At 57.6% G+C, this 57,671-nt stretch carries 50 protein-coding genes and 11 pseudogenes (1 of these 61 cut by a window edge); 13 read left to right on the plus strand and 48 right to left on the minus strand.

The window, feature by feature from the left end:
* Positions 1-35: 35 nt before the first annotated feature.
* The 8 genes and pseudogenes from XH91_RS38325 to XH91_RS38360 all read right to left on the minus strand — a co-directional run bounded on the left by XH91_RS38325 (position 36) and on the right by XH91_RS38360 (position 5,796).
* Positions 36-461, minus strand: a complete 426-nt coding sequence (locus XH91_RS38325; protein ID WP_371746380.1) for a WGR domain-containing protein — start codon at positions 459-461, stop codon at positions 36-38.
* Positions 462-496: 35 nt separating this feature from the next.
* Positions 497-862, minus strand: a complete 366-nt coding sequence (locus tag XH91_RS40065) for a hypothetical protein (RefSeq protein ID WP_128929585.1) — start codon at positions 860-862, stop codon at positions 497-499.
* An 83-nt stretch (positions 863-945) separates the two neighbouring features.
* Entirely contained in the window at positions 946-1,620 is a 675-nt protein-coding gene (locus XH91_RS38335) for a DUF1889 family protein (protein ID WP_128929586.1), read from the minus strand.
* Positions 1,621-1,743: 123 nt separating this feature from the next.
* Positions 1,744-2,298 (minus strand): 3'-5' exonuclease, encoded by a 555-nt coding sequence (locus XH91_RS38340; RefSeq protein WP_128929587.1) that lies wholly within the window; start codon positions 2,296-2,298, stop codon positions 1,744-1,746.
* The gene (locus tag XH91_RS38345; protein WP_128929588.1) at positions 2,295-3,461 is read right to left on the minus strand and encodes a hypothetical protein; all 1,167 of its coding nucleotides are present in this window, start codon (positions 3,459-3,461) and stop codon (positions 2,295-2,297) included. Before XH91_RS38345 ends, XH91_RS38340 begins: the two co-directional genes overlap by 4 nt.
* Complete coding sequence (locus tag XH91_RS38350; RefSeq protein WP_128929589.1) at positions 3,461-4,357, minus strand: AAA family ATPase; 897 nt, start codon at positions 4,355-4,357, stop codon at positions 3,461-3,463. The genes XH91_RS38345 and XH91_RS38350 overlap by 1 nt, the downstream gene beginning before the upstream one ends.
* A complete protein-coding gene (locus XH91_RS38355; protein ID WP_128929590.1) occupies positions 4,354-4,854 on the minus strand; it encodes an HORMA-1 domain-containing protein in 501 nt (166 codons plus the stop codon). The genes XH91_RS38350 and XH91_RS38355 overlap by 4 nt, the downstream gene beginning before the upstream one ends.
* 2 nt (positions 4,855-4,856) lie before the next feature.
* Positions 4,857-5,796: pseudogene (locus tag XH91_RS38360) on the minus strand (CBASS oligonucleotide cyclase).
* A gap of 212 nt (positions 5,797-6,008) precedes the next feature.
* Between XH91_RS38360 and XH91_RS38365 the strand changes: the two are divergent.
* Entirely contained in the window at positions 6,009-7,073 is a 1,065-nt protein-coding gene (locus tag XH91_RS38365; RefSeq protein WP_128929591.1) for an XRE family transcriptional regulator, read from the plus strand.
* 262 nt (positions 7,074-7,335) lie between these two features.
* Positions 7,336-7,569: a hypothetical protein gene (locus XH91_RS40360; RefSeq protein WP_476727269.1), complete on the plus strand. Its 234-nt coding sequence runs from the start codon at positions 7,336-7,338 to the stop codon at positions 7,567-7,569.
* 1,300 nt (positions 7,570-8,869) lie between these two features.
* Here XH91_RS40360 and XH91_RS38380 read toward each other — a convergent pair.
* Positions 8,870-9,790 (minus strand): nucleotidyl transferase AbiEii/AbiGii toxin family protein, encoded by a 921-nt coding sequence (locus XH91_RS38380; protein ID WP_128929592.1) that lies wholly within the window; start codon positions 9,788-9,790, stop codon positions 8,870-8,872.
* The gene (locus XH91_RS38385; RefSeq protein WP_128929593.1) at positions 9,777-10,574 is read right to left on the minus strand and encodes a type IV toxin-antitoxin system AbiEi family antitoxin; all 798 of its coding nucleotides are present in this window, start codon (positions 10,572-10,574) and stop codon (positions 9,777-9,779) included. The genes XH91_RS38380 and XH91_RS38385 overlap by 14 nt, the downstream gene beginning before the upstream one ends.
* Positions 10,575-10,889: 315 nt before the next feature.
* On the opposite strand from XH91_RS38385, the pseudogene XH91_RS38390 reads away from it, so the two are divergent.
* Positions 10,890-12,165, plus strand: a pseudogene (locus XH91_RS38390) (DUF2130 domain-containing protein).
* A gap of 416 nt (positions 12,166-12,581) precedes the next feature.
* On the opposite strand, the pseudogene XH91_RS39845 reads toward XH91_RS38390, so the two are convergent.
* Positions 12,582-13,907: pseudogene (locus XH91_RS39845) on the minus strand (AAA family ATPase).
* An 11-nt stretch (positions 13,908-13,918) separates the two neighbouring features.
* Between XH91_RS39845 and XH91_RS38405 the strand changes: the two are divergent.
* Positions 13,919-14,261 (plus strand): annotated as a pseudogene (locus XH91_RS38405) (transposase); the annotation flags it as partial.
* On the opposite strand, the gene XH91_RS38410 reads toward XH91_RS38405, so the two are convergent.
* The 7 genes and pseudogenes from XH91_RS38410 to XH91_RS38440 all read right to left on the minus strand — a co-directional run bounded on the left by XH91_RS38410 (position 14,171) and on the right by XH91_RS38440 (position 20,170).
* Positions 14,171-14,566: an AAA family ATPase gene (locus tag XH91_RS38410; RefSeq protein WP_164935606.1), complete on the minus strand. Its 396-nt coding sequence runs from the start codon at positions 14,564-14,566 to the stop codon at positions 14,171-14,173. The pseudogene XH91_RS38405 and the gene XH91_RS38410 overlap by 91 nt on opposite strands.
* Before the next feature lie 129 nt (positions 14,567-14,695).
* Positions 14,696-15,442 (minus strand): restriction endonuclease, encoded by a 747-nt coding sequence (locus tag XH91_RS38415; protein WP_128929596.1) that lies wholly within the window; start codon positions 15,440-15,442, stop codon positions 14,696-14,698.
* Between the two features lie 51 nt (positions 15,443-15,493).
* A pseudogene (locus tag XH91_RS38420) lies at positions 15,494-16,500 on the minus strand (nucleotidyl transferase AbiEii/AbiGii toxin family protein).
* Complete coding sequence (locus tag XH91_RS38425; protein WP_128955174.1) at positions 16,493-17,092, minus strand: DUF6088 family protein; 600 nt, start codon at positions 17,090-17,092, stop codon at positions 16,493-16,495. The pseudogene XH91_RS38420 and the gene XH91_RS38425 overlap by 8 nt, the downstream one beginning before the upstream one ends.
* Positions 17,093-17,271: 179 nt before the next feature.
* On the minus strand, positions 17,272-17,688 hold the full coding sequence (locus XH91_RS38430) for a hypothetical protein (RefSeq protein WP_128929598.1): 417 nt from the start codon (positions 17,686-17,688) through the stop codon (positions 17,272-17,274).
* A gap of 58 nt (positions 17,689-17,746) precedes the next feature.
* Positions 17,747-18,940, minus strand: a complete 1,194-nt coding sequence (locus tag XH91_RS38435; protein ID WP_128929599.1) for a Fic family protein — start codon at positions 18,938-18,940, stop codon at positions 17,747-17,749.
* A gap of 405 nt (positions 18,941-19,345) precedes the next feature.
* Complete coding sequence (locus XH91_RS38440) at positions 19,346-20,170, minus strand: hypothetical protein (protein WP_128929600.1); 825 nt, start codon at positions 20,168-20,170, stop codon at positions 19,346-19,348.
* Positions 20,171-20,226: 56 nt separating this feature from the next.
* Here XH91_RS38440 and XH91_RS38445 point away from each other — a divergent pair, with 56 nt between their 5' ends.
* The gene (locus XH91_RS38445) at positions 20,227-20,646 is read left to right on the plus strand and encodes a GFA family protein (RefSeq protein WP_128929601.1); all 420 of its coding nucleotides are present in this window, start codon (positions 20,227-20,229) and stop codon (positions 20,644-20,646) included.
* 52 nt (positions 20,647-20,698) lie between these two features.
* Here XH91_RS38445 and XH91_RS39975 read toward each other — a convergent pair.
* A pseudogene (locus tag XH91_RS39975) lies at positions 20,699-21,421 on the minus strand (CBASS cGAMP synthase); the annotation flags it as partial.
* 313 nt (positions 21,422-21,734) lie between these two features.
* Between XH91_RS39975 and XH91_RS38455 the strand changes: the two are divergent.
* The 5 genes from XH91_RS38455 (at position 21,735) to XH91_RS38475 (ending at position 25,231) form a co-directional block, all read left to right on the plus strand.
* The gene (locus tag XH91_RS38455; RefSeq protein ID WP_128929603.1) at positions 21,735-21,926 is read left to right on the plus strand and encodes a hypothetical protein; all 192 of its coding nucleotides are present in this window, start codon (positions 21,735-21,737) and stop codon (positions 21,924-21,926) included.
* Positions 21,927-22,166: 240 nt separating this feature from the next.
* Positions 22,167-22,424 (plus strand): hypothetical protein, encoded by a 258-nt coding sequence (locus tag XH91_RS38460; protein WP_128929604.1) that lies wholly within the window; start codon positions 22,167-22,169, stop codon positions 22,422-22,424.
* A 111-nt stretch (positions 22,425-22,535) separates the two neighbouring features.
* The gene (locus XH91_RS38465) at positions 22,536-23,336 is read left to right on the plus strand and encodes an SAM-dependent methyltransferase (RefSeq protein ID WP_194408521.1); all 801 of its coding nucleotides are present in this window, start codon (positions 22,536-22,538) and stop codon (positions 23,334-23,336) included.
* Between the two features lie 15 nt (positions 23,337-23,351).
* A complete protein-coding gene (locus tag XH91_RS38470; protein ID WP_128929606.1) occupies positions 23,352-23,573 on the plus strand; it encodes a hypothetical protein in 222 nt (73 codons plus the stop codon).
* Positions 23,570-25,231 carry a hypothetical protein gene (locus XH91_RS38475; RefSeq protein WP_128929607.1) on the plus strand — a complete coding sequence of 554 codons (1,662 nt, stop codon included), beginning with the start codon at positions 23,570-23,572 and terminating at the stop codon, positions 25,229-25,231. The genes XH91_RS38470 and XH91_RS38475 overlap by 4 nt, the downstream gene beginning before the upstream one ends.
* Before the next feature lie 280 nt (positions 25,232-25,511).
* On the opposite strand, the pseudogene XH91_RS39850 reads toward XH91_RS38475, so the two are convergent.
* The 3 pseudogenes from XH91_RS39850 to istA all read right to left on the minus strand — a co-directional run.
* Positions 25,512-25,911, minus strand: a pseudogene (locus tag XH91_RS39850) (3'-5' exonuclease); the annotation flags it as partial.
* 211 nt (positions 25,912-26,122) lie between these two features.
* Positions 26,123-26,845: pseudogene (istB, locus tag XH91_RS38485) on the minus strand (IS21-like element helper ATPase IstB); the annotation flags it as partial.
* A gap of 8 nt (positions 26,846-26,853) precedes the next feature.
* Positions 26,854-28,344: pseudogene (gene istA, locus XH91_RS38490) on the minus strand (IS21 family transposase); the annotation flags it as partial.
* A gap of 115 nt (positions 28,345-28,459) precedes the next feature.
* Here istA and XH91_RS38495 point away from each other — a divergent pair.
* From XH91_RS38495 to XH91_RS38505, 3 genes and pseudogenes are all read left to right on the plus strand, one after another.
* Positions 28,460-28,846 (plus strand): annotated as a pseudogene (locus XH91_RS38495) (IS66 family transposase); the annotation flags it as partial.
* A complete protein-coding gene (locus XH91_RS38500; protein ID WP_128929609.1) occupies positions 28,843-29,445 on the plus strand; it encodes a plasmid pRiA4b ORF-3 family protein in 603 nt (200 codons plus the stop codon). The pseudogene XH91_RS38495 and the gene XH91_RS38500, both read left to right, overlap by 4 nt.
* On the plus strand, positions 29,409-29,756 hold the full coding sequence (locus tag XH91_RS38505) for an ATP-binding cassette domain-containing protein (RefSeq protein ID WP_371746379.1): 348 nt from the start codon (positions 29,409-29,411) through the stop codon (positions 29,754-29,756). Before XH91_RS38500 ends, XH91_RS38505 begins: the two co-directional genes overlap by 37 nt.
* 81 nt (positions 29,757-29,837) lie before the next feature.
* Here XH91_RS38505 and XH91_RS38510 read toward each other — a convergent pair whose 3' ends face one another.
* The 26 genes and pseudogenes from XH91_RS38510 to XH91_RS38635 form a co-directional block, all read right to left on the minus strand.
* On the minus strand, positions 29,838-30,494 hold the full coding sequence (locus XH91_RS38510; RefSeq protein WP_128929610.1) for a GntR family transcriptional regulator: 657 nt from the start codon (positions 30,492-30,494) through the stop codon (positions 29,838-29,840).
* Between the two features lie 162 nt (positions 30,495-30,656).
* Positions 30,657-32,063, minus strand: a complete 1,407-nt coding sequence (locus tag XH91_RS38515; RefSeq protein ID WP_128929611.1) for an MmgE/PrpD family protein — start codon at positions 32,061-32,063, stop codon at positions 30,657-30,659.
* 204 nt (positions 32,064-32,267) lie between these two features.
* Positions 32,268-33,089, minus strand: coding sequence for a pyrroline-5-carboxylate reductase family protein (locus XH91_RS38520; RefSeq protein ID WP_164933845.1), 822 nt, complete (start codon positions 33,087-33,089; stop codon positions 32,268-32,270).
* 29 nt (positions 33,090-33,118) lie between these two features.
* Positions 33,119-34,435 (minus strand): NAD(P)/FAD-dependent oxidoreductase, encoded by a 1,317-nt coding sequence (locus XH91_RS38525; protein WP_128929613.1) that lies wholly within the window; start codon positions 34,433-34,435, stop codon positions 33,119-33,121.
* A 7-nt stretch (positions 34,436-34,442) separates the two neighbouring features.
* Positions 34,443-35,738, minus strand: coding sequence for an NAD(P)/FAD-dependent oxidoreductase (locus XH91_RS38530; RefSeq protein WP_128929614.1), 1,296 nt, complete (start codon positions 35,736-35,738; stop codon positions 34,443-34,445).
* A gap of 116 nt (positions 35,739-35,854) precedes the next feature.
* Positions 35,855-37,601, minus strand: a pseudogene (locus XH91_RS38535) (MFS transporter).
* The gene (locus XH91_RS38540) at positions 37,534-38,559 is read right to left on the minus strand and encodes an Ldh family oxidoreductase (protein WP_164933844.1); all 1,026 of its coding nucleotides are present in this window, start codon (positions 38,557-38,559) and stop codon (positions 37,534-37,536) included. Before XH91_RS38540 ends, XH91_RS38535 begins: the two are co-directional and overlap by 68 nt.
* Before the next feature lie 25 nt (positions 38,560-38,584).
* Positions 38,585-39,352, minus strand: a complete 768-nt coding sequence (locus XH91_RS38545) for a LamB/YcsF family protein (protein ID WP_128929616.1) — start codon at positions 39,350-39,352, stop codon at positions 38,585-38,587.
* On the minus strand, positions 39,330-40,376 hold the full coding sequence (locus tag XH91_RS38550; RefSeq protein ID WP_128929617.1) for a 5-oxoprolinase subunit C family protein: 1,047 nt from the start codon (positions 40,374-40,376) through the stop codon (positions 39,330-39,332). The genes XH91_RS38545 and XH91_RS38550 overlap by 23 nt, the downstream gene beginning before the upstream one ends.
* Positions 40,373-41,077 (minus strand): carboxyltransferase domain-containing protein, encoded by a 705-nt coding sequence (locus tag XH91_RS40335; RefSeq protein ID WP_128929618.1) that lies wholly within the window; start codon positions 41,075-41,077, stop codon positions 40,373-40,375. The genes XH91_RS38550 and XH91_RS40335 overlap by 4 nt, the downstream gene beginning before the upstream one ends.
* A 16-nt stretch (positions 41,078-41,093) precedes the next feature.
* On the minus strand, positions 41,094-42,518 hold the full coding sequence (locus XH91_RS38560; RefSeq protein WP_128929619.1) for an MmgE/PrpD family protein: 1,425 nt from the start codon (positions 42,516-42,518) through the stop codon (positions 41,094-41,096).
* Positions 42,519-42,540: 22 nt separating this feature from the next.
* A complete protein-coding gene (locus tag XH91_RS38565; RefSeq protein ID WP_128929620.1) occupies positions 42,541-43,758 on the minus strand; it encodes a pyridoxal phosphate-dependent aminotransferase in 1,218 nt (405 codons plus the stop codon).
* Positions 43,759-43,829: 71 nt separating this feature from the next.
* Positions 43,830-44,897 (minus strand): extracellular solute-binding protein, encoded by a 1,068-nt coding sequence (locus tag XH91_RS38570; protein WP_128929621.1) that lies wholly within the window; start codon positions 44,895-44,897, stop codon positions 43,830-43,832.
* 117 nt (positions 44,898-45,014) lie between these two features.
* Positions 45,015-46,082 carry an extracellular solute-binding protein gene (locus tag XH91_RS38575; RefSeq protein ID WP_128929622.1) on the minus strand — a complete coding sequence of 356 codons (1,068 nt, stop codon included), beginning with the start codon at positions 46,080-46,082 and terminating at the stop codon, positions 45,015-45,017.
* 71 nt (positions 46,083-46,153) lie between these two features.
* Positions 46,154-47,968, minus strand: a complete 1,815-nt coding sequence (locus tag XH91_RS38580; protein ID WP_164933842.1) for an ABC transporter permease subunit — start codon at positions 47,966-47,968, stop codon at positions 46,154-46,156.
* Positions 47,965-48,993: an ABC transporter ATP-binding protein gene (locus XH91_RS38585; RefSeq protein ID WP_128955179.1), complete on the minus strand. Its 1,029-nt coding sequence runs from the start codon at positions 48,991-48,993 to the stop codon at positions 47,965-47,967. Before XH91_RS38585 ends, XH91_RS38580 begins: the two co-directional genes overlap by 4 nt.
* A 13-nt stretch (positions 48,994-49,006) precedes the next feature.
* The gene (locus XH91_RS38590) at positions 49,007-50,464 is read right to left on the minus strand and encodes an NAD-dependent succinate-semialdehyde dehydrogenase (RefSeq protein WP_128955180.1); all 1,458 of its coding nucleotides are present in this window, start codon (positions 50,462-50,464) and stop codon (positions 49,007-49,009) included.
* A complete protein-coding gene (locus XH91_RS38595) occupies positions 50,461-51,045 on the minus strand; it encodes a thiamine pyrophosphate-dependent enzyme (RefSeq protein ID WP_128929626.1) in 585 nt (194 codons plus the stop codon). The genes XH91_RS38590 and XH91_RS38595 overlap by 4 nt, the downstream gene beginning before the upstream one ends.
* Positions 51,046-51,056: 11 nt before the next feature.
* Positions 51,057-51,572: a thiamine pyrophosphate-binding protein gene (locus tag XH91_RS38600; RefSeq protein WP_164933841.1), complete on the minus strand. Its 516-nt coding sequence runs from the start codon at positions 51,570-51,572 to the stop codon at positions 51,057-51,059.
* 243 nt (positions 51,573-51,815) lie between these two features.
* Positions 51,816-53,234, minus strand: coding sequence for an amidase (locus XH91_RS38605; RefSeq protein ID WP_128929628.1), 1,419 nt, complete (start codon positions 53,232-53,234; stop codon positions 51,816-51,818).
* A gap of 71 nt (positions 53,235-53,305) precedes the next feature.
* Entirely contained in the window at positions 53,306-54,682 is a 1,377-nt protein-coding gene (locus XH91_RS38610; RefSeq protein WP_128955181.1) for an NAD(P)/FAD-dependent oxidoreductase, read from the minus strand.
* A gap of 220 nt (positions 54,683-54,902) precedes the next feature.
* Complete coding sequence (locus tag XH91_RS38615; protein WP_128955182.1) at positions 54,903-56,066, minus strand: NAD(P)/FAD-dependent oxidoreductase; 1,164 nt, start codon at positions 56,064-56,066, stop codon at positions 54,903-54,905.
* A 77-nt stretch (positions 56,067-56,143) separates the two neighbouring features.
* A complete protein-coding gene (locus XH91_RS38620; protein ID WP_128929630.1) occupies positions 56,144-56,548 on the minus strand; it encodes an acetyl-CoA carboxylase biotin carboxyl carrier protein in 405 nt (134 codons plus the stop codon).
* On the minus strand, positions 56,545-56,715 hold the full coding sequence (locus tag XH91_RS38625; RefSeq protein WP_164933826.1) for a biotin carboxylase N-terminal domain-containing protein: 171 nt from the start codon (positions 56,713-56,715) through the stop codon (positions 56,545-56,547). The genes XH91_RS38620 and XH91_RS38625 overlap by 4 nt, the downstream gene beginning before the upstream one ends.
* 4 nt (positions 56,716-56,719) lie before the next feature.
* Complete coding sequence (locus XH91_RS38630; RefSeq protein ID WP_128929632.1) at positions 56,720-57,133, minus strand: acetyl-CoA carboxylase biotin carboxyl carrier protein; 414 nt, start codon at positions 57,131-57,133, stop codon at positions 56,720-56,722.
* A gap of 205 nt (positions 57,134-57,338) precedes the next feature.
* Positions 57,339-57,671: the end of a lyase family protein gene (locus XH91_RS38635; protein ID WP_128955183.1), read on the minus strand. It continues 402 nt past the right edge of the window; 333 of the gene's 735 nt are visible here — the last part of the coding sequence; its start codon lies off the right edge, out of view; its stop codon occupies positions 57,339-57,341.

Consider the following 57,671-nt stretch of genomic DNA (forward strand, 5'->3'; position numbering starts at 1 on the left):
GCCTCGCTTGAATAGCAACTGATGGAGCATTTCTATTATGGAGTTCGGTTGATCTCTCCTACTGAAACCATGACACTATTTAAATTCGCATAATTAATTATGGAATACTTTCGCAATTCTTGGAATATGGTCGAGTATGATCTCGGATTACTTTGATATACTTCCACTGACATTTTGTCCAGATCAGCCGACTTGTGGCGTGTCGCACGCCGGCTCCGAGCCCGGAAAGTGCCGCTGGACGTAACCGCGACGGGCGTTGCGCCTGAGCCAGGACTCAAGAGCCTCGACGGCTTGAACAGATCGAGTCGCCGTCGACCGCGCCCACCGAGACGGCCCCATTCGCGCACCAATGCCGTATCGCCAAAGAGCGTCGGCTCAATCGTGAGCACATAGAACCGCGCCATGTTACGGGCCGGATCGCGACGCTCGAGCACGAGATATTGCACGGTGAGTTCGGACATGCGCCAGAATCGCAGCCGCCGAATCGACCGTCCAATTAAATAAATGAATCGATCAGCGCCAACGATTCAAAAATTTCATGCTGACAACGAGACAGGTCGCGGCGAGGCTCGCGATGGGCGACTGAGCTGAGGCGCGCTCCGGCCTCGCTGGGTGGCAGCGTCTCCCCTGGAGAAGCCGTCTGAACAAGTTGCCATCGCATGGCCGCCAGGTAAATGGAGGGTTTCCTCCTCCGACCCCATGCGTTGCGCAAGACTTTCTCGACTTGCGCGACGAGCTTCGCCCTGTGCTCGGCAGGCAGTTTGTCCAGATTGATCTGCTTCCAGCGTATAGCCGGCAGGTCCGCCGCGCCAGGGACGCCCAGCAGGCTCCAATCCGGCTCGCCGCGCTTGAGGTCCGCCATCACGGCGAATGCGCAGGAGACATCGATATATTCTTCTCAACGGCTGCCTTCTCTGGATCCCAAACTAGAATCCAACACTGACCTTATCGGAATGCTTTGCGAGCTACCTTTTCAAGGTCTGCGGCCGCACTTGACGACCAGCCGTTCCGCTGAGCCCATCGGCGGACCTCAACTGGATCAAACGAATGCCCTTCCTGACGCAGCTGCGCGATTGTGCGCTCTGCGTGTTTCTTGTCTGAGGGATGATTGAGACCCGTACCCAAATTGACGGCTTGGGTCAGGCTCTGCAGCGCCTCCTCCACGGGCTCGGGCAAACTAACGGTCGGTGCCGGTGCAGTAGTGGCTCCTACGATCTGAGCTCCCCATGTCGCTCGCCAGTTTTTGCCGTCGGTATCGTTCCAAGGAAGGTAGACGATCGCTTGCGCGCCGATCGCATCGTCCAGCTTGTTCATGTCTTTGTCCGAGATGTGGCCGCCGATCAGCAGCCCATCTGACCAACTCCCCCGGGAGGTCTGCGCACTTTCCAACTTCATCTGAACGCCCTGCGCCACCAGAACGGGTTGCCCCTTGACGAGCGCCTTTACGACGTTCGGTCCGAGGAATTCGGCCACGATGGTCCGATCGAAGCCGCCCTTCTGCGGCACCACCAACGTCACGCTGGAGATATTCCTTTCCTTGCAAATTTCGAGGACGCTCTTGAAAGCGAGCCGGACCTGGTCCGGCGACCGCTCAACGACATATCGCGCGACTGATGCCACCTATTGTTCCCCTTTAATAGAAAAGCGACCGATCAAACGTAGTTGCTTTGCAAAAAGTTGCATCGCGAATGCGAGTGGTCCTTCGACAATGAGCGAGCGTCGCTTCATGTCTCCCGCCATGCTCTACCGATTTCCCAAGAGCTTGGTTCGAATGAGACTGAATAACTCGGCCTGATACTGCGCATCATGCAGGGCCTGATGATCGCCCTTCAACCGAGGCGACAGGCGCTCCGTCATTTTGCTCGATCGCGTATCGGCCCAATCGCACCCCGTCGCACCCATGAAAAGCGCCTTGATGTCCAAAGCCGTGAACCCGAATGGATTATCGCCCGTGAACCGATGGAAATAATAATTTACGAATGACCAATCGAACGGCGCGTTGAGCCCGACGAAGACGACCGAGCCGTCTTTTTCAACAAGCGCGTCGAGCCACTGCGCGAAGGCCCGCATCGCCTCCGCCGGTTCGAGCCCGTTCTTGGCAAGCTCATCCAGCGACAGGCCGGAAACCTGCAGGGCTTTCGGATCGGCATTGCGATTGATCGGCTTCAATTCGCAGGAGAAGGTCTTTGCCGGATCGTTGACAACGCAGGCGCCGATCGACAGAAGGCTGTACTCACCGGGGATCGGCCCGGCGGTTTCAACGTCGACTGAGACGAACACTTCGGTTTTACGCCTCATGAGATCAATGGCTCCGCCGGCACGAGCGAGGGTCGCGTGCGGATCGCCTGCCAATGTTCGCGGAAGGCGCGCCGGCGATCCTCGGCCGCGCCGCTGTTCTTCCAATGCAGGCCAGAGAGCGTGGTGATGTCAAACGGCAGGTCCGAGCCCTCACGCGCCGTCACCATAGTAGGCAGCCCGCGACCCAGAGCATATCCCAGCTCGAGGAAACAATTCGATCGTCCGCCGGTAATGTCGGCGATCACGACGGCGCTGCGGTGCAACTTGGCGAAGATTTCCTGATCGATACGGGCATGGTCGTGGGCTTGCCGGCCGTCGATGACGACGAGCCGGTAGCCAAGCTCGTTCTCGATCACCGGCTGCACGACGGTGTCGAAAAAGTCCTGCACGTCGGCATAGTCCGGCAGCGCCGGATTCAGCAGCCGCACCGCGAAGGCCTTTGGTCTTTCCAGGGACTCGAGCAGGTCGACGAGGACCGCGACGCGATCGGGGATGGACTGGCGCGGCGGAAACCGGATCTTGTTGAGCCAGTCATGGGCGTCGCCGTCATCCGCAACCTGGAACAGGCGGCGGGTTTGGCTGCTAGTCAATCCGAAGCTGTAGAGCCGGCGAGCGCCCGCCGTTTCCGGCGACACGGGAAGATTGAGGGGAATGATCGGCTTTCCGGCATCGTGGTAGAGATTTGCGAGGTAGAGGACCCCTTCCGTCCCCCCGAGCGCGACAAGAATATCGCCGAAGCGGGCCTGGGCTTCCATGCGCTTGCTGGCCATGTTCCAGTGCGCGGCGTTCTCGATCTTGACCATTGGCGAGCTGCGCAGCTCGTCCCATAGGTCGGCATACTCAGCCGGGACCTGATCTTCGCTCTTGTGGTGCTGCACGGCGACCGCGAGCGGGCCCGGAACATTCGCCGGGCGTGACGCGAGGCTCTCCCTGAGCGTCTTCCAGATCAGCCAGTCGAAGCAGATCGGAAGCCCGTCGGATTTGCGCAGAGGTTCAGCGTCGACAGGCACGACGAAATTCGCACCGCGACGGGCCAATTCCTTGACCAGCGCAGCAACGAGCTCGCGGGCCTGATTGACGTCGGCGGTCGAGGCGATGGCAAGGTCTTCGACGATGCTGCCGGCAATGTGGATGCGCCGGCCGAACAGAGGGGAGCGCGCCATCAGCGATCCTCCATCACCGGCGACGCGGTGATCGCCGCGGCGGCGAGCTTGAGTTGATCGAAGCGCAGTGGCCCGCTCGGGAAGGCCTTTGCCAGCGCGGCCGGATAGAGCCTCGTCCTGATATCCGAATAGGTCCAGGACGGCTTGCCTGCCCGCGCTCCGGTGGCTTCGACGAGCTGCGATAGCTGAATGGGCGTCAGAGACAACCCGGCCAGATCCATCGTGAGCAATTGGCGGCGCTCGTCGTCCGTTGGACGGCGGAACTCCTCGATGATGGCGGCGCGGCGGCACAAGGCAGGATCCAGGACCGACAGCCGGTTGGTGCACAGGATCACCACGATCCGGCCGCCGTACTGGCGCAGGTCATCGACGCCCTGAATGAGCGTGTTCACCGCTACCTTGTCTTCGTGGTGGCTGTGCTCCTGGGCGCGCGAGGCGGCGAGGCTGTCGCCTTCGTCGATGATCAGGACCGCGCGGCGGTGCTTGCCGGCCGATTGAATGACCTTCTTGAAGGCTTCCGCGATCAATGTTCCCATCTCGCCGACCATGCCGCTGCCGCGGACGCGGTTACTCAGCTTGAACAGGATCGAATCTTCGCTTCTGGCCTCGATTACCAACTTGTTGGCGATGCACTCCGCTGTTGCGGTCTTGCCGGTGCCGACATCGCCGTGAAAGATCACCAGCGGATACTGCTCGGCGACGAGATCGCAGATCGGAAGGCTCTTGCCGTGATTCTTGTGGCTCCAGCCCGCCAGCTCGCGGACATTCAGCAGCAGACGAAGCTGATCGTGGACCCGCGCATATCGGGTATCGAACCCCAGAAGGGTCTTCTCGCGTTTGGCCAGCGTATCGCTGGGCAGCGGCGTCTCGCTGTCGAAGATGCTGGGTTGACTCACGAGGCCCAATCCTTGCGCTGCATGCCATAGGCATTGCTGACATAGTTGCGGCCGCCAGCCGACGAGAGAGCGGCATGGCTGGTATCGTCGTAGCAGGTCACCCAACCGATCTTAAGCTTACCTTTCGTGGCTTCGCGTGCGGCACTGGTGTAGTCGTCGGTGTAGCTCAGCACGACACGAAGCTTGGCCCCTGCGACCTTCGGCCAAAGAACGCCGCCGGGCCGGCTCGTAGACAGCGAGCCGGCGTCGGTATCGACTTCGAACCTGACGGCCTTGATCTCGACCCCACTGCTGATCAGCGTGACGTCGACCCATTTGAGGTAGCCGTCCTTGGCCAGGACCTCGATGTCATGGGCGTAGTTGCGAGCCTCCTCCGGAGTCCAGCAGCCGGTGCTGTCCGCGATCATCACGAGATCGGCGTTGACGCGCCGAACGACGTTCTCGATGTCGACGTAGGTGTAGGTCGCGCTCGCGCTTCTGACCTGGGTCATGCTCATCTTCAGTCCTCCGTCTTGAATCGAGGGCCGAAGATCTCCTTCCAGACCTCATTGTCGTTCTCGGCCGATGCAAAATTGGACGTCTCCCAGGCCTCCTGGGCGGCGGCGACGATCTGTTTCCGCTCGTCCTCGGAAATCCGGCTGGTCACGTTGTTGAGGCTGTAGACCGGATCGAGAATGACCACCGGATCGCAGAACGTCGTGAATGGCGCGACATTCTCGGGAAACTTGATCTCTTCCTTCAACTGCGACTGCGCGACGTAGAGGAGGAAATTGCGAAAGCGCTGTTCGATGCTTGCACCGTTGCCCTGCTTGGCGAGGACATGCGCCATGATCAGCTCGATGGCGAAGGACTTCAGCGGCTTCAGTTCCGCCTGGTTGCGCCACTTCTTGGCCATGCGCACCAAGGTGCGGAAATCCGCGTCCTGGTCCTTGCGATCGCGGACGAACTTGATCTGGCAAGGCGCGCAGGTCTGCGTCTTCGTGCCGTCGTGAATGTCGAACTGCCAACCGTAGCCGGCGCGGTTCTCGTCTTCGATGACCGGCACGATATCAACGCTGAGGCCCGTGCCCACGAAGGTGACGGTCGCCGCCTTGCGCTGGATCTCAAAATCCTCGACCGACTTGTTCGGATACTGCTTGATCAGCAGCGCGTAGATCGTGTCGTTCAGGCTATCCAGCGTCTCCTTGCTGACGTCTCGGCCAGAAATGTAAAAAACGACATCGACATCGACCGGATCGACAGCGGTCTTCCGCAGAATCGTGTATTTGGCGAAGGCCGGCCTTCACGACCTTAGTGATCTTGATCTCGGTCTTGTCGCGAACGGTCTTGCGGAGTTCATCGATCAAGCGATCGACCTGCTCGTGGTATTCCTTGCGCTTGTCGGCAGGCAGGCGCAGCACGTTGCTGTCGTAGTACCGCAGTTGAGTATTGTTCAACATCGCTGCTCGATTCCTGCTGGTCGGTTTCGCCGGCGGCTGGCGCAAAAGTACGCCACAGTGGAACTTGTCCGACCCAGACCGGTTTACAAATCCGGGACAATGGAGCGGTATGCGGGCCATATAGGCTCAATTTTCCGCGCATCAAGGGTTTTTGGTTTACAAATTTGTGCCCATATCGTACTTCTGTAAACTGAGACGCAAAGGAGGCCCAGATGATCGGACACAAGCTTAAGGTCGCACGGTCGGCCTCGGGCCTGTCGTTGCGTGGCCTCGCTGACGCCATGGATGGCATCGTATCGGCCCAAGCCATTGGCAAATATGAGAGAAACGAGGATATGCCGAGCTCGCGGGTGCTGATCGCCTTGGCGGCGACGCTCCACGTGACGGAGGATTACCTGCTCAGCGAGGACGAACTTGCCCTTGAGGGCGTCGAGTTCCGCAAGAAGGCGGGCACGTCGTTCCGGGAAGAAGCCGCCCTCGAAGCCCGCGCGATTCACATGCTGGAGCGCTATCTCGCGATCGAGGACCTGCTCCAGATGCGCAGCATCGATTGGGAGCAGCCACGCAGCGCACCACATCCGGTGGCCGATGTCCGGGACGCCGAAGATGCGGCTCGCTCTGTCCGCGAAGACTGGGGTTTGGGAAACGATCCCATCCCGCAGCTCGCCGAGCTTCTGGAGGAGCGCGGGATCAAGATCCTGTCGCTCGATCTCGACGATATCGACGGGCTTGCCGCCAAGGTGCGACGCAAGGACCGCAACGCTGCGCGAGTAATCGTCATCAAGCAAAGCACGTGGTCGGAGCGGAAGCGCTTCAATCTCGCCCATGAGCTCGGTCATATGGTGCTGGCCCCATCCCCCGGCGTCGATGAGGAAAAGGCGGCGCATCGGTTTGCCGGCGCCTTCCTGATGCCGGCCGACGTCCTTCGGGCCGAAGTTGGGGTCAGCCGATCGTCGATCAGTCTTGGCGAGCTGGTCGCGCTCAAGAAGCGTTTTGGCGTCAGCATCCAGGCCATCGCCTATCGCTGCAAGGATCTCGGCATCATCAGCCAGTCCGCTTTTGGCCGGCTGTTCAAGATCTTCGCGGAACGGGGATGGCGGACGGCGCCCTATGAAGAGCCAGGCCGGATGAAGCCTGAACTCGAGGAGCCGAAGCGCTTCGAGAGGCTTTGCTATCGTGCGCTGGCCGAACGAGTCATCGGCGAAGCCCGGGCCGCTGAACTGCTGGGAATAACGGTTCGCGAACTGGACGCTCGTCTGGATCAAGTTGCGGCGTAAGCACCTTGGCGGTCCTCGTTTCCGATACCTCGGTTTTGATCGATCTGGAGCGAGGCGCCTTGCTCGAGGACCTGTTTCGTCTCCCTTTTGAGTTTGCGGTCCCCGACCTGCTCTTTGTTCGAGAGCTGGCCGGGGACCTGGGCGATCGCCTTACTGCGCTCGGCCTACGGGTCGAAGAGCTGTCCCCGGCAGAATTGACCCGCGCGACGACAGTCCGCGGCAACGCGCTCATCTCTCCACGCCGGACACGTTCGCGTTTGCCATCGCGGAGGCCCGCCAATGGACGCTTCTGACCGGCGACGGAGGGCTGCGCGAGTTGGCGACCTCGGTCGGGCTGCAAATGCACGGCGTGCTATGGATTTTCGACCAGCTCGCCGACGGCAACCACTGCGAACTGAGCCGACTGCACGCGGGTTTAACTGCCATTTCCAGGCATCCTCGCTGCCGGCTTCCAACGACGGAAGTTCGGCGACGACTGACCCGGTTCGGCGCGTGAACGATCCACCACGCCCCCCCCCCGAAGACGACCGCGAAAGCGCCGAGCTCACGCCAGAGGTCGTATCCATACCCCCTGCCCGCCGGGACGGTCTCTGGACCATCGAAACCGGCGGCGCAAAGTCAATAGGCGCAAAATCCCTCGACGCTCGGCCTAGGTCCCGAGGAGGTTGGACCATTCTCCTTCATCAAGAGGAAGAAGTTTCATTTTGCCATCAAGCCCGACATGCAACTCAGACCAAGGGCTGCTGTCGCCCTGGCGCGCCAGCTGTCGACGAGGGAGTTTTAGGTCGATGGCGCGATAGACTCTCGCACTTCAATGCTAACGAAGGGCAACATCGTTCCTGGCGAACGCGAACCTCATAGGCGGCTCGCCGCTTTCTATCGGTCGTAGTGTTTGCCGCCGGTGCTGATTTGATAAAGGGTCGCCGAATAAGGAAGACGCAGGAGAATGGGACCTTCCTTCGTGACCTTGCCGAGGACGGCAGCCTGGCACAGGAGGCTGACACCACCCATTGTTCGGTCGCAAAAGGCGTCCGCGCTGTCGATAAAGTTCAGCTTTGTAAGGCGAGCTATGACGACGGTCCGCCCCTCGGGTAACGCGCCAATAGGCTGGACAACAAAGATGGTGATGAACTGCGCGCCAATGATGAGCGCTAGAAGGAGCGCACCAATACCGAGTCAGGCTTTCACCCTCCCCTCCGTCTACCTTGAATAATCTATTTCGGCATACTCGGCGCCGACCCGGGTCGCCATGATCAGGCTTCTCACCCGAGGTGGCGAATCCGGCTTGCAACATCGACGCGCGTTCAGCGGATAGGCGCATCGCGCGCCTTTTCTCGAGCAAGCTACGATCGGCAAAGACGATGTGGGCAAATCTCGCCAAGCCTGCCTCGCGCATCTTCTTGCCGCCAGAGGCGGTGATAAAGACGAGAACGATATTGCGGTTCATGCCCTCAATGCGCAAATCCGACAAACACAACAGCGAGCATTTCTGAGCGTCTGCTGTTGGAATAGGTGGTAGCCATTTTGGCGGCCGCGTGTCGTATGGTGGAGACCATCATACCTCTAGCCACGGCGGGACTTACATCGGCGGCTCGGGCTCTTCTCATAAAGGCGGCTCCTACCGAAATCCAAGCACCGGAAACGTGTACGGCACGCATAGGTAGGCGCGTCCACTGTTCGATAGGCGGCTGAGCTGAAGCCCGCAAGCTCTGGGCTCGCTGGGTGGCGGGCGTACCCCAAAAATTCTCTCAACAAGTTGCTACGAGCGTGCTCGACTGAGATCCCCTCCTCCGACCTCAGGCATTGCGCAAGACCTTCTCGAGCTGCGCGACGAGCGTCGCCCTGTGCTCGGCAGGAAGCTTGTCCAGATTGATCTGCTTCCAGCGCACCGCCGGCAGGTCCGCTGCGTCAGGGACGCCTAGCAGGTTCCAATCCGGCTCGCCGCGCTTGAATCCCATGAGGAAGTCCTTGCGAGCTTGCCGCATTTTTCCCGCGATTTCGGCGATCAGCGTTTCCCGGGTTTTGAGCAACTCGTCCAGGGTCACTTCATCGGCGGTCATGCCCTCAAAGCCGTGCGTGAATTCGTGCTGGATGTCCTTGCGACGAGGAACCACGACCTCGGAGATCGGCCGGTCATGGCTGATGAGGTAGACAATGAACGCTTTGCGGAGATCGTCCGTGATGCCTTCGTTGGCGAGCAGATCGCGGACATCGAAGAGGTCGCGCGGATGCTGCCGGTCGAGCGCCGCGACAAGCTTGCCGGCGTATAGATCGGCGAACGAAACGACTTTCATCTGCGCGAAGCCGAACGTCTCTTCGACGCTCGGCGACACGTCGCGCAGCTCCGGCTCGAAGACGCAGCCCCTGATCACCGGCGTGATCTCGATCTTGATCTGCGCGTCGCCTTTCTGGACGGTCAGCTTGGTGACGATCTTTTCACGGGGATTGACGACTTCCGTCAGCCGCGCGCCCGGCAATCCTTTCCTTATGGCCTCTGTCATGCGCTTCATCGCCGCATCTATCGCCGCAAGAGATTCGGGACGCGGAGCCACCGGCAGATATGTCAGGTCGATATCGACCGATAGGCGCGGCATATCTCGGTGGAAGAGATTGATGGCGGTGCCACCCTTGAGCGCAAAATCGGGCTCCGCCGCGACGAACGGGATCGTCTCGATCAACAAGGCCACTTGATGCCGATATTTTTCAGACAGGGGCATTGAGGTCGTCTGGGATGGTTATGAGGTATTTGGTGTCGAGTTTGCCGCCCTTGACGAGCATGCGCTTTCCCGTGCCGAGATTGACTTTCGACTTGTCGATCTGTTTGAGCCAAGCGTGCTGATGTCGCTCCGCGAACCAGAAAAACAATCGTTTGACCTTGACGCTTTTGCAGTCGTTCAGAAGCATTTGCAGCCGCCGGGGGCTCAGGCTCCTCAAGCCTTCCGCCAGTGCATCGACGTGATGGAAGCTTTCGTGGCGGGGCAATTCGTCGAGCAGTTCGAGAAACGCGCGTTCGGGCGTCGATACCGTGAGAGGCCAGTCGAATGGTCCCGGTATTTCCCGCGTTGTCCCCGACTCTGATGTGGGCAGGCTCCCGTGCGTTTTGAACAGGCTTTGCGTGCGGTGAACGCGGAATTTCTGTTTGAGCGGAAGTTTGCCGAGCCAGCCGGGAGCAGACCGCGTTCCGTATAGATGTATGGTCGAAGGACCCGTCTGGCTCAGGTAGTGGCCGAAGCCTTGCACTTCGATGGCGGTGCGTCCGCCAACGACGAAGTCGGAGCCGAGCAATCGCTGGAGTGACACGACGGCGCCCTGCCAGGAGAGTTCACCGAGCGGGCGCTTGAAGGTTCCCCGCGCCGGCTGAACGAGCCAGCCGGCCGATACGTATTGGCTGCGCAAGCTGGTGGAATATCCATGTCGTTCCATCCAGGCGGCATCGACCAGAAGTCCCTGCGGAAGGGTCCTTTCGAGCCTGTTTAGCTTTCTGTCCTTTTGCTCAGCCATACTAAGTAAACTAGCGCATATTCAAACTATATCCAAGGTTTAAGTTCTATCCATTTCCCATGGCCAGACTAAGTAAAATCGTCGTCATACAAACTCACCTCGGGATCCAAAGTTGACGCGCGTTCCTATTTTGTTCTATTCTGGACTACATTCGTGCGAGGCTGCTCGTGCACGCGTTCGGGTAGATCGACGTGTCGGTGGAAAACCCGCCGGCCAAGGTCGAAATCGACGACGCGTATGTGGACATGAAGTCGAGCGACATCGCAATCACGCACAGATCATGTTGAATCCGGTTGCAACGATGATGGGGAATTCATGAGTTTCAAAGCAACCGGCGCTTCGCACGAGGCGACCCTACATTGCCCCAACTGCAATCACGAGATCCGTCTGACGGAGTCATTGGCCGCTCCCCTCCTCGCTGAAACCCGTCAGCGCTTTCAACAGCAGCTGGCCAGCAAAGATGCAGAGATGGAGCGTAAGACAGAGGCACTGCGGCTGGAACGCGAGCAGGTCGCTAAGGACCGCGAGCAAATCGAGGATCACGTTGCGAAGCGATTGACCGCCGAACGTGCCCAGTTGGTCGCGGCCGAAAGCAAGAAGGCGCGAGAGGCGGCCGCCGCCGAGCTGCAGGCGAAGGAAGCGGAAGCTGCGGAGCTGCGAGCCAACCTGCTTACCAACAACGCAAAGCTTGCCGAGGCCCAAAAACAGCAAGCCGAACTGATGCGACAGCAGCGCGCACTCGAAGAGGAAAAGCGCGAACTCGACCTGACAATAGAGAAGCGCGTGCAGGCCTCAATCAGCGAAATCCAGATCAAGGCCAGGCACGAAGCCGACGAGGCTGCGCGCTTGCGCGTTGCCGAGAAAGACCAGACCATCGAGTCGATGACGCGCACGATCGAGGAACTTAAGCGAAAGGCCGAGCAGGGATCACAGCAATCCCAAGGGGAAGTGCTCGAACTCGAGCTCGAAGATCTTCTGCGCGGACGCTTTCCGACAGATTCGATTGAGCCGGTGGGAAAAGGTGAGCTCGGGGCGGACGTAATTCAGCAAGTAAATGGTGCTATCGGCCAATCTGCCGGCATCATCCTTTGGGAAACTAAACGCACCAAGGCATGGAGTGACGTGTGGCTCGCCAAATTACGTGACGACCAGCGCCGTTCCGGCGCCGACGTCGCTCTGATCATCTCCCACGCGCTGCCGAAACAAATCGAGCAATTTGACCTCGTCGACGGCGTATGGGTGGCTCATCCGCGTTGCGCATTGCCGGTCGCCGTGGCGCTCCGCCAGGGTCTGATCGACGTGAGCAGCTCACGCCTCGTTCAGCAGGGCCAGCAGACCAAGATGGAGCAGGTCTATCACTACCTGACAGGCACGAAGTTTCGACAGCGGGTCGAAGCTGTCGTTGAGAAATTCAACGATATGCGCGAGGATCTCGACAAGGAGCGCAAGTTTATGGGCCGGCCAATGGGCCAAGCGGGAAACCCAAATCCTGGCCGTCATCGATTCGACCGTGGGCATGGTCGGCGACCTGCAGGCAATTGCCGGCAAGGCCATGCCGGAGATTCCCAGCCTAGATGCTCCGCTGTTGTAGAACGCTGTCGAGGCCGAACGGAAAACTGGGTGATCCGTCCCCTACCCTCTTTGCGCTGCATCCAGCGATTGGGCTCGATCGCCATTGATGGCGAATACTAAAGCGGAAAACGATCAGCTGTTGCGACGATAGATAAAGGTGACCGGCTTCAAACGGTCGTTCTCTGGCTTCCACGGACGCTGCAAGTCGATCTTTCCCCCTGATTTCTTGCGTCGGCCCAAGGTGATACCGTGAAGGACAAACAGCACGCAGTCGTGCAGTGGATTCTGCGCGTGCCCTTACTTCGTTCGCCGTCAGCACGATCTGCTCACCAGCCGTCGTGGTCTAGTCGGCCAGGCAACAAGGTCCTTGCCTCCGAACTGGACCACTTTAGCATAGCTGTGTTCTTTGCGCCGGGTTGGAACTGCGACAAGGGTTCATCGGCATAGTCGTTGCAGCCCAGCCAGATGGGTAGGGTCTACGGCCTCCATCATCGCGATCAAGGCCGCCGTGGCAGCCTTACTCTCCTCCAGCGTCATAGAGGAAAACCCGATTAGGTCATCGATGTTATCGGAGTGCGATTCCAGTTGCACGAGACGTTCCAGCGCGGCCAGGCGCTCGCCGTCGAGCGTAGCATGATCTTTTCGCAACTGGCCCATCTTCGAAGCGAAACCTGCACTTCCCGGGCACCGGAACGCTAAGAAAACGTCGAGCACTCGCCGAAGTACATTCGGCATCATGTAGGCGTATTCGTAGTCTGGATCTGCGCTGGCGTTGAACTTCAGGACGTGATCCACCAAGTAGTGGTATTCAGACTCATCCTCACGGAGCAGCTTTGACATCTCAACAATAGCTGTTGAGCGTCCGTCCAGCCCTTTTGGAATTTTGACATCTAAAAACAGGAGGCTTGCCGTAGGCGGGGTCGCTTCGTTGCGAGGTTTGTGGAAACCCTTCCAGGCTTTCTTGAACTCGTTCATGCAGTTTTGGTTGTGTGTCAAAACGAACACCTGAGCTGCATTCCCAAGCCGACTTAAAAGAAGGGAACACGCTTAGTTCAACGCTCTGCTGTCCAGGCTAGAAATCGGATCATCCACGACGAGGATACGGTCCTTGATCGAACGCCCTTCAGCCTCAAGCCTTGAAAGGAAATAGCAGAGTGCGATCGCCGTCTTCTCCCCTTCGCTAGGACTGCTGTCTATCGGCCTACCGCGACGGTGGATTTCATAGCCTTTTTCTACGCTTGCAATAGAAAGTTCCTTGTGGCCAAGGTAGGCCTCGATCAAGCGATTGATTTTCTCCGCAGCCTGACCGTGCTCTTTGATCCGAGATCGCAAGTCCGTGGCTTGCTCTTGAAGTTGATTGTAACTGAGCGTCCTAGCATCAACGTCCGTTTTGGCTTCGCTCACCGCGTCGCACGCGTTCTGAAACTCCTGGGATTTGTCAGCCAAATGGTGGCGCCTCAGAGCAAGACGGGCTTCATCCTGCCGTTGGGTGAATTGCGCGAAGGTCTCGTTGTGCTGCTTGATGGCAGCGTTGAGCGTGCCCACCCAGGCGTTTACCAAGCCCAACGTCACGGCGATCGTCTCGTCGTCGTTCCACGCCAGTTCCTCCCGTAGCGCAATTGTCGGTCGGGCTAACTTTGCGTCGATGGCGGCAACCGCCGGACTGAGAACTGTCTCGACCGCTTCTAGCAGGCTGCTGAAAAAGTCGTTTCGTGAGGCGGCTGGAGTGTGATTCTGTGCATGCGGTTGATTCCTTTCGATTGAGGAACGGGATGCGCGGCGAAGATGAGCATGCGGAACGCCTTTTTAGCTACGTGCGGCTGGAGACCCGGATCCCGGCGGACCATCCGCTGCGAGCGATCCGGGAACTCGTTGATGCGGCGCTGAAGGATTTGTCGCGGTCGTTTGATCGGCTGTATGCCCGCGAAGGACGGCCATCGATCCCTCCGGAGCGGCTGTTGCGAGCGCTGTTGCTGCAGGCGTTCTACACGGTGCGGTCGGAACGGCATGATGGAGCAGCTTGACTACAACCTGCTGTTTCGCTGGTTCGTCGGCTTGTCTGCGGACGATTCGGTGTGGGACGCGACCGTGTTCTGCAAGAACCGCGATCGGCTTCCCTGCCGCAGCTCTGTTGAGACTGTACGAGCATGCGCACGCTTGAAGTTTGCTAGCTGTTGCTCCTTTGCGCGAAAGAGCGCTTCTGCCGCGATCTTGCGTTCGTTGGCAACCGGTAGCGCTGCCTCCTTCTTTGCAAGCTCGGCGGCTAACTCGGCCTGTTCTCGGCCGATGTAGAAGACGGGTTTGGCCCGACCAGCCGACCATTGCAGATTCAGGTCGATGAAATCTTCATTGAAGACTGCAAGGCGATTGCTCAAGCTATTGCCCGCACCCGCCTTTACCGTCGTTCCTTCGCTTGTCACAAACTCGAACTCGCAACCAGCGGGTACCCGCAGCTATACCCGCTACATGCGTGTCGCTAAGCTGAAGTCGGTCTGATCAGTCGGAGACCGACACTGCTTCAACTGTTCGACAGATGGTTCAATGCTGGCTTACTTGTTGCGATCTCTGACCGCGCGGAATTTCGCAATCGCCGCTTCTCCATGGTGAAGTGTGGCGTCGAGAAGATCGCGATAACCCACGGCGCTCATGATATCCGTGGGAAGCCCCTTATACTTCTCGGTGGGATCGGGAATATTCTTGAGCGGCAGCGGTGGATAACTGCTATGGCGGAGAATCCTCGAATAAGTAGCCATCGACATCGCGAACCAGCCGAGGGGATCGAGCTCATCCTTCAATTGAAGATATTCGTTTTGATCGGCCTCAGGCCAATGGGGAAACGAGGGCGGCAGGAACGGCTCGGAAAAGCCCATCAGCGGATCGAGCTTCGCTGTGATCACCGGAGTGAAACAATTTTCGAGCCAACTCGGCTCGAACGCGTTCTGAAACTGATCCCAGGTGACCAACTCGACATTTGTCATCTGCGCGGCATCGCGGGCTCCCGACTGAAAGCCCGAACTCGAGATGATGTAGCCCTTGTGGGCGCCGACATCCGTCATCACGCTGCGAAAGGAATGAACCACGGTTTGGGGAACGGCGGCCCTCCAATGCTTGCACCCACAAAGGATGATGTATTTTCGTCCTTTCAGAGTTTCCTCGGCATAGACGTCGATTTCCGCTTGGCCACGAACAAGCTTCACCTTTTTTTCGATTTCGACGGCAAACCCGCATTCCGCCAAGATGCGTGCGGACTGTTCCTGAAGATCTTGCCAGCTTGAGGGGGTTCTCGATGTGATCATGCGAAAGGCGATTGAATGAACATAGCCGACGATGGACAGGGCGGCGGCGCATCAATGTCGCTCGTTGGCACGCTTCTGCAAATCTGCGCAGCGCATCATCAGACCGGCAAAAGGCATGGCGTCGCCGAGAAGCAAACCGGCATCGACCATCTTCTGATAGTCGGCCTCAAGTTCTTTGCGCATTTCACCGTCAGGGACGAGCTGGAGTTTGCCGGAAACGGCGGCATGATAGTCAATCACGTTGCCGTCCCGATCTTTTGTGCGAAAGAATTTGCTTTTCCAGTCGGCGACTTCGTTTGCGAGATCCTGATCGTCGAATGCAGCCTTGGCATAGCCAGCATCATCAAGCTTCACAAGGTCATGCCAATGGCGGGAGATGCGATCGCCTTTGATGCCTTGGGCGCAAAGGACGTGGACGGCGGTGGCTTTCTCCCAGAAGGTGCGCTGAGGCAGCATGATCTTGGGCGCCGCTGCCGAAAACGATAATTCCGGCAGATAAGATGCTGCGTCGCATGTGACCTGGCGTATCTCGGCCGGCTCGCCGGTTGATCGAGCACCGAATTCGAGTTTGACGGACGGCGCTACATATTCGGAACCTTCGGAGACTTGGTGATAGTCGATATAGATCACATCCGCATCGACGCGGAATTTTACATTCACACCCGTCGCCGCGGCATGTTGCTGTAGAACCGGCAGGGCTTCATCTTTGACCCACACGACTAACTTTTCGCGCGCAGCCTTCGTCCATTTGTCGGCTTGGGCGCGTGTCTCGGGTATCGGGTGATCGCCTTTGGCGAGTTCGGGAATGATCTGACGAACGTCGTAGGTGAGATCGATATCTTCGGAGAAGCGCTGGATGATGCCATAACCTTTTGAGAGCGAGGTGCCGCCCTTGAAAACGAGATGTTCGCCGAGCTTCGTTTCAAACAGGCCCTGCAAGGCCCATACGACCCAACTATCTTTTTCAAGCAAATGAATGGGTCGGCTGAGGCGGTGGCAGCAACGCCAAGTGCCTCAAGCCGATCTTCGGCAGAAAACGTCAGAAAGGATTCAGCCATAGCTTAGCAGCGATTGGCTGATCGATTTTGACATCCACGCAGGCAGAGCGGGGCGCACGGCGATGAGGTCTTGCAACGTTTCCGCCGACAATTTCTGCTTAAGGACCCGCAGCGCATCGTTCGCTTGCCGTTTGCCGAGCCATTCCAAGGCGCGAATGGCTTGCCCGGCAGCCGGCTTTGCCGGAAACAGCATCCATTCTGGCGCATGCTTCACCTCAACGGTTTGTGCGCCGAGCTTAAGCTCCCGGTCAGGACCAGACGTCAGATAGACGAGTTTCGTTGGCACCTGGGTCGTAAGACCAAGTGCGTTTGCAGCTGCTGCCCCGTGCGGGACGATTGTTTCGGCACGCGTGGCAGCGAGCGCTTGGACGACTTTCTCCGCTTGCGGTGCGCGTACACCGAACCGGGTTTTGACCGGCAGGACGTAGAACCCATGAGCAAGGCGCATCAGCTCGTTGCGCTCAGAAAGCCTTTTCAGAGCTTGATCGACCGCTGCACGGCTCCCCAAATGCAAAGCATCCTTAGCACCAATCAAGGCGCCTTCGGGCAATGTTCGGGCATATTCCAGAATGCGCTCAGCTACGGTCTGCATGCCCCTCCTCCTATCTGTCAGAAATAGATAGTGATTTCTGACAGCCTGCAATACTTAGCATGCTTGCCAAGCAAAATCAGCAGGTTAGCTGCTAAATTCATCAAGCAGGTAGGTCGAAACACGCTGGATTTTGTTCCCGAGCGGGCTGATGGATCGCACGCCCGCACCCTAAGATAGTGTCATGAGGAATCCGTCACGCAAGCTAATTCACCGAGGTTCCGATGACCCGAATTGATCGTTACTCGCTGGCTGTCGTGCCGCTCGAACAGCTCTTCAATGAAGAGAGCCTGGACATTGCCATGGGTTTTATTTGGAGCCGAAACGGACGTTTCTATTTGGTCACGAATTGGCACGTCATCACATGCCGGCGATTTCCGACTGGCGAAAACTTGCATAGCCAAGGCGCGCGGCCGAACAGGTTGCGCGTCTTGTTCAATCTGGGATTTCAGCAATTTGGAAAGCAGGAGCACCTGATAACGATACGTGACGACGACTCTCGCCCTTGCTGGCTGATCCACCCGAACCGGAATGTCGATGTCGCTGTGAGGGGGCAGTTTTCCATGGCGCGCGACATGTTTCCTGCGCTCCCGCGGCATTACGGGTGTCTGGGCGCGCTCAGGGGCGTAACGAGTCTCCTACCACTCACTCCCGCAATCACGTTTCCGGGAACAATCGCGGAAACAGCACATCCAAGGCCTCAACCGGAAAGCGGAGCGATACCGCGCCCTTGGGCGTGTCTGATCCGAGCACGCCGTCGGCAAGCACGTCAGCAAGCACGCGACGCGCGGTGCGCTCAGGCAAACCCGTTATCCGGGCGACGTCACCACGCTCGAACTGCCCGCGAACCAGCGCCTCTTCGAGGAGGCGCTTTGCTTCTGGCTTGAGCGTGTCGCTGCGTTCGACATAGGTGTTTAAGCGCGAGCCTAGGTTATCAAGCTCAAACAGCCCGTCCATGAACTTCACCTGATCAAGACAGACCTGGAGAAACCATAGAACAAACTCGTTGAGCGCCTTCAGCGAAAGATTGCCCCGTCCGTCGAGGTCTCCCTGTCGTGACGAGTCCGCCATATCCATCATGCGCTTGTACTCGCTCGGCGATTTGAGGCCTCGGGCGAGGCCGCGCGAAATCGACCATAACCCGTGTGAACCGATGCCGGCCAGCTGGGCCATAGCGTGGCTCATCAAGCGGCTAACGCGGCCGTTTCCGTCAGGAAACGGATGGATGTAGTTGAAGCGGTGATGCGCCGCAGGGATCGCCATGATTCGGCCGGCTGTTTTCAGCGGCCTGAAGGCGTAGCGTTGCTCGAAATAGCGCATAAAGTCGTCAACACGCTCGCTAGATGGCGGAACGTGACGGCCTATCGCAACATCATGCTCAGGCTTCGACCGCCATTCGCCGGGCACCATCATAAAGGTCGTGTCGTTGCCGCGGATTTGGAGCATATCGCCCGGCGCCCCTCGATAGAATTCACGATGCAACCACTTGATAAACTCCACTGAGGCCGGCTCACCGAGCTCGCTGTCGGCGGTAAGGCGATCGATCTCCGTCTGCACGCGTACATGTGCCGCGGCCTCCAGCTGAAGGTTGCGACGGCCCTCGTCTTGGTCAAGCTCCCCCTCGAGCGCGCGAGCAATGTCCTTTGGCCGCGTGTTATGGCCCTCGATGAGGTTGCTGTAGTAGGTGTTCATCAGCCGCACCAAGTTGGCAAGGTTCGCAGCTGTGCGCTGATGAAGCCCGACACCGAGCCTGGCCGAGGCTGCCGACAGGTCGGCAACCACATCCGCGATGGCCTCGGACGTTTCCTCAAGCCGCGCCGGCTCAATGCGCTGGGGTGTTTCTATCGCCATTGGCCGATCTTATCGCAAATTAACTAGCTGATTTTACGCATGAATTTCCAAATTACAACCGAATTTGGCCCATTTATTGGCCGATCTCCGATTGCGCTTTCGTGACCGCTGGAACTTTCATTCAAGGCATTGACTTTAAAGCATATTTTAGACCTTTAACGTTTCGATTGGCCGGTATTTTGGCCGGTCCTGCGATCTCTACATGAAAGGTTCTTCATAGGCAGTCCTCTCACCCAACGGCCCTCCTCGCTGGCCGGTACATACATATGCCTCGCCGCCCACTACGAAAAATACCAGTCCCGACGTACTGGGATGTTTATAATCTTCGCGCGACATATTCGGCAAACTCGCGCGCCGTGACGTGCGGATAGCGGCCATGACGGCGAGTGCTGCGCTGCGGCGTTCCTACCCGAGTTCGTGCATCGGCCACGGTCTTGGGCAAACGCCTGCGTGGCGCTGACCGATGACGGTAAGGAGGCCAAGTAAAGCGCTGCCGCAGACATCACGTTCGCCGATTTGAAGCGAGCCGGCGTCCGCTGGGGCCGCACTTGGGTCGATGCCCGCGTTACTGTCGTTCGAACCACTGTTGCTCCCCCGAGCGGTTACTCGCGCCCAGAAGAACACGTCGTCGAGGTAGTTCAACGGCAATATCTCGGAGAGTGTCACCCGGTCTCCGGGCTTCAATTGGACGCGCGCGGGCGAGTAGTAGGCGGATCCAGACTCGACGACCGGACAATCGGATCGGAGGTTGACTGCGATATCCGGGGAAAGCCTCGTGCCCATCAAGAATCCACGCTTATCTGCGTCGAGGAGTATCTGCAGAGTACTCAATCCGAAAGGCATGTCGGGCGTATTTTTGGCGAGCCGAGCCGAACGTTTTCCGAGAAAGACGCACCCTGAAACCGCGATTTCGATAGCATCTACGGCCGTGCTCGTCGGCCTGGTTCCGCCGAGCTCGGCCATGCTCGGAATGGCTTTTCGCGCGATCGGTGACGCGGTCGGACCGCTGAGGATCGATGCGAAGCGCGTCACCGGAATTGCGATGCCTTGCGTCGCGCTGCCCGGCTGGTTGGTCGCTTCGATCATAAGTCCGATCACCCGGCCATCCGAATCCAGCACCGGCGAACCGCTGTCCGATCGGACGTAGTCGCCGGACAAAGTTATCTTGTCGGCGGTCTCATCGAGAACGCGCGCGGCCTGGGCCGTCGCTTTCGCACTCTCCTCGCGCAACTAATCTGCTAGCCTAGTGCTTTGCAGTGAGTCTCGGACGACGATGGGGAATTACTATGGTCTACGCAAGGTGCAACTGTGGTGCAGTCATGCTCTCGCTCCCGGAAGAACCGTCCAAGATAGTCGTTGCTTGTCACTGCATCGACTGTCAACGTCGAACAGGTGCGCCGTTCGGCGTGGGAGCATATTACCCCGCGGAGGTTGTTACCGTCTCAGGAACTTCAAAAGAGTTCGCACATGCCGCTGCAAGCGGCGGGGAAATGCATAACTATTTTTGTCCGCAGTGCGGATCAACGGTCTATTGGAAAGTCACCAGCTTGCCTTCGATGATCGGTGTTGCAGTCGGCGCGATGGCAAATCCAAAGTACCCAGCTCCCGGCATATCGGTTTTTGAGAAATCGAAACACGACTGGGTTCAAATTGAGGGTGCCGTAAAGCACTTTCGGGAAAACTACCACCCGGAAAATTCAGGCTGAAATCTCGCCCCGCGCCGACGAGGTGATTGACGCGTCGAACTTGCGGTCCGAGGTCGGCCACCGCCTGCTTAAACCAATCTTCGAGCAGACGAGGGTCGGATTCGATCCACTTGCCTTCCCGAAGAGCGAGCCGGAGTTCGTCCTGATTGAGGCGCTCGTATATCTCGTCATCGAGCGTCTCTGCATCAAGAAACAGCGCGCTGTCAGCCCGCTTGGTCAATGCGGCGTCCTCGGCCAGCCGAACGAACTCCTGATCCGGGATCGCGTACAGCGGAAGGTCGATGTAAGCTTTGCTGTCGAGGACGACGCGGACGCATTTTTTGGCTCGTCTATCCAACGTCCATTTTCGTTTTTCGCAGAGCGGCGCAAGGACCGTCTCGACCAACCGGTAGTAACCTGCGGCCGCGATCACGGGGTTTCCCGTCTTGGCGAGAAACGAGACCGGAAGGTAAACGCCATCGTCGTAATCAATCTGCTGCGGCGGATGTGCCGGATCATTGAGCGTGCGATACGCGGGCGAGGCACTACCCTGCATACGGAACTTCAGACGCAATCGAGGTTCGGTCGCGCCCTTCCGAACGGCAGTCGTTTCCATAACCAAACTACGATCCGCGAAGCGTTGCCAATCCGAAAATCCAGCCTTAAGCGTCTCTCGGATCTCGTCACGTGCCTTGCGGAGCTTTCCCTCGCGCGGCTCCGGTACCGTGAGCCGGGCGAGATAGTCGTTCTCGGTCGCCGCGTCAGTGAATGCGCGATGCAAGTTGAGTAGAGCCATTATCACCCCCAAATCGAGCGGAATATCAACAAAATGTGGTGGGCTGCTGCCCAGACACGAGAGGTGACGTGAACAAATAGGGTCCCGCCGGAACGCGCCTTCTTTCCCAGTTAAAAATGCGAGAGGATTCGGTCTTCCGGTGGGCAAGCCGTGGTTTGTAACAAAACTTCAAAAAAATATAAGTGATTTCAATACGATCTGGCAGAGAGAGTGGGACTCACCCCCTTTCGGGGTCGCGGACCCCTTGTTTACAAGCCTAACCTTCATTTTCAGGGGTTCTTGTACGGCCGGTCCCACACCGAGGTGCTCCACCATGTCGAATTTCAAGATGCCCAAGCCGATCAAGCGACCGACCTCCGAGAACTACTGGATCCGCAAGAAGGTGCCCCTGGTCGGCAAGACCGAGCTCTGGGCCACTCTGGGGACCAAGGACGAACGCCAGGGCCAACATCAAGATCGGCGCCGTCAACGTGGCCATCGAGGCTCAATGGGCCCGCCTGCGTGACGGGGCTGCCCGGGCGGCGAACTCGACCGAGGTAAGTGGCGACCCGCGCCAAGCTCAAGAAGCCTCTGTTCTACGATCCGGAACGTCGTCGCGGCGGAACGGTCAGGGCATCCTCAATTCCACAAGCTCGCGGAGCGGATCGGCGAATGGGTTCACGGTCCCGGAATCAACATACCCTACGACGTGAAGCCCAACCACGGCTGGCGCCATCTGTTCAAGAGCGTGGCGAGGCACGTCAAGATGGACCGCGAGGTCGAAGGCTTCATCACCGGCCACCGTCCCAAGGACTCGAACGCGGGCAACGACTACGGAGACTGCTGGATCGAGACGATAGCGGCCGAGATCGAGAAGTACCCGCGCTACGACATCGCCGCTCTTGATCATCCCCCGGTGCCGCACAAGCGCCGCGGGCGGACCAACTTCGACGTCGCGATCGCGAAGGTGGCGAAGGAAGGGCGCAAGGCAGCACGCGCGAGCCGGAACTCTGGTGCTGGCTAGGCGACAGAGGAGAGCGGGTGGATGGGGCAAGCGGAATTCGCTTCCCAATTTCCGGATTTCTCCGGGCAGGAGTAGCGGATAGTGAAGGAACTGGGGTAAAAACGACCTGTGATGTCGCAAAGCTGTCCACCTTCGCCGGAGTACCCGCCGATCAAGACCGCCGATCTCTACCTCATCGGATGCGGAATCCTGCCTGCGCGAGACGTCACTTTGGAAGCGCTCTCGATCCTGCGTCAGGTGGTCTCATATACGACGCTGCCAAGCCCCAATCTCCGGTCGTTTCTCGAAAGCAACGGGCTTGATTTCGTCAACATCGAGCACCTCTACGAAAAAGGGAAAGAGCGAGCGAAGATTTACGCAGATGTCGCCGCCCATATTTTCGAAAAGGCGACCAGGGAGCGTCCGGTCGCGTATTTGACCTACGGGCATCCGATGTATCTCGACGAGCCCGTTCGTTTGATGATAGCCGGCGCACCGGCAAGAGGTCTGCGGACGCACGTCGTACCAGGTGTCTCATTCGTCGATTCCATCATCGCACGATTGCCGCTTGTGGTCGGCCCGGCCGGCTTCCAGGTCATCTCGGCCGATCCCTTGGTCGAAGGCACAGCCTCGATCAATCCGTGGCGATCGACCCTCGTCGCGCAAATCGGCAGCTTTCGGATCCCCACCGCAGACGGCGAGCAGGCATTGGCTCCCGCATTGCTGGCACCATTGATGGAGCGGCTGCTCGAGCAGTATCCCGCCGACCACCGCATAACTTTTTGCGACCTCGATGAGAGCGGCGCGGAGCCGCTGTTTCTGACCGTTCCGCTTTGCGCTTGGAGCCTGGCGGCGGATGGGGTAAATTACGCGACGACAATCTACATTCCGCCGATCGACCCCGCCAATGGCGGTCGCGAGAACGGCTTTTGAAACGGGACGTTTGCCATGACTACCGGCCCACTTGAGCGCGTGCTCGCCAGAGCGAAGGAGTTGCTGCTGACGGCGCCCGACGATTGCGCCCGTGAAATCAGAGCAATGCCGGAATTCACACAGCTGTCATCAGCCGAGCGGTCGGCTGTCGCGCAGTTGCCCGTGCGCGAGATCGCCGGTTTCCTGGCGACCGCCGATATCAGGCGTGTGGCGTCACGGAAGGCTGCGCAGGCTTGACGCAGACAGGTGAGCCCGAACAGGACTCACCCCCGCCGTACCGCGAAGTCTACGCGGCGGCGATTATGCCGTTCTTGTACCAACCCAATATTCATGAGTTTGGGGGATGCGGGAGCACGAAGCACTTCACGCGAGTAAAGTCTGAAAAAAAGACGGCCAAGGCAGCGACGTCCCCCCAGCAGACGCCCGAAGCGGCGACACCAAGCTGGGTCAAGGCATTCGGCAAAGCTAGAGACAACATCTACAAGGCGCAACCGGCTTGGCGCGAGGTCACTCAGTTCAGCATCGAGGTGCCGATCGAAAAATTCGACCTCTATAAACAAGAGCTTGAAGAGAAGCCTGATAGAGAGGAGGCTAAAAAGCCGCGGAAATTTCCGATTGAGAATCCTCGCTTCAGGGCGATCGTTTCACTCTTCCCTGGGACGGGCGTCGGCACGATCGCCTTCTGGCTGAAAATCGGGTCAATCCATGCGTGCGATGCTTTGCAAGCGGTTGACCTCTTCAAGCTGACCGACCCCGCTGCGGCTTTCGGCTGTCTGAAGGTGGCTCACAGGTCGACCCCCTTTGAGCAGGTCTCGGACCTTGCAAAATTTTACCTGCAGATGTTCCGGGAAGAATCTCCGGCCTTATTCACCGAGCCCCCCGAGCGTCCTGCGGTTCATCCCGAGCTGCGACGATGGAACGAGACCTATAGGCAAGTCTTGGAACGTGCCCGAGCCTACTGGGCCAGATTTCAAGAGAAGTATCCGGATCTTTCGCGCGACTTCAAGGAACCAAGTCAAGAGGGTGATGAACAAGACCCGTCTTTCTCCTATCCTTTCTTGTACGTTTCCTCCGTCGCGGACACGAGAAATGCGGCCGACCTCAAAGAGGGGAAAACAGGGCAGGAGATCGTTTCGATCAACAACCGCTACCGCCTCTTGGACCAAACCATTGCGGCCTCCGAGGTCGAACAGGCGTTCGAGGCCAATCTACTACAATACGACTATGGGGTGATCCTGGTCTCGCGTGCGAGCACGGTCGAAATCCATGCGGAGATGCCGTTCTCAAGGCCGAAGGCCGGGCAGACGGTGCAAGACTCGATTCTCGACGACCTCTTCCAGTTGATGCTCCTCGCCGAGGTCCCGGTCATGCAGTTGTTTTCGCTGCAGCACGTGAATTTACGACTAGGGAGCGATCTCGAGAACGTTCGGACCGAGTTGCATCCTAGGACTTGGCGTAACCCGCTCGCTGTAGCCTTAATTTCGCTGGTGGCTCTCTTTGTTGCAGTAGTCATCATTTACGCATCTGTGCGGGCATCGTGGCCGCTAACACTTTTGAGATGGCCAGCGAGGCTTTTGGAAGTTTGCGCTTCCATCCTCTTCTGGCTGTCGATCTCGGTGGTCGCTTTCAGCTTAGCAGAACCGCTTTGGCAGAATTTGCTGCAAAAGCGGAAGTTCATGAACTTGATCAGCCGCTTCGGCACTGTGTGGGTAGCCGGTGAAGTGATCTACGGTCGATTCAACGATGCCTACCAAAGCGCGTTTCCGATCGCCCAACTGACGAAGAGTTACGAACAGAAGCAGGCGACACTCGATTCGCTGCTTGAGTCCGGGTTCCGTCTATTCGTTACGGTCGTAGGCCTGCTGGTCGGGCTGTTCACTGCGCTTGTTCGATGAGCACAAAGGCGCCGGTCTCGTCTCAGCGAATCCTCCTCGCCGACGATGGCACAGAAAGCATCTTCTCGGCGCCGGAACGACCAAGCTCGCTTACAAAGCCGCACGCCTGATCGCCTGGGCAGACGACACTGGAGGCTCTTGCGGAGCAAGGGGTCGACCGCGCGCTCGACCTCGGTCCGGGACACGCGCTGGCCCAGATGATGCAGAGCACATTCCCCTCGATCCGATGTTATGCTTCCGACGGATTCCACAGCATCAATGGTCTGCGCGACTGGATCGCCTTCAGGAAAGCGATCTCGTCCTCGGACGCTGTCTCGCAGACGTCGATGTACCCAGGATTTGGACCGACCGTCGCTGCCGTCGCTCCCGCGATAGCCGCGCCTCTTGAGTAAATCCTTGAGATCGAACGGGGATTGCTCCGCCCACACCCGCAGCGTCGGCTTGCGGGCGGTCCCGAGCAGGAGCGCGAGAGCAGGCTCTCCTGTTGTCGGCAGGTCGATCGAGAGGATTTCCAATAAAGCGTGGCAATCGTCGACCGCGCGATGCGCATGGTGGAAGAGGCCGGCACCGTTCAACAGGTAGCCGAGACGCGACCCCTCGAAGCCATGCTTCCGCCAGTCGACCTCGGTAGCCGAGCATCCCCAAGCCTTCGTCTCGAAGACCGGCCAACAGCGCGCCGCCATCTCTGCTGCGAATTGCGCCAGCCACGGCAGATCATACCGCGGTTTCATGAAGAGCGGCGATTTGCCTGTCAATCGGCCTGCAAATTTGACCCCTCATCGGCGTCCAATTTTGACCCCTTCGTGCGGCGGGCTTTGCTGGTAGCGCTCGTCTCGTCGGAGCTGGCCGGGATAGCGGAGGCGAGACGAGCGCGGTGGCGTGATCGTCGTCTCGGCTCTTGAACCGCCAGCTATCGTTGCCGGTTTCGACAATGTCGCAGTGATGGGTCAATCGGTCGAGCAGCGCGGTGGTCATTTTGGCGTCGCCGAACACGCTCGGCCATTCGCCGAAGGCGAGATTGGTGGTCACGATGACGGAGGCGCGCTCATGGAGCCGGCTGACGAGGTGGAAGAGAAGCTGGCCACCGGACTGGGCGAAGGGCAAATAGCCGAGTTCATCCAGCACGATGAAGTCCATCCGGGTCAGATGCTCGGCGAGCCGTCCTTGCCGTCCGTTGCGGGTCTCGGTCTCGAGGCGATTGACGAGGTCGACGACGTTGAAGAAGCGGCCACGGGCACCGGATCGGATGCAGCTTCTGGCGATGGCAATGGCCAGGTGGGTCTTGCCTGTGCCGGTGCCGCCAACCAGCAAGACGTTGCGTTGTTGGGCGATGAAGCCGCCGCCAGCGAGATCATTGACGAGAGTCTGATTGATCGGCGTGCCGTCGAACTGGAAGTCGGCGATGTCCTTGGCCAACGGCAGCTTGGCAATGGTGAGCTGGTATTTGATCGACCTGGCTTGCTTCTCGTTGATCTCGGCGTTGAGCAGGTCGCCGACAATGCGCTGAGGTTCGTGCTGGCGCTTGACGGCAGTTGCCATGATCTCGTCGAAGGCAGCCTTCATGCCGTAGAGCTTGAGTTCGCCCATGAGGTCGAAGATTTGGGTTCGTTCCATCAGATGGTCCTCCGGAGGTTGTCGTAGCGGGCACAATCGGCGATCGGCGCATGACGGAGCGTCAGTGCGGCCGGCGTCATGATGTTGGCCGGTGGGGCGGGTTCACGTTGACGGGCCAAGATATTGAGCACGACATCGGCGGAATGGACGCTGTGACTGAGCGCTTCGGCACAGGCCGCTTCCACCGCGGGCAGACCGTCAGTCAGCACCGCGTTGAGGATGTCGATCATTTGCCGATTGCCATCGTCCGTGCTGGCAAGTTTGCGCCGGATCCGCTCGATCGCGGCCGGCAGCACCCAGTCTTTGAAGGGAGCACCGTTGCGCAAGGCGCCGGGTTTGCGGGCGAGCACCGGCACGTAATGCCAGGGGTCGTAGACGGTATCGCCGCGGCCAAAGGATCGCGGGTGCTCGGCAACGATGCGTCCATCCTGACGGATCACGATGCGATCGGCATAGGCTTGAACCTCGACCGGCCGTCCGACTGCGCTGGCTGCGACCGAGTACTTGTTGTTGTCGAAGCGCACCAGGCAGGTCTTCGAGACCGATGCCGTCACCGCATGGAAGCCGTCGAAGCGGCCAGCATAGGGAACGAGTTTGGGGCGTTCGGCTTCGAACACTTCCCAGATCGTCTGATCGACCAGCTCCGGATGGCGATGAGCCTTGGCGTAGGCGATGCATTTGTCGAGCAGCCAGGCGTTTAACTCGTCGAGGTTTTTGAACCGCAGCCGCGGCGTGAAGAAGCGTTCCCTGACCAGCCCGACCTGGTTCTCGACCTGCCCCTTCTCCCAGCCCGACGCTGGCGTGCAGGCGACCGGATCGACCAGATAGTGGCTGCACATCTGCAGGAAGCGGCGATTATAGAGACGCCCTTTACCGACGAAGATCGTCTCTACGGCGGTCTTCATGTTGTCATAGATGCCGCGGGTGCAGGTGCCTTTGAACAGCGCGAACGAACGGTCGTGGGCGTCGAACACCATCTCCTGCGTCTCCCGCGGATAGGCCCGCACGAACAGCATGCGGCTGTGACAGAGCCGAACATGGGCGGCCTTCACCATCACCGTGGTGCCGCTCAGCAAGACCACCTCGTGGCTCCAGTCGAACTGGTAAGCTTCGCCTGGGGCAAAACTCAGCGGGACATAAGCGGCTGCGGTCGATTGCCCGCGTTCCTTGCTCCAGCGCCTGGCGTAACGCCGCACCGCATCGTAACCGCCGTCGTAGCCGCGGCGGCGCAGCTCTTCGAAGATCCGGATCAACGTCAGCTGTTCACGAGCCGGTTTGGCCGCGTTCGCCGCCAGCAATCCGTCAAGCTCTACTGCCCATCGGCCCAGCTTTGGCCGCGGCTGCACCTGCCGCTCGTACTCGAAGGAGGTCTCTCCCGACCTCAGCACCTTCCGGACCGTGTTCCGCGACACCTTCAGGTCACGGGCGATCTCCTTGATCGTCTTGCCCTTGATGAAGTGCTCGCGCCGGATCCGGGCAATCGTCTCCACGATCAGCATCCCCCACCACCTGCTTCGTTCCAAAGCAGGCAGCGCAACAGACCAATCTGTAGGGGGTCAATTTTGGACGCCGATCCCCCGGCTTAGGGGGTCAATATTGCAGGCCGAATGACAGTTTGAGGCCAAGCTTGATCACCTTGCACCGAAGAGCGACACGGCGAAGGCTTTGCGTTACGCGCTGCGTCATTGGAACGGCCTGGCGCTCTACCTTGATGACGGGCGCATCGAATTGGACACGAATGCTGTCGAGCGTGCGATGCGGCCGATCAAGCTCAACGCCAAGAACTCCCTTTTTGCCGGTTGCGACGAAGGTGCCGAGAATTGGGCATTGCTGGCTTCGCTCATTGAGACCTGTAAGCTCAATGGCGTCAGTGCCGAGCACTGGCTCGCTGACGTTCTCGCCAAGCTCGTCAATGGTTGGCCTGCGGCGCGGTTGGACGAACTGCTTCCCTGGGCGTCGACCTATACGATGCATACACTTGATCCGAGGCTGGCGGCATGAACCTGAACACGACCGCGGTCCGGATCAAGGTGACCCTCAAGGATGTGAAGCCGGCGGTGATGCGTCGCCTCGTCGTACCCGTCACCTTGCGCCTTGATCGGTTGCATCTGACGCTTCAGGAGGCATTCGGCTGGACGAACGGTCACCTCTTCGAGTTCTTCGCTGGCGATGTTCATTGGGGAATTCCTGATCCCCACAACGATTACGGCCACCAGCCCATGGATGCGAGCAAAGCGCGCCTCTGCGACATCGTTCGCGAGACCGGCGCCAAGACGATCCACTATCTCTATGACTTCGGCGACAGCTGGGACCATGTGATCAAGCTCGAAAAATGGTTCGAGAACACCACGACGGAGGGACTTCCCTTCTTGCTCGAGGCCGCCGGTCGTTGTCCTCCGGAAGACGTAGGCGGTGCGCCGGGTTATGCCGAATACCTCGAAGCCATCAGAGACCCCGCCCATCCGGACCACGAACATATGCGCCTCTGGGGCCCGGGGCGGTTCGATCCCAACGTCGTCGACCGGAAGGCGCTCGAAGCCGCCGTCAACGCGTTGTCCGACATATGGAAACCGCGGCGGCGCGCTACGCGAACAAAATAGGCGTCAAGCGCCATTCAAAAGGGCCGCAGAGCTACACTTACCATGAATCCGAAGGTAATGCTGTTCGACGAGGTCCTGCCGCGCTCGATCCGGAAACAAAGAAGGAGGATCTGGTCACCATTCGCGATCTCGCCGCAGAAGGCATGACCTGCATTCTCGACACCTACGAGATGGGCTTCGCTCGCGAAGTGGCGGATCATGGCTACTGCACCGATGGCGGCGTCATCGTCAAGCACGGTGCACCAAGTTCGATCTTGGGTACGCCACGCGAAGAACGGACCCGGGTATTTCTCGATAAAGTACTGGGTTGATCTAACCGCCGCAGTATGAAGATTCAGGAAACGCCGGTGGCGTGAAGGAAAGTACGCTTTCCGCGCCAGCAATAGGAGCGCTCACCGACTCCTACGGCGCTGCACCATGAGCGCCTTCTTGGTGTTAGAGATATGTGCTTCGAGAAGATCGACGGCCTTTTCAACGTTCCCGGCGCGGCAAGCTTTTAAGATATCCACATGCTCTTCTTGCGGCGTTTTCTTGCCTGACGCCATAGAGACTTGTGCCCGGACGAACAAGCTCACCTGCCCGTAGTTGCCTTCGATAAGAGACAGCAATCTAGGTAGATTACAGGGGATATAGAGGGTTTCGTGAAACTTCCAGTTCATCTCCGCCCATTGAGCGGGGTCGCTTTTCTTGTCGTATTCCACGAGAATACGTTTGGCCTCATCAAAATCACTCTGAATCATATTAGGAATGGCTAGACGCAACGCGCGGCACTCCAGCGCAATGCGAATTTCCATCAATTCGATCACCTCGGCCGAAGTGAATGAGACTACCTTGGCGCCCCGATTGTTTAGGAGCGTGACCAGACCCTCCGCCTCGAGGTGTCGCAAGGCCTCCCTTACCGGAATGCGGCTCGTTCCGAATTTGTCCGCCAATTCCTCTTGGCGAAGCTGCTCGCCGGGGGCGAATGTCCCAGCAAGAATGTCAGCCCGGAGAAGCTTTCTCACCGTCTCAGTCGCCGAAGGCCTTTGTTGATTGTCCAGTTCTGTCACAAACTTCGCCTCAAATGTATCCTCTTTGCCGAAATTATATACAAAAGGAGGACGAAAGCAATTCGCTCACCCGAACATCAAGCGTTTCTGGGCCTTCCGACCTCCGTTGTTCTCCCTAAATACCCACCACCAGCAGATGTTGATTCTGACAGATTGTATTGACTACTCATCCAGAAGGCTATCGACTTCCGACCACTGCACAGTTTCGAGTTTCATCAGCATATTCCAAAGATCCCTGGCTTTCGGCTTTCCAACAGAAAGCGCTGCACACGTTTCGAATTTTCGTCGGAGCCTTTCAGGCGGAGCCGGATATTGATGGTTGCCGACCGCCACGCTTTGCCGCTTGAGATGGATCTTCCCCGACTTGTGAACCGCTTCGATTTCGGTAAAGGCGGCTCCTTTGGTATAGACCTTTTCGAACTGCTCCTTGGTTGACAGGTCGGGATGAACATAGGCATTGACTTTGCCCATGCGGCCGCGGATCTCATTTCCGGCAACGGACTGGTCGGAAAAACTCCCAAGCGTTACGTCGCCATGCGCCAATGCCGCCGCTATGCAATACGGGATGCTGAACCTCGCCTGCAGTGCATCTTTCGGATCGTTGTATCGCATTAAATTCAAAGCATGGTAGCTGACGCCCACATTGATGACCTCGAGGTCGTCCGCCACGATTTCGCCACTCGCAATACCCTCCGTTACAAGATCCAGGGCCGGATGTACAAGCGAGCATGTCGGATAAAGCTTGGGGTTATTGCGGATGAGTTCGAGGGATAGGCCAAGATCGCGGATTGCTTCGTCCGCGTTCAGCTTTTCTGGATCTGTAAAGAGATCGAAAAACCCCTCGTGCCCCTCGATCGCATTAGGGCTTGATCGCATTCCGGCCTTAGCAAGTTTGGCGGCAAGGACGCCGTTCTGCGCTGCGAATCCTGCATGTAGCGGTTTGGTCATGTATCCGAAGTTTTGACGTAATCCAGATGCAAGCGAGGCTGCAATTCCGAAGGCTTCTAGCATGAGCTTGCCATCAAGCCCCAACAGGTTTCCGGCGGCAGCGGCAGCTCCGAATGTCCCGAGCGAGGAAGTTGTGTGCCAGCCACGACCATTGTGTTCATAGGTTACGGCGATGCCGAGACGGCCTTCCATCTCGACACCGGCCGCATAGGCCGCAATGATATCTGCACCCGAAGCTGCCAGTTCGTCTGCGAGCGCAAGGATAGCGGGCAATACTGGGGCGGATGGATGCCCCACCATCGCATAATTACCGTCGTCGAAGTCATGCGCATGAGCCATAGCGCCATTGGCCAGAGCAGCATTTCGAGCTGTCGTTCGCAGCGCAGTATTCCAGACACGTGCCTTTCCTGGTTCTTCGGCGAAGAACCCGCCCATGACTCCCGCAACTTCCTCAGCTTTCGCCGCTAGGGCAACAGACAACGTGTCGGCAATGCCCCTCTTTGCGGCCTCGACGGCGGCAGCGGACATTGATTCGAACTTCAGCTCCGCGCAGAAGTCAGCAAGGATGCGGCCGACTTCCGGTCGCTGCTTTTGAGAGTCTGACGCTCTTTTCGCGTTCATTTTGCTTCCTTTTGCTTATCTATCGATTATGCCGACCAGACGTTTTTGTCCGGCCAATTCGGTTCGAGCTCGATTGGCATAGGTCCGCCATTTTTCAAATCGCGCCTTCGGTGCGCGGCAGCGCGATCCGGCCGCTTACGCATCCAGTTCGGCGAGAATTCGCCGTACACTTTCGAACCTCCCAATCGTCTTGCGATCCCAAATCTAACTTTTTCTTAGTTCGACACTCCGTCGATACGCAGCGCTGGTTGCAGCGCGTACTATCTTGGGAAGGGCCCCCTCACGCTCCATTTCGATCACGCCAGCCTCAGTGGTCCCTCCCGGACTTATGACGGCTCGCTTGAGCTCGGAAGGCGAGCGCGGATCAGCTGCTAACATCGCCGCCGAACCCAACATCGTCTGCGCAACGAGCAACTGAGCGAATTCTGTATCAAAATCCAGCCTCGCCAGCCGCTTGCGCCGCTGCTCAGCAAAAGCGAAAATATAGCGAGGCGCGCAGGCGTAGAACGGCATAGCCTTGTCAATCAATGCCGCGTCCACCACCCATTCAAATTTGCCGACTGGCGCGAAGACTTGCTCTACGGCCGTTTTTGCCGAGATTGGAAACGTCTGCCCGGTTACGCCGAGGCTCGTCCCTTGACCAACAAACGCAGGAAGGTTGGGCATAACGCGCGCCACTCTCGCACTGCCGCATACCTCCATTAATCGCCCAAGCGGCATGCCGGCCATAACCGAAAGAACCGGACTCTCGGCCAGCAAGCGTCGATGTCCATCAGAGAAAGTTGCAACATTCTGCGGCTTCACCGCCAATACGAGCAGATCGTAGCCTGATGATGAACTCGGAGCGTCCGGCAAGATTGATACGCCTTGAAGACCACGCACAGCGTCTTCCACTCGGCCGACATCCGGATCAACCAAGATCAATTTTAAATTAGGTAGTGCTTGGCGTACTCCTCGGATAAGAGCCGAACCCATATTTCCCCCGCCGAAGAACAGCAGTCGAGTGGACTCCTTCATCACCACCATTTCCCTATCCTGCTGGTCCAACTTTGAGATCAGGTTGCATCTGCACCGGCACGGAATTCCTCGTACATTGCCGTGCCACGCACGCCGACGAATCTGAATGGCTCGGGCGGCAGCCATCCGGGACGGCCGAGCGGTCCAGTCACCGTTTCTTGTGCGACTTTGCCGGCGACTAGTTCGGCAAGACGGCGCCCCAATGCGGTACCTTTCGCGACACCAGAGCCGTTATAGCCGGCACTTATAAAAAGCCCCTGCTCCAGCTCTCCCCAAAATGGAGCGCCTCCACGCGTGACGTCGGTAACTCCGCCCCATACGTATTCGAAGTCGATATCCGCAAGATGCGGATAACGACGGCGAAACCGATCGAGCAATCTTCGTCGGATTACGCTCTCCTTGAGCTCGGCCTCATAGGAATAGAGGCTGCGGATCATACAGCGTCCGTCGGAAAGTCTACGAAGGGTGCTACCACCGGCCCGTTGGGCCGACGTCATGCCCCATTCCGGAAGACTACCGAGCAGACGTGCCCTGTTGCCCAGCCTTTCCGTCACGCCCACATAAGTAAATAAGGAAACCAACCGATCTTTGCCGTATCCCAGCAGCTTAACAAAGGCATTGTTGGCCAGGATGACGTTCCGCGCGGATATCCGCGCCTGCGGACAAGTCAAGTGCCAACGCTCACCTACTTTTTCGATGTTGCTGACAGTGGTTCCTTCATGAAAGACAATGTCAGAAGGTAGATGATCTGCCAGACCGCGCACGAGCGCAGCCGGCTGAAATAGATGTGTAGACTCGGATCGAATGGCCAACCGATAAAAGCATGTGCCGGTTAGCTCTTCCAAAGCATCTTGTTTGTAAACCGGAAGCGTGCGGCCCTGTGTCGATGCGCTCTCGCTCATTCTCAACAGAGCCGCAGCGGCTCGCTCGCTTACAGCGGCCTTGAACGAACCGACCTGTCGAAGCCCGCAATCGATCCCGTACCGGGCCACGAGGTCTTTCAGCCAAGCCAAACCCTCGGCATCAAATACGGCTATGACGTTCTGTTTGCTTAGAGCATCGGCTGAGGCGTCAGCTCTGCTGGCCGATGCCATACTCACCGTTGGCAGATCGCTGCCAGAAAAGCCGGAATTCCGACCTGAAGCATTCTCGCCAACTGTTCCGCCGTCAATGATGAGAATATCAGTTTCGGGTTCCAGCTCTTTGAGCCTTCTTGCAACAGCGAGCCCAGTGAAACCTGCGCCTACAACGGCATGATCGACGCTCAGCTTTCCGTTGAGGGCGGGCCGGCAAATGCGAGGCGGTAGCATCGCGTTCCAACCGCTTCGCATCTGATACGTGCTTGCGCGATACATATCCGTTCTACTGTGCGAAAGCCGGCTGGCGTTTGACGCTCGACAGCCGGTTGAAAGTAAAAGGAGAAGGATCGACGATAGGTTTTTCGGAAGTAACCAGATCAGCCGTCAGATGCCCGGCCGCAGGACCAATCCCAAAGCCGTGACCGGAGTACCCGCTACTGATAAAAAATCCCGGAATGGTGTCCACTGCCCCAATGACCGGCTTTGTATCGGGCATGACATCGATCAGGCCGGCCCAGGTTGCGGCAACTCTCATATTGGCGAATACGGGAAACTCGCGACTGATATTACGCTGCGCCTGACGAAGATCGTATAGTGATGGCACGGGATCCAGGACACGTGTCTGTTCAAAAGGCGTTTGTTCATCCATGCGCCAGCGCGATTTCTGAAACAGCTCCGCAAGCGTGCGCCGCCCCAGACGCAGCCGTACATTGTTTCCACCAGTCAAAATCATCGGCAAATAGTCGACGAGATAGCGGAAACTGTCGGGCACGATTTCCGTTCGATTCCACGCGCCGTAACCTATGGTGAACCCTCCATCGTGCCGAGTGCGGATCGAAAAATCGGGGCCCTTGATCGACGTTTTTGGAGCCCCTTCCAACGGGTACGCTCGGACAAGGCTCGACATTGTCTTGAGTTGCGGCAACCGCAAACCCATATTGTTACAAAAGAGCGAAGACCAAACTCCGCCCGCCAAAACAACTGCTTCGCAAGATACTGGCCCGAGCTCCGTCACAACGCCACAAATGCGTCCCGCCCGGGTTTCAATTCCTCTCACAGCGCATGACACGACAATCTGCGCGCCGAGCGCCCTCGCCGCGCTTGCGTACGCAGCAGCTGCCAATGATGGCTCCGCCCTGCCGTCATTGGGAGAATACAGGCCGCAAGCCCACGGTCTTGACGCGCCAGGCAGCAAGGCTCGCAATTCAGCCCCTGAAACGATGCGAGCAACGATATCGTCGGGACAGGTGTTGGCGAGCCAGCTTTCACAAGCTTCTGCTTCCTCGTCGCGCTTGAATACCGTCAAAATACCCGTCTGTTTAAAGCCGACACTTTGGCCTAGCTGCCGCTCCAGATCGTTCCAGATTCGCAAACTTTCCCGGATCAACGGCATTTCTTGAGCGTCGCGCTTTTGAGCGCGAACCCAACCCTGGTTGCGTCCGGATTGCTCTGCTCCGATAAGTCCCTTCTCGCAAAGCAAGGTTGGAACCCCTCGCTTGGCCAGGTAGTAAGCAGTTGAACTGCCGATAATTCCGCCCCCTATCACGATCACTTTGGTTGAAGCGGGCAGTTGGGACATGACGAACCAGCAAAAAGTCAGGGCGAGAGACTTGGTGCATACTTAACTTAGCTATTGGATACAATCAACCAACTTCTGCGTCGAAAGGTGAGAGGGCGCTTGGATCGTACTCAAGATCAAAGCATTGCTTCGGGTTTTGGCGGAAAATCGCTTCGCGTGGGAACAATCCGGCTATCAATCAGGCGATGCACACGACGCAGATCCTTAGGCCCCCGATGTAGACTGCGAAGCGACGCCAAGTTGTCAGCGTCTGCCCGTACACGGCGGCCATGATGACGCAGATATTCGATCCACGTTGGCGAGTAGTAGCTTTCAACCCAGACGAGTGGCCGTTCAATGTCTCGTAACAAGGCCCAACGACGGGCCCAGTCACGCAAACGGATACGACGCCGTTCTCGCATCAGCTCAAGAAAGCGAAGAGTATCCTCGTGGGCAATTTCATACTCTATTAAGACCAAGACCGGCCCCGAATCCGGCTTGATCTCGACCATAGGCTCGGGCGCTTGGAATGGTCCGATGGGATCGAGATCATCGCCGGACAACGCGTGAAGCGGATATTGAAAGCCCAAGACCGCTCCGATCATCATTACGGTCCCTGCCGCCACGAAGGCGATCGAAAGACCGTGTGAACCTGCAACTTCGCCCCAAAGCCAGGATACAAGGGCCATCCCGCCGAAAGTCGCGGTCTGATAGAAGGAGAGCGCTCTTCCAACCACCCACCGTGGCGTGACAGTTGCACGGTGACGTTGAATAAGGACAATGAAATGACCCAACAGGCACCGGCGACAAGTAGTGCGATGCAGCTAAGGGGCATCGAAGTTGAAGCGCCCAACAAGATGAGCGCGAGCGCAAAATTCGCGAAAGTTGCGCGAATGACAACCTCGTTATTGAACTTGCGGACAATGGCAGCGTTTGCCAAGCCGCCGCCGATCGCACCGAAGCCAAAAGTGCCCAACATCATGCCGTAGGTTAGTGCCGTTCCCTTCAACGTGTCTCGTGCAACCAACGGAAGCAGAGCCAAAACGACGACACCGGCCAAGTTGAAGATCGCCGTTCGTAGGAGAACTCTCAAAAGATGGGGAGACACCCTGATGTAACGAAGGCCGGCACCAATCGCTGCTCCCACATGCTCGGGGGGAGCTCCGGCTTTGGATAGTGCGGCTTCCAATGCAAGAGCGCGCCTATCAGCGGCAGTGTGAGAAGAACATTCGCAGCGAACGCCGCGGCGGACCCTGCCACTACGACGACCAATCCGCCCGAGGCAGGGCCAACGCTGCGCATCATGTTGAAGCTGAGCCCATTCAAACCGACCGCGCCGGCAACATCTTCCTTTGAGATGACATCGCCTATCGAGGCTTGCCACGCGGGATTGTACAGCGCGTTGCCACAACCGATTAGAAATGTAAGGGCGAGAAGAAGCCAAGGATCCAGAACATTGAAGCAGATAGAAGTCGCGAGAACCGCGGATACTAACACCATGCCACCTTGTGCCATGATCAATATGCGACGACGACTATAATTATCCGCCAGCGCACCCGCTATCATCGAGAAGATCATCACGGGAAGGGAATTCATTGTCTGAACCAGCGCCACCATGGCCTGCGAACCCATCATAGTGGCCATGACCCAGCTGGCGCCCACCGACTGCACAAGCGTCCCGAGATTCGACATCATCGTCGCGATCCAGAGCGATCGAAACGCCTTTTGCTTTAATGGAGACAGAAACAGGGGAACCGGCACAATTGTCTCGGTGATGCTTTTGGCAACACTTGTCGCCTTCGCGATATCAAGATCGCTAGTCCTCCGCCAAACTGAGAACGCGCGCCCAATTGCGCGCATCGACCGACAGCATTCCGCTTTCATGCACCGCTTGGCGACGCCGATAGCGGTTATCGGCCGGCATGCGAGTTGATCCTGCGTGTTTCAATTCCGCTATTAGCCTCTCCAACTGTCCCTGGAACGAAGCATTCCCGCCAGCACCGGGATCAAGGGCCAAAATGAATTGCCCGGCATTCGAGGTCTTCGCCCCAGGAAAGTTGGAAGAACAATCTTCAAATCCGAAGGTGCCGCCGGAGAGTGCCGCCACCAGAACCTCGGCCATAAAGGCAAGCGACGCTCCTTTTGCTCCGCCGAACGGCAGGAGCGCCCCCCCGTCCAGTATCGCCGCCGGATCAGTAGTTACGTCTCCGTCCCTGTTAATTCCGACCCCTGAAGGAACGGGTCTACCAGCGGCAGCGTGCAGCAGGATGTCGCCGTGCGACATGATGCTCGAAGCTTGGTCCCACACCAAAGGCGGCGCGTTTGTCCTTGGACAGGCAAATGCGATCGGATTGGTGCCGAGCGTCTTTCGCTTACCCTGCCAAACAGCCATATGGCTGCGACTGTTCACCATCGCAATTGAGATCAGACCGGCGCGCGCCAGGGGTTCCACGTCCTGCCACAAAGCACCAAAATGATGCGAATTGCGGACAAACATCGTCGCGACACCTTGGCTCCGAGCCATACCAGCAAGACGGTTCGAGAAGGCGCGCGTTGCTTGTTGAGCAAACCCGTTGTCAGCCTCAACCGCCAAACAGCCGGGCCGCGTCTGCTCGCAAGCCGGTTTAGCTGCAGTATTAATCCAGCCGCTGGATATGCTTGAGACATAGCCGGGCAAGCGATGGATCCCGTGGCTTCTACTGCCGTCGATTTCGGCGCCGGCAACCGTTTCGGCAATGATTCGTGCGATGGGTTCCGACAGTCCCGCTCTGCGCAAGGCCGAAGCTAATTTGGGTTCGAGGATCTCTAGCGGGATCTGAATTTCGTCGTCCGCTACGGTCAAGTGACGCTCCGCGATGAACGCTGTTCTATTCGACAAGCTCTGTCAGTGGCGTCACTTGTCCACCGCCTCTCTCAATCGTGTCGCGCAAAGTCTTGGCAATCTCGACCGAGCCAGGCGTATCTGAATGAACCAGAATGCTTTTCGCATCCAACTTGATTCGTTTTCCCGTGATAGCTGTCACCGTGCCGTCATTCAAGAACTGGCTTGCTCTCGCGGCGATTTGATCGAGATCGTTGATGACTGCTCCCTGCTTCTTTCGCGAAACGAGCGAGCCGTCTTCCTCGTAGGCCCGGTCGGCATAAATTCGTCCAACAGTCCGCAACCCGATCTTCCGCGCGTAAGCTTGCCAAGGGCTGCCGGGTTCTCCCGGCACGATGATGTCGGGATCATAGGCTTTGAAAGCATCGAAGATGAGCTGAAGATATTCCGGTGTTTCGCGCGACATCATGCCAAAGACGCCATGCGTACCGGCATGTGTCACCTTATAACCTTCAGCCTTGGCGATCGCCGAGAGAGCGCCCAACTGGTAAAGTGCGTGTTTCCGCATATCGTGGGGATCAATCTTCATCGGAACACGACCGAAGCCTAGTAGATCGGGCAGGCCGACATGCGCTCCTAGCGCCACTCCCCGCGCTCTCGCCTGCGCCGCCATGTCGGTCATGATGACCGCATCACCCGCGTGAAAACCGCAGGCCACATTCGCGGACGAAATCAGCGCCATCAGAGCGGCGTCATCGCAAAGCCGCCAACGCCCGAACCCTTCTCCGATGTCAGAATTGATATCGATTTTCATCGTTCGCCATCCCTGCCTCGGTTTCTCGCGAAATGCGCGCTGGTACGCCGCCGTTGTCGGCCGTCGCTATCAGGCAACCCAGCCTGTCCAAATATTTCACGATCTCAGATAGAGCCTTACGCGCTTCGGTTACCGAACATTCCACGAAACGGAACACGCTGCCTGGCCGCGCTTGGGCGACGCGCCAGAGATCGGCTTCTATGACGTAACCAATTTTCGGATAGCCACCCGCAGAGTTGCCGTCGACCAATTGCACGATAGGGCGCCCGCCTGGGGGCACCTGGATCACCCCGGGCGTGATCGGACATGATCGCATTTCTCCGGGGTCGGTACGCATCAGTTCGGCGCCATCCAATCGATAGCCCATTCTATTGCTCTGAGCGGAGACCCTCCAGGGATCACGCCAGAACGTTTGCTGCGACCTAGATGTGAAATCATCATATTCTCCGGCACGAACGACGCGGAGAACAATATCGTCCTGCTCCGCTAATGCGTGAAGTCCGCGTTCGAGAACGTTGTCGGGCGGCAAGACGGAGAGTTCGGGTTGCGGCTGCGCACTCTTTTTCAGAGCGCCTAGCTTGTCGCCTACGCGAAGCATGCGCCCTTCCAGGCCACCAACGCGTTGCCTGAAATAGGTGCTGCGGGATCCCAGCACCTCGGGAACGTCGATGCCTCCGGGCACACAAAGATAGGCTCTAAGCCCCATACGTGCCGGTCCAATCGCCAGCTCGTCGCCCGGCGCAACCGCGAAACGCGACCATGGTGCGACTTGACGTTGGTTGAGAACGGCCTGACAATCGGCCCCACACAGTGCAACCATGATTTGCTGATTGAACAGCAACCGCATGGGACCCATCTGGACCTCAATTCCGGCGGCCTCAGTGGAATTTCCAAGCAAGATGTTGCCCACCGATAGAGCGACCCGGTCGGCCGCTCCCGTTCGGGCAATTCCATGGTGACGTTGCCCTATCCGCCCCAAATCCTGCACAGAATTCAAGGGAAGCGTTTGAAGCACTTCGATCATGTCTCAACCCGTTCGATTCGGAAACGAATGCAGTCTCCCAGGTCAAGAACGTTGGGCGGCGTTTTGCTGAAGTCGAACGGTATGGGCGATGCCGGTGCATGTCCGAGTGCGTACCAGCCGCTTGGAACGAGCGAAGGCTCCTCCCCCGGCTTCAACGGCGGTCCAAGAGACGTCTGCGCTCCCGCCATGCTCAAATTTGGACCATTGGGTACCATTTGAGGTTCAGGCCGGCGTGGCAGGTGCAGCCGTCTATCCAGTCCGAAGAGAAAGCCGAAGCCTGGACCCGTTCCAGGCGCAAAGACAGTGTAATTGCCTGCCGAATGCAATTCAGCCACCCTGCTCGGCGATACTCCGAGACGATCGGCAACTTCGCGCAGGTGCCGACCTGCAGCTCCCCCGTAAACGATCCCGATTTCGAGTGTGCGGCCATTACCGGACCAAGCGGTCGTTCCATTCCATTCCGCCAAAAATCTCATCGCCAAAGGCTCGGTGTCCGTTGTCAAAGGGTCGACAACGATTAAGAGGCTGTTCAATCCCACCTGCGCGTCAGTCACCTCTTGCCAATTCCGGACCGTTCTATCCAACGCCCAAATGCGTTGCTGCGTTTGCAACGAAAGTGGCCCTTCGGCATCGAGCAGCAGAGCCGAAGCACCGCAGTGACTGACCCTCGGTGCATCAAGAACCACTAGCTTTGCGCACATGCCCGTACTTTGTCCGTCACTGCAGCTCTTCAAGGCCCAATAGAATTGGTGTACCGACCCGGTTCAGCCTGTCCAAATGTTGGAAACGTGTCAAAATAAGATCCGACCTGGCGGAATCGAACATTCCATCAGTACACGCCCGATATTTCCGCTCCAGATGTTCCCAACTGACGGGGTCGCTGCTCGAGCCGATATAATTGGATTTGCGCCGTTTAAAGAGACTCCCGTCTCGCCGCATGACATCAACTTCGGTAAAGGCTTTTCCGGCTCTGTAGAGCGGCTCGAAAAGCTCTGGCGTGCTCTGGTCTGGATGAACATAAGGTTCAACCGACTCCATTATCTTGCGCGTCGCGGGATCCTTGAGCGCATCGGGAGTGAAATCGGCTAGCGTGACGTCGCCTTTTCGCAGTGCCACAGCCACGCAATAGCTGTAGCTAAATTTTGCCTGTAAGTGACTTTCAGGCCGATCATAACGCATGATGTTAAGCGTTTGATAGCTGGTGCCGCAACGCACCGAGGTTATATCTGCCAGATCAAGCTCTTTATTTCGGAGGCCTTCGACAAGCACGTCGAGAGCCGGGAGCACCATCGCGCAAACCGGATATAGCTTGACGTTGATGCGCATCACTTCAAAGGGGGCTCCCATGTCGCGCATTGCGTCTTCAAAACAGATCACACTCAAGTCACCGAATAGGTGCATGAAACCTTCATGACCCTCGATGGCAGTCGGGCTTGCGTCGATGCCAGCCAGAGCCAGCTTTGCGGCCATTACGCCGTTCTCGGCAGCACGGCCGGCGTGGACGGGCTTGGTCGACGTTCCAAAGTTCTGACGGATGCCACAAGCCATCGAGGCGGCGATCCCCAACGCATCTCTGGTCTGCTGCGCGTCCAAACCCAACAGCTTTGCCGATGCAGCCGTCGCTGCGAAGGTTCCGAAAGTCGACGTCGTATGCCAACCGTTGGCATTATGTTGGTAGGTCATCGCCCGCGCAATCTTGGCGCCGACTTCCATCCCAGCCACATACGCGGTGATCAGTTGTTCGCCCGAAACGTTGCGCTCGTCGGCCAGCGCAAGAAGCGCCGGAACCATGCCAGTGGATGGATGGCCAAGCATAGTCGCGTTGCCGTCATCGAAATCGTGCACATGAGCTGCCACACCATTGAGAAAAGCCGCCGTTCTCGCCGTCGTGCGCAAGGAAGTGCCGATAACCAGCGATTTGCCGGGTTCATCGACCAAAGCTTGACGCGCCCTGCTTGCGGCCGCCTCGCCTGCGCCCGCAAGCGTCACAGACAACGTGTCTGCGAAAGCGCGCTTGGTCGTCTCCACCGCCTCTGTCGGGATGTCGGAAAAGCGCAGTTTCGTAACCCAATCAGCAAGGAAGGCGGTCACGGGTGGACGTGATCGCGTCGCCTCGGCGGCACTGGAAGTGATCTCGTTCATATTATGATACTTCGAATTTGGTTCAGCGTAAGGCTAGAACCGCGGAGCGGATCGCTGCCACGGCGGTACGCAAGTCGTCGTCCGACGACGCGATGGAGATACGGAAGTAAGGAGAAAGGCCATAGGCCGCGCCTTGTACAACTGCGATGTCGGCCTCGGCCAGTAAGTAATCGCACAGAACGCTATCAGACGAGATTCGGCCGCCTGCCGGCGTCGTTTTCCCAATCAGATCGGTACAGCTCACAAAGATATAGAACCCTCCCTCAGGGCGCTCGGCGGAAAGACCTGGAATTGCCTTGATGATCGGTAAGACAAAATCTCGCCGCCGGTGGAACACAGCTACGCGCTGGGCTAAGAAATCTTGTGGCCCTTCGAGTGCGGCCAGAGCAGCAGCCTGCGCGATTGAACATGCGCCACCCGTCGCTTGCGACAAGACTCGAGTAATGTCCCTGATCAGCCAATCCGGCCCGGCGCAATAGCCGATACGCCAACCCGTCATGGCGTATGCTTTGGAAACGCCGTTGACCGTCAGGATGCGCTCCCGCAAATCGGGCGCAATCTGCGCCAAGGTGTAAAACGGCCGCCCATCAAACCGAATGTGCTCATAGATGTCATCTGACAAAGCAAGGACGTTAGGATGGCGACGCAATATTTCGGCGAAGGAAAGCAATTCCGCCTTTGAGTAAATTGATCCCGACGGATTGTTTGGCGAATTCAAAAGAAGCCAACGCGTCCGAGGTGTGATGGCCGCCTGTAGTTGTCCAGGCTGCATCTTGAAGTCACTTTCGACGCCGCACGCGACTATCACCGGCTGTCCGCCGGCGAGCCGCACCATGTCTGGCATCGGCACCCAATAGGGTGCAGGTATAATGACCTCGTCGCCGTCGTTTAAGGTTGCGGCGAAGGCATTATATATACTTGGTTTCGCGCCCGGAGCGACCACGATCTGATTGACTCCGTATTCCAAGTCGTTGTCGCGTCTCAGCTTGCGCGAGATGGCCTCGCGCAGCTGAATGGTACCCGTATTGATGGTATAGCGGGTTTCTCCAGCTCGGATCGCCGCAATTGCCGCTTCCTGAACGTGCTCTGGCGTATCGAAGTCAGGTTCGCCCTGTGCAAGGCTGATAACGCGCTTGCCTGAGGCCACTCTCAACTTTGCTTTTTGAGCCATGCTCTCGGAGACATCGACCTGAATCTTGCCAACCCGCTTCGATCTGCTTCGTGTATTCAAATTAGTCACCGCTTCCTAGTCCGTGAGAACGACGCCAGGCTTTCGACCCGTCTGCGCGCGGGCTCGGCTGTCGCAGCCTCTTATTTGATGAGCCAAGCGTTGAACATTTCATTCGACTTGGACAAGTTTTCACCCCAGAAGCTGACATCGAGGGGCACGAGCTGCTTAAAGTTGTCAGGCTGCGTCGGGATCAAATACAAGATCTTGGGGTCGATATATTGGTAGGCGCTGATCGAAGCCGTTCCGTTCAGGACGCGCGCTGCACGCGCGGCTTGTCGCTTCGGATCAAGAGTGAATTCGATGAGCTTCTGAACCATCGCCACCTTCGGATTCCCTTTCGGAATCGACCAGCCATATGCGGTGTAATAGCCTTGATTCCATAGGATCTTAAGATCCTCTCCTTGCACGATAAGCTCCGCTGCCCGGTTGACATAGGTCGCGGTAATGTCGATTTCGCCGCTGTGTAACAGCTGCGCGCTCTGCGGCGCCGTCGTCCACCACATAGCGATCCGCGGTTTGATTTGATCGAGCTTCTTGAATGCCCGAATCCAACCGGCATCTGTTTTCAGTTCGTTTATGATGGCCTGGCCGGGCTTGACGCCGTCGGCGCGCAATGCCCACTCGATGTTGTCCCGGCCGCTGTTGCGGAGGGACCGCACGCCAGGGATCGCTTTGTCCCACATGTCCGCAACGCAAGTCAGATCTTTCCCGGTCGCGGAGGTCCGATAAACCGTTGAATAGGCTGATATCGAGTCGGGCACAAAACCGGCGAGGTTCCTCAGCTCCACCGGAAGGTCGTCATACAGGTGTTTTGGAAGGGTGATCTTTTCAACCAAATCCAAAGCCAAATATCGAACTGCTTCGTCCATGCCTGCGCCAATGCAAGCATCGAAGATATAATTCTTCGTGTCGACCATCGACTGCATCTGGGGCAGCGGCTGCGCGGCTCGCACCACGGGAACGACCGTGATGCCGGTAGCCTCCGTGAAAGGAGTGTAAAAGAGCTCCTTATAAATCTGAGATACGGAGCCACCAGCATCTGCAATGTAGAGAGTTTCGCCCGCTGCCGAAGCGCGACCCATGATCGCGGGTGCTGCTAACGTTGCGCCCGCCAGCATTGTGGTCTTAGTAAACTTTCTTCTGTTCATTTCTGGCCTTCCGTTAGCGACTTACGCCGACCGCGGATTTCATCGAATGTCGTCGGAGGCAATCATCCCGGGGCGTTCAAAGGGATGGTCGTTGCCGATAGTGCCGATCATCATTCGTCATTTCACAAGCCACTGATTGAACAGCTCATTCGATTTCGTGAGATTCTCTCCCCAAAAAGCCACGTCCAACGGGACCATCTGCTTGAAATTATCTGGTTGCGTCGGGACGTACTCGAGCACCTTCTTGTCGATAAATTCGAAGGCACTTTTCGAGGCGCTTCCTTGCATCAACTCGGAAGCAAGCGCGGCTTGACGCTTCGGATCCAATGAGAACTCGATGAGCTTCTGCACCAAATGGACCTTTGGATTGCCTTTTGGGATGACGTACCCATAGGCAGTGTAATAACCTTCGTTCCAAAGCACTTTGAGGTTCTCACCTTGCCGGATCAGCGTTGCAGCCCGGTTCGCATACGTCGCTGTAATATCGATCTCCTGAGCTTGCAGAAGCTGAGCGCTTTGTGGGGCCGTACTCCACCAAGTCAGGATTTTCGGTTTGATCTCATCCAATTTTCGAAATGCGCGCTCCCACCCGGCTTTTGTTTTCAGCTCATTGATAATGGCCGGTCCCGCGGGAACGCCATCCGCTCGAAGCGCCCATTCTATGTTGTCGCGACCGCCAGTACGCAGCGAGCGAACTCCCGGAATGGACATGTCCCAAATATCGGCAACTCGTTTCAGATCCCGTTTTGTCGCTAACGGCCGATATACCGTCGCAAACGCTGCAACGGAGTCCGGATAGAAGCCCGGAACATTTCTGATGGAGTCAGGAAGGTCGTCATATATTGACCTCGGCAACTCAATTCGTTCGCTGAGCCCCTCAGCATCGTAGCGGACACCTTCATCGAGACCGGCGGCCCCATGCACATCGAACGTATAGTTCTGCGTTTCCACCATGGTCTTCATCTGAGCCAGCGCTTGGGCTGGCCGAACGACCGGAACGACATCAATTCCCGTGCTTGCAGTAAAGGGCGTATAGATAACCTTCTTGTAGGACTCGGTGTACGCACCGCCCGCATCCGCAACATAGAGGGTCTCACCGGCCGCCGATGCGCGTCCGACGATGGCGGGTAGTGGGAAAGTCGCGCCGGATAGCGCAGCTATCTTGACGAATTGCCTTCTATTCATTGTTGGCCTCCTCACTAACCATTGCCTCGAACTGACGGCTCTAATGTCGGCCCATCCAACCGATGCAAGCGCTACACGCGTCTGGACGTCCCGCCAACGGAATTGGCTATGAGCATAAATCCGAGAATTAACGCCAGGAGTAGCGTCGACACTGCTGCCAACTCCGGTGACGCCCCGTACACTGCCTGTTGGTATAGCTGCTTCGGAAGCGTGGTGAAGCTGCCTCCCGTGACAAACAGAGAAATCGTCACTTCGTCAAACGACTGGATGAATGCGAAAAGAAACGCGCCATAAACTCCAGGCTTGATGATCGGCAGCATGATATATCGGAAGGTCTTGAATTTTGACGCGCCCATCGTCCATGCGGCATAGTCCAACGAACGATTGTAATTTTTGAGCACGGCCATCAGTGACATCGTGGCATAGGGCAGCGCAAACACCATATGCCCCATGATCAATCCGACCCATGTGCCAATCAGCCCGAAGCGGGCATAAGCGTAGAACAGCGCGACCGCCGTGATGATATGAGGCAGAAAAATCGGAATGGTCAGCAGCAGAATTATCAGGAACTTTGCCCTCGTCTTTTGACGAACGAGAAATAGTGCCGCCGGAATAGCGATGGCAATGGCCATCAAGCTGGTGATGGCGGCGATGCCAACCGATCGCCAGAAAGCCAATACCCAGATTGGTGAGCTAAGGACCGACGTGTACCATCGGAGTGAGAAACCCTGGGGCGGCCAGCCGAACAGAAGGCTGTTAGAGAATGAAATCGGAACGATACAGAAGATCGGAAGTATCAAGAACAACGCAATTGCCAGCGAAACCATCGACAGAATGGGTCTACTCACCCTTTGCCTGAGCTTCACCGTCCGTCCCGTCAGTTTTTCGGCGACCAATCCGAAGCTGGCGGTAATCCATGAAATTCCGTTGATTAGTTTCATTCCGCCACGGCGGAGCATTCGGTTCAGTCTCGACGGATGCTGGTCGCCCTCTTCTCCGGTCAGAATGTGCATTCCAACCACCCGATCAAACAGAAAGAAGGAAATAAGTGTTGCCAGCAACAGCATGGCGGATATCGCCGCAGCGAAGTTCCAGTGCAACACCTCGGTAACTTGTTCGATGATCAATTGAGCGATCATCGTTTCCCGAGGACTCCCGAGCAGCTGCGGCGTGATGAAAAACCCAAGAGCACTCACAAAGATCAAGATACCGCCGGCCGCCACTCCCGGTAACGACAGAGGAAAATAGACCCGCCAAAAACCATGGGAGGGGCGGGCACCCAGCGTGCTCGCCGCTTTTTCCAAGTTCGGCTCGATGCCCTCCATTACGGAGTACATCGTAATAATCGCCAAAGGCAAAAGCGAGCTGCTCAGGCCGATCATCACGCCGTTCCAGTTGTAGAGGAAGGCGATCGAATGATCGAGCCAGCTCAACTTCAAGCCGGTTACGTTGATCAAACCGCGGCGACCGAAGATAATAATCAGTGACAGATTGCGGATCAGAAAGCTAGTCCAAAGCGGCACCAGAACGGACGTCAGGATTGCTGCTCGAACCCCTGCATTTGCTTTGGAGAGTGCATATGCAACGGGGTAACCGAGCGTCAGGCAGATCCCGGTGGCCCAAGCAGCGGTTTGAATCGTTCGCACGAGCACGCTAACGTATAGATTGGTCTTAAATACTCGCGAAAAATTCTCTAGCGTCAGCGCACCGTGAGCGTCAAAGAGGCTGAGAACAAGAATTCCGCCGACAGGCAGTACAAATACGACGGATAGAAACGTCAGCAGCGGTGCTATCTGAAGAAACGGCCAGCGCGCTAGCAATTCGCTCAGAGGTAGGCGCCGATCTGATCGCGGCCATGATCCCGGGATGGTCGTCCGATCTGTCACGTTCCTACATCCTTTATTTCTACCGACCGGGAGGCGGCCCAGCTCAAGATGCAACGTTGACCGTTCTCGATATCGTGAGGAGCCTGTGCATTCAGAACAAGGGCTGAAAGGACGCGATCGGACGCCGACTTGAAGAAGTACCGGGTTGTCGGCCCAATATTGATGCGCTCAATAAACGTCGCTTCGGTCCGGTGGTGCGCGGGAACGACGTCGGCGTTGACGCGAACGTATTCAGGTCGAACCATCAGTCGCGTTCCCGCCTGCATGGGCGTCACGTTGCCGCTTGCATCGCTCACTTCGCCAGCCGCCATGATATTGGACTGTCCGATGAAGTTAGCGGCGAAGACCGTCGAGGGGCGATCGTAAATTTCGTTCGGTGGTGCCAGTTGCTCGATCTCGCCACCGTTCATCAGACAGATCCGATCTGACATGGCCAACGCTTCTTCTTGGTCGTGGGTCACGTAGATGATGGTCGTCTTTAATCGCTTATGCAGATGCTTGATTTCGATCTGCATCTGCTCGCGCAAGTTCTTATCCAGCGCGCCCAAAGGTTCGTCCATCAGTACGATCGACGGCCGGTAGACCATTGCGCGTGCGAGAGCCACGCGTTGTTGCTGACCACCCGATAGCTCCTTGGGCACACGCTCGGCAACGTGAGGTAAGCTGATGATCTCCAACATCGACTTTACCCGGTCGCGTATATCAGCCTCCGGCATCTTCCGCATGCGCAGCGGAAATGCGAGGTTTTCCGCGATACTCAAATGAGGAAACAAGGCATAGTTCTGAAAGACCATGCCAATATCCCGATAAAACGCGGGCTCGTTGGTAGCTCGACGACCGTTGATGTAGATCTCGCCGGAGTTTGGAGGGGTTAGTCCGGCGATCATGGTTAGGAGCGTCGTCTTTCCGGAGCCAGAAGGGCCCAATAGAGTCAGAAATTCTCCTTCGGCCACATCGAGAGACGTCGGCTTCAAAGCGTCGAACGCACCGTACCGTTTCGAGAGGTTTTCGATCTTGAGCTTCATTCGTATGCCCGCTCTAACGATGCGCAGGAACTGAGTTGCGGGGCGGTCCCGCCAGGAATGAAATGCTGCGTACAATCGTGTAGTTCAACAACCCCTCAGCCCCACCCTCACGCGCATACCCCGAGTCCTTTGTTCCCCCAAAAGGCGTCTCCGGCAGCGATGACGTGAAGTGATTGATCGCAAGGTTTCCGACCTGCATGTGGTCGGCGATGTAGCCGGCGTAGTCAGCCGAATGAGTCATCGCGTAACCCGCAAGCCCATAGGGCAGTTCGTTGGCGCGCTTGATCGCGTCTGGCAGCGAAGTAACCGAATTTACGAGTGCGACTGGGCCAAACGGTTCTTCCTTCATAATACGCGCATCCGCGGGCACGTCGGCCAATACCGTAAGAGGCCAATAGTAGCCGTTATTCTTGATGCGCTCCCCACCGGCAACAAGCCTGGCACCTTTCGCGATCGCCTCGCTGACGAGTTCCTGTATCGCAGCAAGGCGCCGTGAATTGGCTACGGGCCCCATCTGCGTGGCCGGATCGAGGCCATTGCCGACCTCAATTTTTCGAGCCGCCTCGCCCATGTTGTTGACAAACTCTCCATAAATGGAGTCGTGGACGAACCAGCGTGTCGGTGATGTACAGATTTGGCCCGAGTTGCTGGCTTTAGCGGCAACCGACCTGCTCGCTGAATCGAGCGGATCGACATCGTCACAAATTATGACCGGCGCATGCCCGCCCAATTCCATAATGCAGGGCTTCATATGCATTCCGGCTTGCGCGGCAAGTCCCTTGCCAACTGGAACGGAGCCAGTAAACGCAACCAGTCTGATTGACGGGTGTCCTATCAAATAGCGCGAGATATCTGCGGGAATGCCGAATACCAAATTCAACACGCCATCTGGCAGTCCGGCTTTCACAAAGGCTTCCGCCAGATGCACGGCAGCCGCCGGTGTTTCCTCAGAAGCTTTCAGGACGAGACTGCAGCCTGCCGATAGCGCACCGCCAACCTTCCGGGCGACTGAACTTAAGGGATAGTTCCAAGGACTAAAGGCCGCTACAGGGCCAATCGGATAGAGTTGCACGGTGTTTCGATACCCGGGCTCGGACGGAATGGTCCTGCCGTAAAGTCGGCGTCCTTCTTCCGCATCCCATTCCAACACCTGACATGCCCGCCGAACTTCGGTCTGCGCGTCGCGTAGCGGCTTGCCTTGCTCCAGAGTGATATCGCGGGCCACCACATCGGCATTCGCACGCAGGTTCGCCGCGGCTTGACGAATTATCTCGGATCGCCGGGCCGCTGAGGTCAGTGACCAAACGTTGAAGCCGTTCGTTGCAGCATCGACGGCAGCGGCAAGATCGGCCTCCCTTGCCATAGGAACGATCCCCAGCACGGCTTCGTTTGCGGGGTTCAATATCGGAGCGCCGTTACGTTCGATCCATTTTCCACCGATAAACAGCCTTATTGGGGTGTGCCCAGTCATCGGGTCACTCCGAGGAATTTTCGTGTGTCGGCCACCACTTTTGCCGGACTACGCTTACGCCACGGCGCGCGCTGACCTGGCGGACGGTTTTCGATTTCTGGGTGGATCTTATTCCAGACGAAGACGGGCCCGTCCTTCGCCAGGATTTCTGGCAGGGCGGCAGTATATGTGGCTAGATCATCGAAAAAATAAGTGCGATTGATGCCACATCCGCGAGCCACAAGGTCATAAGCAACGTTCTTCGCGTTCGGTACGGGCTGTCCACCAGTTGTGGCATAGCATTCGTTGTCCATCAAGAAGTAGTAGTAGTTTCGAGGCGCCTTTTCGGCGATCGTTGTCAAGATGCTGAGGTTCATTAGTAGATCGCCCTCAGAATCGAAAACGACTACCGGCTTCTCAGGTTGGGCCAATGCGAGCCCAAAACTAAAGCCGGCATGACCGCCCATGGAAGGATCACCGACTGGAAGGTCCGCACCTCCTTCGCTGATGTCCAACCAATATTGACCCGAGCGACCCGAGACGACGAGCGCATTCCTGCGATGAGGTGCGAAAGCGTGGACAAGATCTTTTGTGTAAATCATCGACCCGCGCCTCAATTAAAACCGTGAAATTCGTCGGCGATCAGTACGACGACTGGGCGCTGAGTTAGTTCAGACTCGGTGAAAGCGAGCGAGATGCGATCGGCGTCCGCATTACTTTCCACCATGTAGAACTTGATTCCGAAAGCGAGCAGGAAGCGTTCTGTATATTCGGCCGCGCTATCGTGATTGACGCCGTGCCGCGTGTAACCGCGGTAACCAACCAAGAAGACGACCGGAACGTTCAGATTGAGCAGCCAGCCGCGCATGGAATCTCCCGATTCCATCATGCCGGTATTCTGCACCAACACGATCGGCTTTGCTCCTCCTGCGAAAAGTCCGGCCGCTATTGAGCAGGCATGCCCTTCGCGGGCGACGCCGACCAAGCTCAGCGATTGCTCCTCCTGCATTTTCAAGAACAGCCAGTTCGTCTCGCTATCTGGCAGCCAAACAACATGCGACACGCCGTTTTGCTTCATTTGCGCAACGACCGATTCGGGACTCAGTGCCGCGGCTTGCTCGTCACTCATCATCGTCCTCTTTTCGCCGGCCGCCATGGGAGCGAGGGCCCGCGGCCCAATTTGTATCCGAGACGTTAATTTAGGATACGATTAAAGGGCCTCCGGCACATTCGTGTCAACCTGAATGTGACGAAATCGTAATTTCCGAATGGAATCCTCATTTTCAGAAAGCCACGAACAATGCCCGAAACTCGGCAAGCCCCCCAAAAGGGCTCGGTCTGCGACAAGTCATTGGGGGGATCGCGAACGGTTTCATATGTATCCGGGAGGGATTGCTACGGCGCCCCCTCGTTCGCGGTCAAACGCTTGCGCAATCCGGAAGGCCGTTGCATCACCAAAACGGCGGACGGTAATTTGCAGACCTACCGGCATAAGGGCTGCGAGCCCCATGGGTATCGATATAGCGGCCAAGTCCATTAGATTGGCTATACGGGCGAGGAGACCAAAAGGTGCGGTTTGCTCGTGCGCCCCCTCGATCTCTGGAGTCACGATCGGAGCCGAGGGCAAGAGAAACGCTGCTGCGCCTTCCAGATAACGATCGAATTCCACCTGCATTTCGCGGCGGGTTGTAAGCAGGCCGAAATAGTCCCTCGCGCTGATGCCACTGCTTTTGCGCATTCGCTGCGCTATCAAACGATCAACTCGACTGTCGAGCCCCTCGATGTATTGCGATAGCCCATTCCAGCCTTCGGTCCCCGTGATACCGGATGCGTGAGCCGCATATTCTTCGTGACTCCGAGGCATGGGACGCACATCTATGTGAGCGCCTAGTCTCTTGAGGTCGCCCAGTGCCTTATGGAAAAGGTCCATAATTCGGGGGTCGACGAATTTGAGCTGAGAGTCAGTTGGCGCTCGCAAGATCAAGCCCTCGACGCCAGCCGTTAACTCGCCAAGAGGATTTATGCGCCCAATTCCGTAGGTCGAGGGATCCTGGGGATCCCGCCCTTGCAAGGCATCGAGTACCAACGCGGCATCCCGGATGCTGCGGGCCAACGGACCCACAGTGTCAAATGTCGGCGCCAATGGAAAGACGCCGCCCCGGCCGACCAAGCCGAGCGTACTCTTGTGGCCAACAATTCCACAAAGCGATGCGGGGGTACGAATTGAGCCGCCGGTATCGGTCCCGAGCGCAACCGGCACGAGCCCCGCCGCGACCGCGACTCCCGATCCGCTGGATGATCCGCCGGGTACTCTCGCAACCGAGGTATCCCAGGGATTCACCGGCGTACCGCAGACGGGATTGCACCCCCAACCACCAAAAGCGAATTCAACGGTGTGCGTTTTCCCGATGAGAACCATTCCTCGATCGAGGAGGCGCTGAACAGCGTGGGCTGTGTTCTCCGCAGGGGTCGATGCGGTCGCAAGCGATCCGGCCCGGGTCGGTCTCCCCTTGACATCAAATAGATCTTTGACCGCGAAAGGTATCCCGTCCAGCATATGCAAAGCGTTGCCGCCCGCACGCCGTGCATCGGCGGTCTTGGCAGCTACGCGAGCCGAATCCGCGTAGATTGCGACGAAGGCATGGAGCTGCGGGTCGAACTTCGCAATCCGCGCCAGAAAACGCTCCGTGATCTCGAGCGACGTGACCTGCTTGGTGGCCAATGCGCGCGAAAGCTCCCCGATCGTAGCGAACGCGACGTCACCAAGGGGCAATGTATGGCTGTCACTCATCGGAGTTCCCAACTAGTCCAACGCTAGGCGCGTATCTCTCAAGCAATGCATCAATCGGTCGGGCGCAGACATCAAAGCAGCCCCGCGCCCACCGAGCCCAGATCAGGGATCAACGAAGGATCCGTGAACCTGTCCATTGTGAAGACAGCCGATCCGGGCAACGGCTTATCCGCAACCCATGCGGCCGTTTGCTCTCCGACAGCGCAAGCCATCATCGTGCCAAAGCCGGAAAGACCGACGCACATATAGGAGCCTTCCGGTCCCATGGGCCCGACCAGCGGCCAATTGTCGTGGGTCCGCGTATACCAGCCGCTATAATGATGCAGACCGCGCGTCAGCCGTCCGATATAGGTCCTGAGTCCGGGGTTGAGCCTCGAAGCCCCTCGAAGCACAATTTCGGGAAAGCGGTCGTCCAGCGGAACGTCCCAGGTCGCGTTTACCTGCGCCCTCTCGTTGTAGGCCCATCCGAGCCGTAGCCAGCTGCCGCCGTCTCCTCCGTCGGGACGGCAATGAATTGCGCCGGTCATTGGTTGTGTGAGCCAGGCAGTGTCTGCACTGGCCCGAAGCAGGCTAGCTTCTTCTTCCGTCCAATTGATCATTTGATCATCGAGGTCGATCGAAAACGGCATGTCCCGAGGAATGACCTTGTGAACATCCTCGAAGGCGATTTTCTGCTGCATCACATTGAATAGGGGCAACTCGACGTCGAGCATGGCGGCAATGTCGTTCGCAAAGGGACCCGCACAGTTAATTAGCTTGACCGCTCGGAGAGTCTTAGAGGTCCCCTCGTCCTTAAAAGCGATAGTAAACCCGCCTTCTCGCTCCGCCTTAATGCCGTCGACCATGCCCTGCATGCGGTGCGCGCCGACGCTGCCCGTGTATTCCAGCATGAAGGCTCCCATCTGCTGCCCCGAAATGTCGCCGGCTTGGCGTACATGCAGGATTGTTCGCAGGTCGCGATCATAATTGGGAAACAGCGATTGGATCAGCTCGGGATTGCGAAGCAGATCGAAGCCTCGTGGCGCCAGCGTCCAGTCAGCGTCTGCGGGTCGTTGATAACTGCGGCTCGTGGTACCCTCATGGATCCGTACCTGCTCATCGAATTCCGCACCCAAGCTGAAGCGCAATCCCTCGATCAGCTCGGAGGCATCTGTCTTTCGCGACGCCAAGACATATCCGCGTCGAGTCATGTTCAGCCGATTGCCCGACTCTCGCGCGATGTCTTCCATGAGCTGGATGGAACGATCAGAGAGACGAACCATCAGTGGATGGGTCCACCAATTTCGATAATTCTCGCCAGACTGAGCGGACGTGAAGGCCATCGGAGGGCCTTGGTCGATGAGCGCGATATCAGTGATGCCGTGGTGTTTGGCCAGATAGTAGGCGACCGCGATACCAATCGTACCGGACCCGATGATAGCGACCTCGGCGCTTTTCACGCTCGCCATATTTTGCATCCCTTCTATTGTTTTTGGATACATTTTATATTGCCACACCGCAACTGATTTCGCATCGCCGATCGCGTTTTACGGAAGGGTTCCAAAGCGCCGTTTCGAGGTCACACGGTCCGTGGCGCGTGGCGCCTCAAGGAGAACGGCCTCGCGGTCACATCGGAAGGTCTTGGAAGGCAAAGCTCCCAAATCCCACAGGCAGGGGAAAGCGTTGAAACTATATGATGCCGCGCTCGGGCAGAGGGGCGTCGTCGATCAGTCGCTGCCAACCGAAACGAGTTAAATCCAGCGTTTCGTATCGTCCCTTCAGGATAAGTTCGGAAATCGCCAGACCACAGCCGGGCGCATGCATCAGGCCGTGACCTGAGAAGCCCGCCAGCATGTGGAAATTGCCCAGACCATCGGCCCCCGGCCCGATGATGACATTGCCGTCGAAGTCGTTCTGATCATAGAGACCCGGCAAAGTTGAACGGCATTTCGTCCGTTCGAACTGCGGGAAACGGTGCGCCAATGCTGGCCACACAACTGATTCGAAATAGTCGTAGTCGACCTCGAAATTATAGCCCCGCGGTTCCGCGAGCGTCGGAACACCGCCTGAATAGCCGGCGCCTTCGGGACGGAAAGCTAATCTTTCGGGGTCTTTGAGGTAAGGCAGCGGCTCGATGGGTTCTTGCGTTTCGAAGTAATGTTCGAAACGCCGCAGCGGGGTGATTGGAACATCGAACCCCAGTTGCTTGCAGATTTCCTTTGCCCACGCTCCTGCGCAATTGATGAATTGATCCGCTTCAATCTGAGCGCCGGATGCCACTCGGGCATGCGTTACAGCATGAGCGGCGCGGTCCATCCCCACCACATCGTCGGCAAGATATTTGACGCCGAGAGATTGCGATTTCTTACGAAAACCCATCAGCACACTATGCGGATCCAGCCAGCCGTCATCGGGAGAATGGACGCCGGCGCCAAGGTCCGAAACGTTCATCGAAGGGAATTTCTCTTTCAGACCGTCCGGCGTCAGCCATACGACATTGCAACCTTGATCTCGTTGAGCGTCGTAATTTTGACGCAACATCCCCGTCGCACTAAGGGGCACGATGAAGAGGTAGCCATTTTTCTTAAAGCCGATCTCGGCATCCACGCCTTCGATCGCCATCGTCTTCGGAAATGACTCAAAGAAGGGGATTGAGAAATTTGAAAGCTGGATATTCTCGGAAAGCGCGAAAAGACGTCGGACGCCACCAGACGCCCGTGGCGTCGAGGCTATCGCATAGGTCGGATCGCGCTCTATCACTATGACATCTGAAGCCGGCGCCATGAGCTTGAGAAAATAGGCAGCCGCGGAACCGATGGCTCCGCCCCCAATAATTGCGACATCATATTTCATTTTCCTACCTGCCCGAGTAGAGTAGATGGTGTGATACTATGCCAACGCCGTGCGCCGATGCCGTTCGTAGATGCCGCCTACTCCACGTCTACCGGAAGGATCTCGAACAAGGGCGCGCCGTAACTAACCGCGGCGCCTTCTTCGATAAGAATTGTGACCAACCGCCCCCGCTGCGGCGTTCTGATCGGGATTAGAATCAAATCATCCTGTAGGTAGCCGAGGATATCATCCGAGTTTAAAGACGAGCCCATCGGCACCGCCGCTGAAGCCGCCGCGGGATGCCTTGGTAAGAATCTTCCCGGCCCAACCGCGCGAACAACAATATTTGCCGTAGCCGGCGGCGCCGCTCGCACCTTCTCGTCGGTCGTCGCCGCAAGCTCAATGTTTATAAACTCGCCGCCTTCCTCATATTCCAGCCGGATCAAGCCATGGCGCCTCATGATGGCAGTCAATTGCGGAATGTAATCGCAAAGACCCGTCATGATGCCACCGCAGAAGTGGCTCTCTTCAGCCTCAGCCCAGCGGCCAACCAATTCTTCAGAAACCGGATGTCCGCGCTGCCGGCTTTGAACGCTTCAATGGCACCGCAGGCGCGCTCCATTCTAACGGCTATTTCCCCACGGTTGGCGATCAGCACCTTGTCAAACATTTGCTCACTCGAGAACGAGAAGAGTGTCACCCGCGCAAACCACCTGGCCGTCGTCGGGTAGGATTGCTCGCACCGTCCCCGCTCTGTCAGCTTCGACACGGAACAGTGTTTTCATGGACTCTACGACAGCAACGATCTGCCCCTTGGTGATTGTCTGCCCTACTTCAACCGCAGGAGAACCACCCTGGACATCCGAGCGATAAAACACTCCGTCGGTCAAAGCTCGTATCTTATGACCTTCTTGATTCGAACCGAGACTGTCAGCTTTTTGCAGTGACAGCGGCGCGCTGGTGAAAGCGGATGTCACTTCAGCGGCGGCGATCAGCAGCAGCCGAATGTCCCCTCTTTTCAGCTCAATCTTCTGCAAATTGAGCTCAGCCGCCTTCCGGCAAAAAACTTCGATCTGCTTCAGGTCCATGAAGGCCGCGGTCTCCCGAAGAACGAACTAATCGGCAACCGAAGACGGGGCTGACAGCATCAAACTGCGCCGGGCCGTTTGCGCCGATCGCGAGACAATGAGCACGACGCCCATAACAGTCAAGCACAATGTATTCTATTGCGGCCCTTTTGGATACATCATCATGTTGCGATAGATGCTGGCCGGACATATCGACCACCCAATGTTACTCAAGGATGGCATTCACGGCTTCATCAAGAGCTTTAGCGGCGCGTTCGCGAACACAACGCAGCTTTTCCTGCTGCTCCGCATCTCTGGTCTGGCTCTCGCGAGCGAGCTTTATCTGCGCGCACACATTGGCGGGCGCCGGGCTGCCGTAAGTCGAACGTCGGCCAACGAAAGCGAGTGGACTAAGGCTTTCCCGAAACAGTTGGGGGTCAAGGCTTGGTGCAGGAAAACCGAGCTGATTTGCTGCTGCATCCAAGTCGGCACTTGTCACCGTGTTTGGCATCATTCCGCAATTGAAACAGTGCGCCACGAATCCGGCGACCAATTCATG

It is taken from the genome of Bradyrhizobium guangzhouense (genome assembly GCF_004114955.1).
GTDB classification, from domain to species: Bacteria; Pseudomonadota; Alphaproteobacteria; order Rhizobiales; family Xanthobacteraceae; genus Bradyrhizobium; species Bradyrhizobium guangzhouense.

What these genes read in the sequence shown, in the direction of transcription:
- XH91_RS40335 (WP_128929618.1), bottom strand. Translation starts at nt 41,077, where the DNA reads ATGTGCGCAAAGCTAGTGGTTCTTGATGCACCGAGGGTCAGTCACTGC.
- XH91_RS38620 (WP_128929630.1), bottom strand. Translation starts at nt 56,548, where the DNA reads ATGACGGGTCTTTGCGATTACATTCCGCAATTGACTGCCATCATGAGG.
- XH91_RS38630 (WP_128929632.1), bottom strand. Translation starts at nt 57,133, where the DNA reads ATGGACCTGAAGCAGATCGAAGTTTTTTGCCGGAAGGCGGCTGAGCTC.
- XH91_RS38340 (WP_128929587.1), bottom strand. Translation starts at nt 2,298, where the DNA reads ATGAGGCGTAAAACCGAAGTGTTCGTCTCAGTCGACGTTGAAACCGCC.
- XH91_RS38500 (WP_128929609.1), top strand. Translation starts at nt 28,843, where the DNA reads ATGAACCTGAACACGACCGCGGTCCGGATCAAGGTGACCCTCAAGGAT.
- XH91_RS38380 (WP_128929592.1), bottom strand. Translation starts at nt 9,790, where the DNA reads ATGCCCCTGTCTGAAAAATATCGGCATCAAGTGGCCTTGTTGATCGAG.
- XH91_RS38505 (WP_371746379.1), top strand. Translation starts at nt 29,409, where the DNA reads ATGGAAACCGCGGCGGCGCGCTACGCGAACAAAATAGGCGTCAAGCGC.
- XH91_RS38560 (WP_128929619.1), bottom strand. Translation starts at nt 42,518, where the DNA reads ATGAACGAGATCACTTCCAGTGCCGCCGAGGCGACGCGATCACGTCCA.
- XH91_RS38430 (WP_128929598.1), bottom strand. Translation starts at nt 17,688, where the DNA reads ATGCCGCGGGAGCGCAGGAAACATGTCGCGCGCCATGGAAAACTGCCC.
- XH91_RS38585 (WP_128955179.1), bottom strand. Translation starts at nt 48,993, where the DNA reads ATGAAGCTCAAGATCGAAAACCTCTCGAAACGGTACGGTGCGTTCGAC.
- XH91_RS38590 (WP_128955180.1), bottom strand. Translation starts at nt 50,464, where the DNA reads ATGACTGGGCACACCCCAATAAGGCTGTTTATCGGTGGAAAATGGATC.
- XH91_RS38415 (WP_128929596.1), bottom strand. Translation starts at nt 15,442, where the DNA reads ATGATCACATCGAGAACCCCCTCAAGCTGGCAAGATCTTCAGGAACAG.
- XH91_RS38325 (WP_371746380.1), bottom strand. Translation starts at nt 461, where the DNA reads ATGTCCGAACTCACCGTGCAATATCTCGTGCTCGAGCGTCGCGATCCG.
- XH91_RS38525 (WP_128929613.1), bottom strand. Translation starts at nt 34,435, where the DNA reads ATGTATCGCGCAAGCACGTATCAGATGCGAAGCGGTTGGAACGCGATG.
- XH91_RS38445 (WP_128929601.1), top strand. Translation starts at nt 20,227, where the DNA reads ATGGTCTACGCAAGGTGCAACTGTGGTGCAGTCATGCTCTCGCTCCCG.
- XH91_RS38530 (WP_128929614.1), bottom strand. Translation starts at nt 35,738, where the DNA reads ATGTCCCAACTGCCCGCTTCAACCAAAGTGATCGTGATAGGGGGCGGA.
- XH91_RS38610 (WP_128955181.1), bottom strand. Translation starts at nt 54,682, where the DNA reads ATGGCGAGCGTGAAAAGCGCCGAGGTCGCTATCATCGGGTCCGGTACG.
- XH91_RS38355 (WP_128929590.1), bottom strand. Translation starts at nt 4,854, where the DNA reads ATGAGCATGACCCAGGTCAGAAGCGCGAGCGCGACCTACACCTACGTC.
- XH91_RS38605 (WP_128929628.1), bottom strand. Translation starts at nt 53,234, where the DNA reads ATGAGTGACAGCCATACATTGCCCCTTGGTGACGTCGCGTTCGCTACG.
- XH91_RS38460 (WP_128929604.1), top strand. Translation starts at nt 22,167, where the DNA reads ATGGACCGCGAGGTCGAAGGCTTCATCACCGGCCACCGTCCCAAGGAC.
- XH91_RS38345 (WP_128929588.1), bottom strand. Translation starts at nt 3,461, where the DNA reads ATGGCGCGCTCCCCTCTGTTCGGCCGGCGCATCCACATTGCCGGCAGC.
- XH91_RS38385 (WP_128929593.1), bottom strand. Translation starts at nt 10,574, where the DNA reads ATGGCTGAGCAAAAGGACAGAAAGCTAAACAGGCTCGAAAGGACCCTT.
- XH91_RS38550 (WP_128929617.1), bottom strand. Translation starts at nt 40,376, where the DNA reads ATGATCGAAGTGCTTCAAACGCTTCCCTTGAATTCTGTGCAGGATTTG.
- XH91_RS38365 (WP_128929591.1), top strand. Translation starts at nt 6,009, where the DNA reads ATGATCGGACACAAGCTTAAGGTCGCACGGTCGGCCTCGGGCCTGTCG.
- XH91_RS38625 (WP_164933826.1), bottom strand. Translation starts at nt 56,715, where the DNA reads ATGTTTGACAAGGTGCTGATCGCCAACCGTGGGGAAATAGCCGTTAGA.
- XH91_RS38545 (WP_128929616.1), bottom strand. Translation starts at nt 39,352, where the DNA reads ATGAAAATCGATATCAATTCTGACATCGGAGAAGGGTTCGGGCGTTGG.
- XH91_RS38615 (WP_128955182.1), bottom strand. Translation starts at nt 56,066, where the DNA reads ATGAAATATGATGTCGCAATTATTGGGGGCGGAGCCATCGGTTCCGCG.
- XH91_RS38470 (WP_128929606.1), top strand. Translation starts at nt 23,352, where the DNA reads ATGACTACCGGCCCACTTGAGCGCGTGCTCGCCAGAGCGAAGGAGTTG.
- XH91_RS38595 (WP_128929626.1), bottom strand. Translation starts at nt 51,045, where the DNA reads ATGATTTACACAAAAGATCTTGTCCACGCTTTCGCACCTCATCGCAGG.
- XH91_RS38570 (WP_128929621.1), bottom strand. Translation starts at nt 44,897, where the DNA reads ATGAACAGAAGAAAGTTTACTAAGACCACAATGCTGGCGGGCGCAACG.
- XH91_RS38425 (WP_128955174.1), bottom strand. Translation starts at nt 17,092, where the DNA reads ATGCAGACCGTAGCTGAGCGCATTCTGGAATATGCCCGAACATTGCCC.
- XH91_RS38455 (WP_128929603.1), top strand. Translation starts at nt 21,735, where the DNA reads ATGTCGAATTTCAAGATGCCCAAGCCGATCAAGCGACCGACCTCCGAG.
- XH91_RS38575 (WP_128929622.1), bottom strand. Translation starts at nt 46,082, where the DNA reads ATGAATAGAAGGCAATTCGTCAAGATAGCTGCGCTATCCGGCGCGACT.
- XH91_RS38465 (WP_194408521.1), top strand. Translation starts at nt 22,536, where the DNA reads ATGTCGCAAAGCTGTCCACCTTCGCCGGAGTACCCGCCGATCAAGACC.
- XH91_RS40065 (WP_128929585.1), bottom strand. Translation starts at nt 862, where the DNA reads ATGGCGGACCTCAAGCGCGGCGAGCCGGATTGGAGCCTGCTGGGCGTC.
- XH91_RS38515 (WP_128929611.1), bottom strand. Translation starts at nt 32,063, where the DNA reads ATGAACGCGAAAAGAGCGTCAGACTCTCAAAAGCAGCGACCGGAAGTC.
- XH91_RS38520 (WP_164933845.1), bottom strand. Translation starts at nt 33,089, where the DNA reads ATGGTGGTGATGAAGGAGTCCACTCGACTGCTGTTCTTCGGCGGGGGA.
- XH91_RS38600 (WP_164933841.1), bottom strand. Translation starts at nt 51,572, where the DNA reads ATGAGTGACGAGCAAGCCGCGGCACTGAGTCCCGAATCGGTCGTTGCG.
- XH91_RS38435 (WP_128929599.1), bottom strand. Translation starts at nt 18,940, where the DNA reads ATGGCGATAGAAACACCCCAGCGCATTGAGCCGGCGCGGCTTGAGGAA.